The organism is Halorubrum sp. SP3 (genome assembly GCF_005435195.1).
Taxonomy (GTDB): Archaea; Halobacteriota; Halobacteria; order Halobacteriales; family Haloferacaceae; genus Halorubrum; species Halorubrum sodomense.
The window spans coordinates 162,588-220,258 of record NZ_SGTU01000003.1; the positions used below are offsets into that span (position 1 = coordinate 162,588).

Consider the following 57,671-nt stretch of genomic DNA (forward strand, 5'->3'; position numbering starts at 1 on the left):
CACCTCCTCGCCGTCGAGGGTGATCGACCCCTCCTGCGCCTCCGCGAGCCGGTTGACACAGCGCAGCATCGTGGACTTCCCGGAGCCGGACGGGCCGATCAGCACGGTCACGTCGCTGCGGTCCATCTCGAAGGAGACCTCGTCGAGCACCTGCTCGTCGCCGTACCACTTCGAGACGTCGTTCACGCGGAGGAAGACGTCGTCACTCACGTCGACTCACCCTCCGGGATCGCGTACCGGGTACCGAGGTAATCGAGCGCGCGGTTCGTCGTGAACGTGAGGACGAAGTAGATGCCACTGATGAACAGGATGACTTCGAGGACCGCGGTCGTCTGCTGCGTGAACAGGTCGTACCCGCGGGTCAGAAGCTCCGCGAGCCCGATCGCGAAGACGATACTCGTGTCCTTCAACACGATGGTGAACTCGTTTTGGAACCCCGGAATCGACCGCCGGAGCGCCTGCGGGACGACGACGTATCGAATCGACTCGAACCGCGAGAGCCCGACGGCCCGGCCCGCCTCCAGCTGGCCGTCGTCGACGCTCCCGAGCGCCGCGCGGAAGATCTGCGACTGGTACGCCGCGCTCCGCAGTCCCAGCCCCGCGATCCCCGCCGAGACCGCCGGCGAGATCGACCCGATACCGAGGTTCACCTGCGGGACGCCGACGACGAAGTAGATCACGAGGAGGATGACGACGATGGGCGTCCCGCGGAGGACGACGCCGACCGTCTCCACGAGCCGCTTCCAGCGCCCGTCGCCGTACACCTCCACCGCGCCGGCCGGGAAGCCGACGAGGAATCCGAGCAGGATCGACGCGACGGTGAGCCCGACGGTCAACAGGAGGCCGCCGCCGAGGTAGTCGACGTTCCGGAGGACGAACCACCAGTCGGCGGGGTCGCCGACGAGCCACCAGTCGATCGACTCGCTCACGGACCCGACTGTAGCGGCCGTCAGCGGCGTCTCACCGGCGGCAGTACTCGGGGCGAGAGCGCCGAGGCTGTCCGCCGCGGCGAGCGCGAGCGACCCCGGGGCCGACATCCTACTCCTGCCCGAACCAGGTGTTGGTTATCTCCTGGTACGTCCCGTCGTCGCGGACGGTCGCGAGCCCGTCGTTGAGCGCGGACTGTAACTCGGACTCGCCCTGCCGGAGGCCGAAGCCGAACCGCTCGCCCGTCTCCTCGACGAACGCGACCGTCACGTCGCGGTTCGCGGCGAACGTCTCCGCGACCGGGTTGTCGACGACGACGGCGTCGATGTTCCCGTTCACGAGGTCCTCGACCGCGAGGACGTAGCTGTCGTACGTCGAGAAGTTGCTCTCCGGGATGATCCCCTCCCCGACGAGGTTCGACTGTACCTGATCGGCGCCGGTGGTCCCGGACTGGGCGCCCACGCGGACGCCCTCGAAGTCCGCCCACCCCGACGGCTGGAAGTCGCCGCCCTCGCGGACGAGGATCGCCTGATCGGACTCCCAGTAGGGGTCCGAGAAGGCGATCGTCTGCCGGCGCTCCTCGTTGATGGTCATCGCGGCGGCGATGACGTCGATCTCCTCGTTCTGCGTGAGCGCGGGGATCAGCCCGTCGAAGTCGAAGGTGGCCCACTCGCCGAGCTCGTAGTCGGTCTCGGCGACGACCGCCTCCAGCAGGTCGATGTCGAACCCGACCAGCTCGCCGTCCCGCCGCATCTCGAACGGCGGGAAGCCGGGCGCGGTGCCGGGGGTGATCGTCATGCTGCCCTCGCTCTCGCCGAGGCAGCCGGCGAGGCCGGTCAGTCCGACGGCGGCCGATCCGCCGGTCAGTTTCAGGTACGTCCGACGGCTCACGTCGCCTTGGGTACGGCGTGTCATACCCGTGCGAGTACGGCGAGCGATTTCAACCTTTCCTCCCTCGGGCAGGGTCAACCCGTCTCTGGGGGTCGGACATCGCCTTTGCCGAGGTGGCTCACAAAAGCTCGGCCGCGCGGCGCCGGTCAGTCGCCGCCGATCGGGACGGAGCCGTCGCGCATCCCGTCGGCTCCGCGGAGGGTCCACGCCGCGCCCGCGGCCAGCGCGACCGCCACGCCCAGCGCGACGAGGTTGATCTGCTGCCAGACGACGGTGTAGAGGACGAGGTCGCGGCCGAGCAGCAGCGTGCCGACGAGCGCGGTCATGGACCCGGCGGCGAGCGCGCGGACGGTGCCCGCGGTGTCGGCGTCGAGGCCGGGGTACCCCGACCGGACCGCCTCCGTCGCGTACGCGACCGTTGCGACGAGCCCGAGGTGGCCGGCGAGCCCGGTGGCGTAGAAGGCGGCCTGCGCGGGCGGCGCGTAGGTGAGGAACGGCACCGCGCGCGAGAACACCGCGCTGGCGACGATCCCCGCGACCGCGACGCCCGCGGCGGCCCGTAGTAGCCGAGCGTTCCCTCGGCCGCCGCCCCAGATGGTCGCCAGCCCGAGCAGCGTGAAGATGGTCAGCGCCACGATCAGGTGCGCGGCGTGGGTCGACACCGTGTACCCGCCGGGAACGAGTCCACCGAGGGTGACGGTGATGGCGCCGACGGTGATCTGAATCGGGAGTATCGCGACCGCCAGCGTCGCCGCCAGCCGAGTCCGGCGCTCGAACCCGGAGCCGAGCCACGTCCACCCGGCGACGCCGACGATAAGGAACCCGGTCACCATCGCCCACGCCCGGTGGAACCACTCGATGAAGTCGGGGTTGATCGTCAGCGCCGGGATGAGCTGGTCGGAACACAGCGGCCACTGGGCCTGGCACGCCAGCCCGGAGCCGGTCGCCGCGGTGTAGACGCCGAGCGAGAAGAGGACGAGCGTCATCCCCGTCGTCGCCGCCGCGTATCGCCTGAACGTTAGCCACGCGGGCCGAAGACTCATTGGCCGAATTCGGGTGCGCGCGCACTTAGACCGTTCGGCCGCTCCCCGTGACCGGGAAGCTCGAATGCCCCTCGCTCCCGGGAAGCGCGCGTCTCGCCCGCCGGCTTCCGAACGCTTTTGACTGACCAGTCAGTCAGTATTGGCAGGTACCGAATGGACGACACGGAACGACCGCTCCCCGACGCCGCGTACAGCCCCCTCCGCGAACGCGACGACGCGACCCCTTCGGCGGTGAGCCGCTGATGGGGCTTCGCGACTCGGTCGACTCGCTGTTCAAGAGCGCCGACGAGCTCGACCTCACCTCGGGCGACATCGGGTGGCCGCTGTTCTTCCTCTCCTTGCCGATCGTCGTCCAGAACCTCTTTCAGGTGCTGTACAACCTGGCCGACACCTTCTGGCTCGGCCGCTACAGCACCGAGGCGCTGTCCGCGATCACGTTCGCGTTCCCCGTCGTCTTCCTGATGATCTCGCTGGCGCTCGGCGTCTCCGTCGCGGGGAGCGTCCTCGTCGCGCAACACACCGGCGCCGGCAACGAGGAGCGCGCCGCGTACGCCGCCTCGCAGACGATGGCGTACGCGGTCGTCATCTCCGTCGTGCTGGGCGTGTTGGGATACGTCTTCGTCGACGACGTCACCGCGCTCCTCGGGGTGAACGAGACCGTGGCGCCGCTCGTGGTCGAGTACATGCGCGTCTACGCCGTCGGCCTCTTCGCCGTCTTCGGGTTCGCGGTGTTCATGTCGCTGATGCGCGGCTACGGCGACACGGTGACCCCGATGTACGTCATGGCCGGGTCGGTGGTCCTCAACATCCTCCTCGACCCGATCTTCATCTTCGGGTTCGACGCGAACCCGCTGTTCGGCTTCCTCGGACTCGGCGGGCTGGAGGCCGCGGCGTTCGACGCGACCGGGTTCGCCGGCTGGGGGATCGCCGGCGCCGCGATCGCGACCGTCGGCTCGCGGGCGCTCGCGCTCCTCGTCGGACTTCAGATCATGTTCCGCGGCGACCGAGGCGTTCGGATCCGGCTCTCGGAGATGCTTCCGGACCCGGAGTTCGGCAAGACCGTCCTCGGTATCGGCCTGCCGGCTTCCGCGGAGGGGGCGGCGCGGTCGGTGTCCATCACCGCGCTGCTCGTCGTGGTCGCGAACTTCCCGAACGCGGTCAGCGGGGCGTACGGCATCGGGACGCGGATCTTCTCGGTGATCTTCCTGCCGGCGCTCGCCGTCTCGCAGGGGATCGAGACGATGACCGGACAGAACATCGGCGCGGAGGAGCTGGACCGCGCCGCCGAGACGAACCACTTCGGCGCGCGCGCCATGCTCGTCCTGCTCACGGCCGGCGGCGGGATCATCGTCCTCGCCGCGCGGCCGATCGCCGGCGTCTTCTCCCCGGACCCGGCCGTGGTCGACCACGCGACGACGTTCCTCCGCGTGAGCGGCCTCTCGTTCGGATTCATCGGCGCCATGCGCGCGTACACCGGCGGCTTCCGCGGCGCCGGCCACACGATGATCGCGGCCGTCATCTCGCTGATCACGCTCGGTTTCGTCCGCCTCCCGGTCGCGTGGGTCGCCGCCGGTTCCCTCGGCGCGATGGGGCTGTGGATCTCGTTCCCGATCTCGAACGTCGTCGGCGGGATCGTCGCGTACCTCTGGTTTAAACGCGACACCTGGCGCGACGGGAACCTCACCGAGGAGGAGCCGGCGGCCGAGGAGATCGGATCCGGCGTCGCGTCGCCCGACAACGACTGACAGGAGCGGCGGTGTCGGGGACCGAGCGCGCCGGCTTCGCGCCGCGCTATCCCGAAAGCTCTCGCTTCGCCGTCCGCGCTCGCTCGGACATCTCCTCGTTGCCGTCGACGTCGGCGAGCGTCTCGACGGCCTCGAGCTTCCTGACGGAGTCGTCGAGGAAGGAGAGCACGTCGCCGGTGTACGCGTACACCATGTAGTCGTCGGTCATCACGTCGACGATGGCCTGCGGGCCCAACCCCTCCGCGCGCAGTTCGAGGACGTAGCGCATGAACTTCTCCTCGGGACAGCCGCAGTAGGGGTTCGCGTCGCAGTCGCAGTCGAGGAAGTCCTCGGCGAAGTCGAGGACGCGGTCGCGGGTCGTCTCGTCGAGCTTCGAGAGACCGTCGCCGGTGAAAAGCAGATCGAGCGTGGCGCCGGCGAACGCTCCCTTCGGGATGTTCGTCTCCAGCTGGGAGGCGAGCTGGCGGTGGTTCTTCACGTAGATCTTGTCGGTAAAGGCCACGGTTACGCTCCGATACGCCGGGGATCCTGAAAAGCGGCGCGGTGATCGGGAAGGCGAGCGACGCGTCGTTCGGCCGCGCCGCCTCGGACGCCACTCGATGCCACGCCCGTCCGGGAGTCGTAACCGTTATTTACCGAAGCGGGGTACTTTGCGACGCGTGTCCGGGTTAGGGTAGTGGACTATCCTTCAGCCTTGTGGAGGCTGAGACGCGGGTTCGATTCTCGCACCCGGACCTAAGCTTCTAACGCCCGAATTCGACACTTTAGGTTTACGTCTCAGCCTTCTACGGCTGAGACGTTAAAAATCACACAATATCTGCTCTATCTTGTATAATAAAATGTATATATACCGGGTAGATGGCACTACCACAAACTGACCAATAATGGTGTGTGTGTATTTTAGTGCTGATTTTGTGCTTTGGATTAAAATCTCTGTCTTATCTCTGGAAGAACCCTCTACTCCGTATGGAGAGACAATGCCTCCTCCAAAACGACGGAACAACTGTCTTGGTGAGCGGTGGTTGTGATGATGACCTCCAAGAGATAGTCGCCGCCGCTCATAATGAGTGGAAATGGCTCCGCACGAAAGAACGAATGTCGGCATTCGTTGAACATCGATGAGTGATAAAGACGACAACGAGTCAGTTACCGATATACTCCGTGAAGGTCGGGGAAATCACAATCTCGTTGAAATACAGTGTCATAACTGCGGCACTATGATACCACCTGATGCGACCATCATCCAGTGTAAGTGGTGGTCATACGACGGGCAAGGACCACCGACTGGCTCAGGATTCGTCTCCTACTGCGATGAGTGCGTGCCACCCGGAATACCGAGACCAAAATGAAAGTATGACCACAAGGCTGTGCCGCGTCAAACCGACCTAAATCAGAAATAATTGATTTCTACTTCGGCTGGCTTCCACACCGGTGGAGGTGTATCTTTTCGCGAACACTACGAGCACTGGTCTTTTGACCGCACGACTGGCAGGTATAAAATTCACCTTCGTCGTGTAGATATCTGTGAGTACCATCTGTTAAACTTGGAGGGTAAGAGGTCATACCCTCCAGAACACTGGCAAACTGCTATGGTCTATTGCCGATGAATATGTCTGGAATAAAGTTGCTGGTTCAAATACTCAGATACCCAAGTAGATACGAGACCAATGACTTTACGCGATTCGGCTTGGGATGCCGTTTTGGAGCAGATAATCCGCACAGGGAAATTTAAGCTCAACGACCTGCCATTCAAAGAAAACGAACGTTCGACCGTTCGTCGAGTCTGTCGAGAAGCCCAAGGGTATGGCTGGCTCCAACGGACCTCGGAAGGGAGCTCAATATGGCGAGCAGGCCCGAAGGCAGAAATGCTGATGAATCTCAGTGAAGAAAAATTGAGGCTTGCGAGAGAGTGAAATGCAATCGAAAAAGCGCAGCTCAGAAGCCGCTCTATCGATTCCACCGCCTCAAAGCCACAAGAGTGGACGATTAAAATATCTCGTCGAAAACAGCTATCTATCACTAGAAACAGTCACTTTCGACTTCGAAGAAATATCGACCACTGAATTCGCAGAGGTCCGTCGACGAGTAGCAGAAGCTGAAATCATCACGCCACTTCACGCAGACTTGAAAGCAGTGGCCACGTGGTTCTTACGACGGACAGGGTGTAGAGAAATCACCTACGAACAAAAGTATCCAGAGAGTGCTCGAATAGCAGATGTCGCATGTGTCTCGACAGGGCAATATGCCGAAGTCGGGAACGTTGAGGATGTCACACGGGTCTACCAAATGCTTGGTCTAGATGTGGTTAGCCACGGTAGTGAGATTTCCTCGGTGCTACGACGGCATCCACCATCAGATGACCCGAGCAAAAGAGGCGGTGTCAGAGCGATACTCTCAGTTCCTTTCCCAGTAGAAGACGAATATCGCCGAGCGTGGGAAGTCAATGAGCTCGAAGTACACACGTACACTCTGGGAAGCAAGCCGGTGTCGACACCTAATCGAAACCATCACTGGTGGGCCGAAGAGAACTGAACTACTCAACCATCCGTTTGGTCTGGCATCATAGCTATAGTCGGATGTACCCTCTTCTCAAGCTAGACCCTCCAGTCGGCAGTTAGTCGGTAAGGACGGAAAATCGAGCCTTCAACTCGATTCTCCTGAGTCGGCATCGCCGCCAGTTGGTCCGAATACTCATGTCAACAAACAGCTCGAAACCGCATAAAGATAGCGGCAACACGCCTGAATCGCCCGAAAACAGCACCGACATCCCGACCCAAATCGTCAATTACACGCCTCGAACACACGGGGTAGACGTATTTGTCCAGCTTCGAGACGATAACGGTCTCTACAACGAATCCGCAGACCTACAGCGCCAACTCGACACCAAGGCCGGCTACCATGGTCGGAGCGACCATCCGCATCACGTCGGCGATATGTCTCCCTCATGGACGCAGGGCGATGAGGAATATCACGTCGGCTTTTACTCCAGTTCGACAGGTATTGGTCACCTCAACAAGAAGGAAGAATTTGTCGGCTACGACGACCAGCGATTCCGACTTTTTGAGGACATTGACGACGGAAAAGCTGCGACCACCGCTGCGAAGTGTACCCTAACACTCGAACCCCGTGGACCACACCTCGTCAACAAGCAGAAGAAGCCGTTTGGATATCCGAAGGCTGTCGACGGTCAGCGCTACACCGGGACCTACATCAAAGCGCAAATCTCCTACGCAACAAGTCTTGACGAAGCCCTCGGCTGGATTGGTGAATACTTCCAGCACCTCGATAATGAGCTCGGAACGTCGTTCATTTCACACTGGGACCCCATCCCGGAGACAGTCTACTTCTCCGGCCTTGAACGCTACGTCCGACACGACCTCGCGTCCATGGGACGAGTCATCAACACGGAGCGGAACACTGCCCGCCTCGTTCACACCGGAAACGAAGGGGAAGAAGGAACTATGGAAGAGGACATTCGCCACGGCGACCACTCGCTCTTCTCGGTGAACTCAACAGAGTTTGAGGAGCTCGGCTACTTAGCCGGGCCACGCGACGACAACGGTCGACTCAGAGTCAAGAAAGACAAAATCAAGACGTACAGAACGAAGAACGCGAACCGCTACTCTGAGGACAACTATCGTCATCATCCGAAGACCGAGACGAAGGCGGTGAAAGGAAAGCTCCACGCGAGCGCATGGGAGGAGGTCATCGACCGGCTCGACTCTATCCTCCTTCACCACCTCGATATGTCTGCCATCGGTGAGGAAAACCTCGTCTCTGACGACTACTTCCAGCCCCGAGATAAGGACGATGAGCCTGAGGAGAATGAGACGTTTGAATCCCGCGAGTACCAAGCACCCACAGGCCGCATCGCCTCACTCCGAGAGTCGTGGGAGGGAGAAGATGCCCGACGCAAGCTTGAAGGATTCATTCTCCATTCAAACACAGAGTCCTACAAGGACATCCTCAACATTCTTATGTTCGACCCCGAACACGAGGGACGCTCTGTCACCTACAAATATCTTCAAGAGAAGACCGGTCTCTCTTACAGCTCCGTTCGACGGAACGTTACAAAGCTCGCTGACGCCAGAATTCTCCACAAGGTAAACGAGGGCTGCGTCTTCGTCCGGTGGGCCAGTCAGACCGCCTTCGAGCGCGTCCGCGATTGGCTCCGTGACTTCTTTGACCCCAAGCAGGTTCTCAACGATATCAAGGAACGTGCGAAGGCCAAGTTCGCTTCACGCACCGAGAAAGATGATGAGTCTGAAGAAATCGAAGAGGAGCCCGAGAAAGATGTCGTTGAGAACGACGACGACTTCATCGACATCTCCAGTGGAGGAATGCTCGACGATGATGTTCAAGCCGAACTCAACGAAGCTTTCGAAGAAGCTCGTAAGCAAATGGAATCCGGCAAGTGGGATGACTTCGGAACCGCCCGCTCCATGACAGACGGCGGAACCGACTGAGGTCGAAACTCACCCGGGGACACCCGGTCAAGAGCGGTAGCTATCGTGTTTCGACCGTCATTTTTTGAACATCCCGTCCCTGAGAGACATCTTCCCTCGATTTCATCGAACCCTGCGTTGTAGTTAGAGCCCAGTAATCCCCAAATACAGTAGAATCAGAAATAAACCATCTGTTTTCTCGGATAACCCAGTCGAATATGGTCGAATTCTACCACCAAAACCAAACTCCCTCTCCTCGCCTCGGTTGCCACCCCCCCTTAATGACTAAGCCGCTAACGGAATATCGCGTGAATTCAGTCGGGGATGACCCCTACGAGGAAGGTGATATCTCATAGTAACACGCTTATTTGTTCTATCTACGGACTACAGGGCCTGTATTCGCCGTTTATCGGAGGGACGACTGTGCTGAATGCCGTATAGATAGCGCTTCGTTTGCCTAACCGCCTTAGCACCCTCTACAATCTCTCTAAAACATCACGTGGATGATTCCAAAATCACACTACACTCAGACCAACACTATTTTCGAGCTACTACATGTCTAGTCCTGACGACTCGCACCACCTCCACAAAGAATTCCCAATTGAGAGACAGACCGCTCCAACACTAATCTGCGTGCGACAGAGGTTCAACCTGCGTCAAGACCTATCGAGAGACGGCCGGACAGTTTGTCGTGACAGGAACTACGATTGACATGACAAATCGAGTGTCCAGTGTCGACTGACCCCAAGGGTGATATGTGATTGTGACAACCATCAGAACAGATGACGACGTACTACTCGATATCGGACAACACGAAGTCCATCGGGGAATTTCAAGGCGAAGATATTCTCCACCCAAAGTACCAGTGTAATACGTGTGGCCACGCCATATCCCCTTTCTACGCACAAAAAACGGGAGTTTGCGGACTTTGCCAGAATGGTTACAACGATTTCGAGCAATTAGAGAGAATTTTATCAGTGACGATTTACACGTACGAATTTCGTGACCACGAGATTACGAACGCGATTGACGAAGTGAAAGAAGGTGAGCATGCCAACGAAATGGCGGATATTCTCGAATGGGGAATGGAAAATCTGAATGATTTGATGAGCTATGATATGCTGGTCCCGCCGCCCCGAGGTACGCAAGGTACAGCATCAAATCATATGGAGAATATTGGCGGTCTCCTGAGTGACCGGGTAAATATTCCTCTCCGAGACGTACTGAGGAAGTCAGAGGAATACGGGTCACAGAGAGATACCGATGGTGCCCAAGAGAGGTGGGATAACGTTGATAATAAAATAGAGTGTATTCGAGAATTCGGAACTTCTCCCTCTGTAATCGTACTTGACGATATTGCGACGACTGGAGCAACTCTTGAAAACTGTGCCAAGGCCCTAAACGAATCCGGGGCTTCCAAGGTGGTCGGCCTCACGATTGCACGCACAGAGAACATTGAGGACCTCGTAGATGCAGAAGTCTACATCCCGGAGGACGAAATACCAGAAGATGAACGACCTTGACCCAATCATAGCAGGTATCAACGATAATCAAGACCTCAACCAGAAGGGTGTACTCAAACTCTTCGTTGACCTATTCACGGAGAAAGCCCCAAATGAAATCTCTCAAGACTTCTTAACCGACTATCTGAAAATCAAAGAACTTGAGGATAACGACCAATCTCGACTTGCATCTCAATTAAGCGAGGAAATTTCGACTATCGACATCGATTTTTATTCTCAATATATCGAAGGTCTTGACTCAGAGGGAATCTTGTTTGTACCGTTCTACGGTCCTAATTACCCGGACCTACTGTGGAACATTCCAGACCCTCCGTTGTGTCTATATGTCGACGGTGATGTGACCGCCCTTGAGGATGGAGTGGCCGTAGTGGGGACCAGAAGTGCGAAAGAGCATAGACTAGAATTTGTCCGGAAGATTGCATATACTCTCGTAGAGATGGACAAAACTGTAGTTAGCGGTTTAGCAAACGGTGTCGACGCTGCTGCTCACCAAGGGGCTCTTGACGCTGGGGGAGAAACAATCGCTGTGTTACCCGGCGAGGTACAGAAAGTGGTTCCCGCAGGAAATAGAGGGATTGGGGAACAGATACCTGATAATGGGGCCTTGGTTAGCGAGACGAGCAGTAAAGTAGGGATTCATCGTGGGAGGTTCGTTGAGCGAAATAGAGTAACGTCCGGTATTTCTACAGCAGTTATAATTGGGGCATCTGGTGAGACCGGCGGTACTATTCATCAGGCGGATTTTGCCATGGAACAAGAGAAGCCACGGTTCCTTTACGACCCAGAGGTTGATGACGGCCAATCACCAAACAAAATCTTCGAAAAAGGGTTTCATGGCTTCCAAACGCTTGATGAACTAAGAGAATTACTAAACTCGGATTTTATCCCCTCAGACTCCAACTCTCCAAATCCAACTACGCTGGACGATTACTGATATTTCTGATTATGACCGACAGGTCATGAATCATACTCACTGATGAAGTAGCGTAAAAGAATCTGGTTTGACTGATTGCTAAGATGTCTTCTAGAATTGGTATCTGGCACTCTAGGAATTTGCTCCCGGCTACTTTGGGTCGGTGACTGAAAAATCCGGAGATTCATATCGCCTCAGTAGAATTTCTAATTTATGACGGATGTTGACAGGTTAGTCGACATAATCTTTGAGAAAGAGCAACCAGAATCCGTCGATTTCGAGATAGCGTTCACGGCCTTAGTCGCAACAGCTACACTCACCTCCCTCAACTCGACGGTGAGACATTCGTTGATAATCACTCTCTGTGCTCTCGCTCTACTTGTGTTGACTCTTGTCCGCCGGATGGGAGTCATCGGGAAACATACCGACGAAGAAGCCGTTCTAAACTGGACAGTACGACCGATTGAGATGCTATCAATCATATGCGTGCTTCAGATTAGCAACACGGTCTTGAGTACGGTCGGTGACTGGGCAACAAGAATTAACATAGTCTCCCTTTCACTGATTGTGGCAGTCCTGTTCATCGTAGTGCTACAGGAATTCGTTTTTGGTGACTATCGCATATGGTGGGGCTCGGCGTTTTTTACGAAAGGATTGGCGGTACAGAACGGAAATGAGGAGGTTGATAGTCGGTTACATAGCCTGATATTAACTGTACTCGCAAAGTTCTATTTTGAGTTCGCATACCTCATTCTGCAAGAGCCCGGCGTCATCCCTGAGAGAGATATTGAGAAATGGAATACACTTCGTGAATTCGTTGAGGAAATGGACGAGGGTGAACAGACGCGCCCTAGTGCGACCCGGACATTATTTGGAAGTGGAATTATACTCGTCGTGGGATATGGGACGGTGAGTTGGATTCTGTCGTTCACAGGATTACCGGTGGTCGGGGGATTCCTCTTGCTGGTTATGATTATGGCCGTCCGACATCTTATCGGTTTCTGGTATCTTGCGTACGGTTCTCAGACTCTCAGTCGATTCCTTCAAGGGAACACACACCATCTCGCGACGATGGGAATCTACGGTGGTGTCAGTTACTGGTTGTTCTTCTATGCCCCGTAGACGGAAGAGAGAAATTCCGCATCTTCATATCAATAGCCGTGCCTTCCACTTCGAGGTCTACCGTCGAATCTACCTCATCGGTGACGAGGCGCACCTCAAGGTCAAACTCGCTTAGACGGACCAAAACAACGACCTCGGTAGGCTCACTTCCTTCTAACTGACTTCGATTGAAGCACAATTGAACAGCCCGGTGAACAATAAATTGACCCGGGCATACATATAATACACATTATTCTAGCGACCTCTCCAACCAATCACCGATTTCTCGTTTCCCAGTTGCCTCATCAGGTAACGGAACATCGAGCGTCAAACGACGCTGTGCCTCTGTCGCGTAGGTAGCGACGTGGGCATCAGAGACTGCAGATGGCTCAGTCCAGACCTTGGTACCGTGTTCATTGAGACGCCCTGCAACACGGACGACCTCGTCTTCAATGGTCCCGTCAAGTTCCTCTTTGAGCTCGGTGAGGAGGTACTCAAACAGCTTCTGGTGCGGGAGCGGAATCACCACAGAGGGATACCACTCTAACACTTCCGGGTCGAACGAGACCAATACCTCGTCTACATCGGCATATATCGCTTGTACCGTGTCTTCAGGAGGTTCACGAGATATTGGTGGGTTCGCATCTTCCGGGATGTTCAGACGATAGAGTTTCTGATACGGAGCGTCTTCATCTTTGGTTAGCTGACGGTCGAGCATCTCGAACGTCCAGCCCTTATTCCGGAGTACCTGACTCTGGGTGAAGAGCCGTTTTACCACATCTGGGTCGATGAGGGGGTCGAACGGTCGGTCGGGATATCCGATACGACCAACATCAGGATGCGAAGTCGTCCATCCGTAGAGCTTGGCTTCTTCGATTATATCCTCTGCATGAACCTCGTCGAGGTCCTGTGTCAATCCCACTTGCCGGACTTTCTGTTCCGCCTCTTTCGACTGTTCTTCCGCTTCAGAGGCGATATCCTCTCCCGACTTCACCGACTCCCCCATCGCGACACTCTGAACTTCGCCCTCTAACCCATCCAAAATCGGACGTAGGGGTCCAACTGCCTGCTCGAATAGACTGATTCGCTCTCCCAGACGCTCATAGATATCTTCCTCAACGGTATCGTCGTAGATGTAGTTCCACACGAGCACCTTCTCGTTTTTCTGTCCAATGCGGTCAATTCGGCCAATCCGCTGTTCTACGACCTGAGGATTCCAAGGCATATCGTAGTTTATCATCGCATCACAGGTCTGGAGATTCAACCCTTCACTCGCCGAATCCGTACAAACGAGAATAGTGAGGTCTCCGTCAGGGTCGGTGAATTCGCGCTTCACACGTTCCTTACTCACGCCGGACCATTTGTCCTCAGCAGCGTCATATATCTCGCCACCGCTGCCCGAGTATGTACCAACACCGTGGTGGCTGAGAGAGACCTTCTGCTTGATTGCATCAAGCGTGTCTGAATACTGTGTGAAGATAATGACCGTGTCCCGGGCTTTCGCGCTGAGCTCGTTCAGGTCTTGCATCAACTGCTCCAACTTGGGGTCCTCGGGAACATCGTAGAGTTGCGCGATGAAGGCCTCTAATTCGCTCAGTTCGAACTGCCGGACTCGTTCGCCAGCAGGACTGTTAGCTCCGATTTGGTCCACACGCAGGCCGTATTCTCGCCGAAGCACTTCCTCACGACCGGCAATATCTCCTGTCTGAAGGTCGCTTTCTGAAACTCCCGATACGTCTTGAAGCTCGGAGCTGAGGTTCTCTCGGCGACGTTTGAGAGACTCCTCGATAGCATGGAGACTCGAAGTGAGGCGCTGCCGGTACGTAGTCATCACAAAGCCGAGAGCAGTTCTCTCTTTACCCTCCAAGAGCTTCTTCGACTGGTCGTATACGTCACTAATGTACGATTCTACACGGTCATAGAGTGGCTCAGCATCTCCAAGTTCAACCGACCGTGTCTCGATATCCCGCCGAGGGATATTCTGGTTAAGAAGACCCGCCTTCTGACACATGCGGAGGGTCTGCCGAGTGTTCCGGAATACCCGAGACTTGACTGGGGTCGTCTCGTCTCCAAGTTCGAGAAGGAAATAGAGACTGTCGACAGAGAGATTCGAGAATTTGGTTTCCCAGTCACGAGTTCCAAGCTTACCAGTACCAAGCACACGATTTAGTTGGCGACGTTCGCTCAGCCCGAAGTTGCTATCATCGACCTGCTCCTCGACCCATTCAGCCACGTCCTCGTGCTCCTGTACAAATGATTGAATCATCCCCGCCCACGTACGGAGATGGGTGAGTCCCTCATACGGTTCGTAGTTCCACTTCGATGCGAGGTCGGGGAGAACTTCCTCGACAGTCTCTGAACCATCCGCATCGATTTCGTCAAGCGCCTCTGCGAGGTCCTGCTGCATCTCGAAATACGTGTCAAACGACTCGCGGTCGTTCCACCCGTCGGGGAGGTCGCAGAGACGCAGGAGGTCGAATAGCTCAGTAATTTCGAGCTGCATCGGCGTCGCCGTCAACACGTAGTTACACACCGTGTCGTTCTGTAACTCCGTGAGTAGCTCGTAGAGATTCGTTCCCTCGCGACCGTGGTGAGCCTCGTCGACGAGCGTGAGGTCCCATTCGAAGTTATCCTTCGGTGGGTCGCCCGGATGTTCCTCCTGCCAGTGAACGGAGGGTGAGAACATTCCCATGTTCCCCGAGCGCCGTGCGGTATGCCACGAGGCAAGTACCACTGTCGGCTCGTCACGGTCAGAGACGAACTCACCGATGTGAGAGTCTTCCCACGCGTCGATGGTCTCGTAGTCCGACAGGGAGTGCTCGATGCCGTAGGCGTCCCGCAGGACACGCTGTGCACCGCTGTACTCGTAGGAGTAGGCGTTGATGTTGAACTTCTCCAGCAGCTCTTCCTGCCACTGTGGCTGGACTGTAGCGGGCACGAGCAGCAGGGCATCGCTCACTTCACCGATGGTGAGGAGTCGAGAGATGGTCAGCCCGGCCTCGATGGTCTTCCCGAGGCCAACCTCGTCACAGAGGAGGAGACTCTCGGGGTAGATGCTCGCCGCCGTGTCTGCGATGACACGCTGGTGAGGCCACGGCTCAATCGAACTGATGTCCTCGGCGATGTGCATCGCACCGGGGAGGAGCTCACGCTCGTTGGCGATACGGGTGATTGTCGCTTCAGAGGCAGGCGGCTCGCTTGATTTCTTCAGGCGTTCGACGTGCTCCTCGACTTCCTCGTCAGACTCGGGCTGCCAGTCGAGGATATCTCGCTCGATGGCATCGTCAATATTCGTGACCTCGACATCGTCGTGCTCCTCGTCCCAGAGACGCTCGAAAGTCTTCACGTCCTCCTCGACGTACTCGTTCTCGACCTCGTCCCACGAGCGGTGGACTTTGAATCGCTCGTAGTTGCGATACCACGCGTTGTAGGTCTCGTTGATGCTTCCCTCGAACGTGATTCGATTCCCGTCGGCGTCGGTCGCGATGCCGAGCTTGGGATGGAAGATTCCCGAATCGGAGTTATTCCGCGGTTCCCCGATTTTTAGCTGAAGCCGTCCCTCGTCCAGCATTTGGGCGATGAGGGCGAGCCGTGACTCGCCTTCCTCGGAGAGGGGAGCGTCGTCGGTGAGAACCGGTTTGTTCTCTTGACTTAGGCGCTTTGAGGCGATGATGCGGATTTCACCATCAGATTCGAATGCGGATTCGACTCCCTGTAGCGCGTCGGCGAGGTTCTGGAGGCTCAGGTAGCCGGCGAGACGGTCGTACTGGACAGAATGTGCGAGAAGTGGGCGATAGAAGTCGCCTACAAGGGTCTGATTACCCCGAAAGTTGCTCTCATAGATTCGGTTCCAGTTCAAATTCTGAAAAGGCATGCGTGCTCAGAACTCGTCTAGAGTGGTCCGAGAGCTTTCCACATCGTCCGGACTCTGAAGGACAGCAATGTTTATTTCCAGCAACTCGCCGGTTTCTCCCGAAACTAAATTCTTCAAGAGGTCGTAATCATCGTGTTGCTCCGGCAGCACTTGTAGTAACCCTTCTATGGTACTCTTGAAAGCAGAGTCATTCTGCAAGTCACGTTCCTTCAACCAGTTCCATGCAAAGTCGCTTCCTTTGGTGCTCAATACATCTAATGCCGCATGGACTGCGTCGATTCTATTCTCGAATGACTGCTCTCTCGGGTCAACAGGATACTTTCTGGCTCGTCTTTTAACCCCGCTTTCCAATTCAGAGTAGCTCTGTACACGGCCCTGATGTCCAGATAAGACCACGTCATCCCTACTTTTGCTCCAGATTTTGGTATCGCTCTTTACCTCATCAATCTGGACTCCAACACCGAGGCCAAGTTGTCGTGCCTCATCGTATGGGATTGACTGCTGCTCATAGACCAACCATGAAAGAATGTACCACGTTGATAGGGAATCTACATCGTCGAGGGACCCAGCCAGCTCTCGTTGTATCAGGACCTCGGTGACTGCTGTCCTTGCCTCACGGAGCGCTTCTCGCGGTCGAACCAGCTCGTCCTTATCATCGACCACGGGATAGTTCTCCGTGAACACTCGTAACGTGGGGCCGAATGCGCTGATTATTGTATCCGTCTTAGTCAAGTTGTGTTCAGATTCGAGCAAGGAACTTGCCTTCTCGCGGGCTACCTGTCTGGTTTCATCCTTTATGTCCCGCCAAAGGGTTGGCATTCGGTCGTCAGGCTGAGTAGTAGGCTTCCTACAAGTTAGAAGAAGGGTACTATCTGCGGAAGCGTCTTGTTGTACACCAATCCGCTGTGGCATTTCGCTGGTAATGGTGTGGGTTGCCGTTATATTGAACCCGGAATTTATGATAGACATAGTGAGCGAGTCCCACGCAGCAATTTCCTTGTCTGTAAAGTAAATTGTGAGAACACCTCCCTCTTCGAGGACTCGGTACGCCTCGCCGAAGATGTCACTCATTCTATTCTCGTATTTATTCCGTGCCACTTCACGCTTAGAGCCAGACTCCGTATCTGATACCAAAGAGGGGTTCTCAACAGCCTCGTCTTCTTTGTTAGTTTCTGGTGTGCTGAACTCTTCAGGATAGATGTCCCCCAGATACTCGCGGAACCAGACATAGAACGCATCGGCGACCTCGGAGTAGATGATATTGTCTCCATACGGGGGGTCAACGACAATTGCCTCAATCGATTCGGTATCTATTGGTAGATTTGAGGCATCTCCACACCGCACCGTTGTATCCGGGTCCTCAAGGTGTGAGACATACTCCGAGATATGCTCATAGTTCGACAATACGTTATCTGATTCAGACTGGTAACTGTAAGTCCCACTCATCAGGTTGCTCTCAGAGAAATGCCACTGGAATGAGAAGTTATTATTACCTAGCATACTGCTGGGAGACCCTCGACGAATGTCAATAGGTTGTAATCTGGAATTGCGTTCTATCAGTTTTATAGATATAAACGAGAGAAGCGTGAGGATAGCCTCTGCTCGGTTCTGAGAATATTCGTCCAAGATATCCTTCTTTATTTCATCAAATGCGTCAAGATATGTAGCGTGAGAAAGGAGTTGACGGGGGCTGTATAGGTCCCTCCATTGGGTAATTCCATAGGGGGCAGAACGGTCATAGAATCCAACGTAGCGGTCTGTGGTGAGAAGGGTCGCGAGGTCAATCTCGGATTCTATCTTATCTGCCGCCCGCGCAAGCGCATCGCGGTCTTCCTGTGACGGCGAGTGATACTGTGAACCCTGTACAGATTCAGAGTATCTCACACCACAGACTTCATAAGAGAATTCTCCATTCGAGAACATCGATACAACATCCTCTCGCTCAGTCACCACGTCGCAATGGGGACACTCAATATCTCCACCGCTTACCGTCCCCTCACTTGGGTCAAATTCGTCCTTTGAGACATCTTCTGGTATGTGTACAATCTCAAATTGGAGACCTTCGTCCTCATACTGTGGCCTGCTGGCAATCCCTTTCTTTTGATTGAACCACCAGCGATTGGATACAGGAATCTGTTTCCCGCACGAAGGGCAGTCAATACTGTAGGCCCGGAAGTATTGGTTCGGCTCAACCCCGTTCTTTTCCGGGAAGAATGGTTCCAGACGCTCCTGAACGATGCTCTCAATCTCGTTCATCCACGTCCGCACATCTGACTCAATGGACCCCTCTTTTGGAGCATGTTCGAGAATTACCTTGTTTAGCAACCACGCTACCGGATTTAGCTCGTTAGATATAGTGGGAAGACCGTATCGAGTAGCTTCCAGCGGAATCGTTCCGCCGCCCGCGGTCGGGTCGAGTACAGTTGGGAGCTGTCCGTCCCAGTGCTCCCGAAGCGTTGAGTGTAGTTCCTCAAACTCAGATTTTGAGGGGACGTTTTTGTGCGGATACTCGTAGCCGAAGTGGTCCTCGATTGACCCCGTTCTATCGTCTTTCGTAGCATATTTTTTGACGACATAATCGTCGATATCCGATACACCACTTGTCCGTGGGCCGATACACATCCAACGGAGCAACTTGTCGTTAGAAACGTCCGGTGGAAGCACGGACGCGAGAATCGCAAGCCGAGTCGTCGCAGTAGGCCGGCGTGCGAACCATTTGAATATCCGCCGGTGGGGAGACATCGATTCTGGATTGCCTTCCTTCACGCTTTCTATCCCCACCGTTTTGGTCGGTAGTGGCCCTTCGATTTTCAAATTCTTCAACTCGTCACTCTCGTCATTGGTATTTTCGGACATTGGATTATTCGAGATGGTCGGCAAGCAGCACTCGTAGCGCCTTCACACCGTTCGGACTGGATGGAGACCGACACTTCGCGTGCCAGTAGTAGCACTCCTCCAGACTCATCCGGGCAATGCTGTCGGCGACGGTAGTCAGCTTCTCGTACTTCTGAAGCCGCTTCATCGCGAGAAACGCGATTGTCAGCCGAATTCCACTACTTTCCGAGAGCACGGCCGAACCCTCCCCGCGCATTACGAAGTCAGGGTCAACTCCACTGTCGTTCAGTACGTCGCGAACCAGTCGGTGAACGGCCTGTTGTCGGCTGTCGGATAGAGTCGTGATTTTCAGGGCACACCAATCGTTCCACTGCCAGTCGTTAGGTGCGCGGGCTGAGGGGGCCCCAACGCTGGAGAAGTCAAGGACGCCAGTTGAGTCTTCCTGTGCGTCCGGAATCGCGTCCGTGATACCGGCCCTCATGAGCTTCCGGTTACTGTTCGCCTTACTGAATCGCTTCTGGCGACCGTCAGCGAGGTCTTCGGGAATTAGCTCGTACAGCGTGAGGCCGGCGTCGTCACCCAGCAGACGCGTCAAAGCGAACGTCGGCCGGCCGCCGTACATACTGCTGCCGTAGGCGAATGACTCCGCCTCGATGCTCATGCGCTCACCTCTTCACTCTGCTCCGACGCCTCTTTCACAACTCCAGAGACCACCAGCTCGACGTTGTTAATCCCACCGAGACCTTCGAGTGCCTCCTGTAGCACGTCGAGTGTTGCCTCGCGGGTGTTGTCCTGAATCGACTCCGTATCGATGATGAGGACAGCCTCGCCTTCCGAGTCCCCACCAGCGCTGATGAAGCTCTCCGGAATATGATTCGTTCCGAAGTGGTCGGCGAACTCCGCTGCGGACCCCTCGAAGCCAGCCTCGAAGACGCTGGAAGAGGTGTCCGTTCCTTGTGCGACGTACTCGAACACGATGGAGGTTGCTTCCCCTATACTATCTAAATCTTTGAGCTTGTTCGAGATGAACCACGCTCGCTCCCAGACTTGGTCGCCCTCCAGTTCGATTTCGATGGTGTCGACCTCGACGACGATGTCGCTGCTGGACACATCGTAGTTGTCTCGTAGGCTCATCTTCTTCTGGTCGATAGCGCTGTTCACGTCCGAGAACGCGCCCGTGATTGCACTCGGGGAGTCCGTGCTGGCGTTGAACGACAGCTCGGAACGCTGTGGCGGACTGACTCCACCACTGGTCCCACCACCGCCCGTTCCTCCGGCCGTGCCACCAGTCCCAGCACTGCTGCCGCCTTCCGAGCCGCCTTCGTCTTCGCCTTCTTCTTCGGTATCCTCGGGGAAGTCGAGGTCGTGTTCGGCGAGCAGCTTCTCTCCGTCGCCGAAGACGTGGTGGTCGTCGCTAATCAGGACACTCGACATTGGAAGGTCCGTAGACATCTGCTCGGCCTCGGAGAGCGTTTTCTCACCTTCGGCGGTGTTCACGGTCATTCCTTCCGAGCAGTACCCCTCGTCGACCGTGTCGTCCCAGAACACGTACGTCGACATATCGCTGGTCGTCACGGCTCGGATGGTGGCTCGAAGCGGTCTCGGGTCAAGGAGAATGCGGATGTCCGTCCGCTTCGCGACGAGCTTGCGAATGTCCAGCGTCGTCATCGAGTCCGGCTCCGACTGCCAGATACGGTTGCGGAACCATGTCGTCCCGAGTGCCCCCTCGTCCTGCGTGATGAGCTTGTCGAGGCTTTCGAGGTTCTCGAAGACGATGTCGTGGAGGTCTGAGCTGTCGTTGACGGAGTCGATGGTCTCGTTCGACAGCCCACTAGAGTCCGGGTAGTAGAGGTGCCGATAGGACTGCCGGACCGATTCACCGAGAAGAGCAGATTCCTTCTGGAGACGCTCGTCGAGGTCATCACGCTGAGCGCTGTTGAGCTCGGCCTCCCATGCTTCGCCGTTGAGAACCCGTTCCATCGCTTTGACACGGCGAGCATGGTCAAGCGCCCCGTCTGTTTCCTGCTCGCCAGCAGCGAGGAACACGATGTTGTTCCGGTAGACTCGCTTCTTTTCGGACCCCGGCGAGTTCCCCGTCTTGTTCGCCAGCGTCTGGAGGAGTTCGGGAGGCTCGTCAAGGTCGCTCGTGACGGTCACCGCGTCGAAGCCCATCACACACAGACGGACTGTTTCGTAGTCGTCTGGGACCTCGTAGGGTGCTTGCGGGTCGTAGATAGTCTCGAAGACACCACCGCCAAGCGCACCTCGAATCGTCTGTTCGAGACGGTTGCGAGCGACACCGGGCTCGATTTGCTGCGCCTCGTTGGTGATGAGCTTCGAAATCTTCGGCTCTCCCTTGAACCGAAGGAGACCGTTCTCCGTCTCATAGAGGAAGAACGCCTCTGTGTCCGGGTTCGAGCCCGTCTCGTTCAGGTTTTTCAGAGCGTCACGGTAGTGGTCAAGTTCGACGCCCGGCTCCAGAATCATCTCCCAAAGCTTCCGACGAGTTACACCACGACCGCGGTTCCCCCCGGAGACAATACTTTTCCAGAGGATGGTCGTTCCGAGGTGAGTCGCAATCGGCGGGTGGCCCATTGGCGTCCAGTTGTCATCCTCATACTGGCACGCTGCCTTGCCGTCGTTCGTGTAGATGTCCGACTTCGAGGCAGTCCGGAGGTCTTGCTCGATGTGCTCGAAGAGGTCGAGGAGCGTCGACCAAACGTGGTCGTCCGAGGGATGCATATCGAACGTCCGGACGTAGTGACGGTCCGCGTTCGACTCCTCGTTGCTCCAGATGTGATGGACCGCTCGCGAGACTAGTTTGAGTGCACCCCGGGTCCGCTGGAAGTTGGGTAGCGTGTCTATCTCTTTCCCCAGAAGGTCGATGAGCGTCGGGTGGAACGGGTACGTTTGTTCCAGTTGCTCTTTGAACTCTGCCTTGGTGACTCTGTCAGGGAGCTCGTCTTCGAAGTCACGGTAGTAGCTTTGGTACGATTCAGCCACGCGAGATGCAACATCGTCGTCGACCGACTCGAACAATCGATGCCGGAGGACTGCCGCGACCTCGTCGTCATCGGTAGGTGTAACCGCGTGTTCGGTGCGTTCGGAGATGCCGTCGAGGTCGGTGATGAGGTCTTGGACTACCTGTGCGCGGTCCTCGAACGCAGTAGCAGAGACTGAAAGGATGACAGTGACTGCGTCGGTGTTCTGCGTGGCTCGCATGAGCGACCAGAGGAAGGAGTTCGTCTGGTCAGCTAGCGTGGACCCCTCGACACCGACGGCTGCGGCCTGCTCGAAGTATTGGGCCACCTCGTCGATGAGTACCAGTCCCGGGTCGTCCATCATCTCGAAGAGTTCGACTACGTCCGACTCTCCGGGGGCAACGCGGTCGTTGTCGTACTCGCTAAACATCGCGTATCCTTCCGCACCGGCTAGCTGATACGCGAGTTCGCCCCACATCGTCTGCGTGTTCGGTGCACTCGGGTCGTCCTTGTTACATTTCGCCTTGCTCGCGCTGACGTACCCGCCTTCGAAAACGGCTGTCCGAACAGATAGTTCGTCTTTGACCTCTTCAAACTGCGAACGTGCTTCGTCGTCGACGATGTACTGTGATAGGTCGTCGATTACGTCCGGGTTCTGCGAGAAGTGGTACGCGGCGATTTGTGAGTGGGTTTTTCCACCACCGAATACCGTATCGAGTGAGAGAAGCCCATCTTCTCCGCTGAACTCGTCTTGCTCTTTGCCGACGTATCGTTTCGCAAGCAGAGTGAGGAGGTCCTGTAGTCCATCTGTTGGATACGTCTTCTCGAAGAAGGTATCCGGGTTTCCATAGATTTCAGGGGCCTCATCCTGTCGAAACACTACATCGGAGAGCTTCGCAGCGAACTCATTTTCCGACAGTGTTCCCGATAGCACATCGTCGTGGGGAGTACACGACTCAAAGAGTGTGGGAATCTGTGGAGCCATTGATGATACTGTCACAAATGTGGGGGGGTTAGTAAGTAGTTGCGTCTGTATTATCACCTAGTGTAACGGCTGAATACCAACGTGAAAGCCACCAAGATATGGTATTACTAGCTAACAGCCCGCAGCTGTCCTATTAGTGAGTCTTAGTCCGGCTTTGTCAGAGGTCATATCTATTCGGTAGGGTTACTGCTGTTTCCCAATTGTGACTCACGCTTATCCAAAATATCTCGAACTCGTTCATTTACGTCCTCTGTCTCGATAGAGGCCGGAATTAGAACGAGTACACCCAAGTTTGCCTGTCGGTGGATTGCAGTGTTCGCCGTTAATCTGAGTCGGTGTACTGCGTTTGTGACGAGAACCCGATGTCCTGAGTCGCTAAGTCGAGACAGCGAAGTCACCGAAGATGGTCGACGACCATCGGAACCGTCAGAGAAGTCCCGTAACTTGATGAGGTCTGCTGGGTCCATTTCATTGATTGTTTCATTTGTAGTTGCAGCGTCGTAGAGCTCAATCCATTGGTTAACCGGCATCTGTTCGTGTGTGACAAGAATTAATTCTCCGTCGACGACAGTGATTCGAAGGGAATCACCGGTCTCCCATCCAGTATCATCCACGAGAGACGAATTTATATAAATCCCATAGGAGGTCTTTGCGTTCCCACCAACGATGTGGAGTTGAACCATCTAATTACCCCTTTGAATTTCAGCTGAGGTGCGTTCTCTATCGTAGCCAGACCCGATGCTGTACAATTTCCAGAAAATTGTCATAGTTTCAGAGACTGCTATTCCGGCTTTATACATATCTACAGCACGGAGATGACTTCCTCACCACAGAACCTGAATCGTCTGAACCAGTCTGGTTATTCGGAAGGATATGTAGATTTCTTCATTTAGCACGGGAACCACTGTATGGTGGAACTACAAAACCGATAGACAGAGGCTTATTTTAAGGAAAGTATATTAACTGAACCAACGTACCTGTTGTTGTCATTGATGCGCTGTCGCGGACTGTCCGTGACACCTCACCGAGACATTCAGCTGACCGCAGTTTCAGTCGACAGTTGGAACCACTGACGGCTGGTTCAGTTGATACGGAATCGTGACTAAAAATGAGCACAGAAAATCAAAACAGCAAAGATAGACAGAAGACAGCCGAGTTAAGAGGTCTTGCAAAATATGACCTGACGGACTGTCCTGACAGTTTAGTATCCGACCTCTACCAACACATCATTGAACTACAGGATGATTTGGAGTCAGTATCAAGAGAGTATAACACCTATCTTGATTCGGATGTCCGCCCTCTGGTAGAGCCTCTTGCGCATTTAGCGGTAAATGCTCAGGGAGAGGTTCAACAACGCGAGGCGTTAGATGTACATGAGATTATGGATAAGGCACGACATCAAGAGTAGTTCGACTCGCCTTACGTACTAGTTTTCTCAGAGATGCTTAGACCTGCTATTAGTCATAATCTTCCCATGATTGGGCCTGTTCTAGCAAGTCTCCTCGTTTCACTTGCTTCCACAGCGCTTGTTCCTCCTCTTCTGTATCGGGAGAGTGTCTAGGGCACCACGCATAGAGTTCCGGCTCACGAGGAACTACGAGGTGGGCGACGTGGATTCGAACGCCTTCTTCGCCGACGGGTTCGCCGCAGGTGCTACAGCGTAAGTCGTCCGGCCAGTCTATGTCGTCATCCATAGTATGCCTATGACTTCGACCACAATAAGTGTCAACTTGATTACTGTATTTTAACTCTACTACGTTCAACAACTGGAACCGTCGCCCGGTACCGACTGGGTGCTTCGCTCCGCTCCACTCACCGCCCTACCCAGAGAAAAATAATCCTTGTTCAGTTTGAGAGACGATGTTCCTTCTTGCGCTCTCTCCGTTACTTGGTAAGATGGGTTCCGTGTTCGAAACCGAGAAGTCTTGTACCCAGACTCAGGTAATCCCTTAGATGATTATTCCCTTCGAAGATAACTTGAATCATGGATATTCGGTCTCTCTTAGGGGGTGTCTCTAAGAGAATCCGTCGAGCGTGGGTTCGCACCCTGTCGAAGCCTCTTACCGAGGCTTTGGATTATACCCCGCCGAAGCCTCTCTCAGCATGCTTTCGAAGCCTTCGTCGCCCATACACCTTTGCCGTCTTATTGCCAATAATTTGGTATGAATAGAATGAATGAGACGAACGAAACGCGCCAGTTCGTCTCGGCGGTGCTTGAAGAAGACGGGAGAGCGTCGATGGCTCAGATACGGCGGAGAACCGACTTGACCGAAGGCCAGCTTCAACATCAGTTTCGCAAGATGGAGCAACACGAGTTTATTGAAGTGGAGCGCGCGCAAATCCCTTCGCAGTCCGGGTCGCGGATGAAGGTCGCAGTTATCCCGGAGGGGATGCGCGACGAAGCAGAAGCGCTCTTGTCTCATGATAGGAAGCCTGAGCGGACGACCGTCGACGTTGTGGACCTCGCGGTCAACGTAGATGAGTACGTGGATTTTGTCAAAAATACCGTCTACCCGGAGTTAGAACGTCTTACCACTAGGGTCGCTGATTTGGAAGCGCAATTGTCAGAGCCCGAGTCAACCGATGAGTCTACACCGTCTGAAGAAGACGAGGGGCTCGCTTATGCTCGAAGAATTGGACTGGTTGAAGAAGGAACAGACGAACCAATCCGTTGAGAGAGAGCTTAGCTAATCAGTTAACCAGATAATTAATTAGACAGTTAATTGGAAACCCCGTTCACTAGTTCTGTACTGCGCGCATTTCTTCGAGAATCGATTTCTCGGTTGGTACAGTAAGATATGGCTCAATTGCTGAATACGAAGACCACCCGCCTATGGCCATCATGACGCGTACAGGGACTTTCTTTTCGACTAAGTGAAGGTGCGCCCAGTGCCGGCGGCAGTCGTGCGAGGACACGTGTTCCCATTCGTCAGGTTCTTGCTCGTCTTCGGCTAGTACGTCAGCCGCGCCTGTCCCGCTCTCGTTGGTAATCCAGTTTTGGATACTCCGGGGAGCGTACGGCAAGTAGGGTTCGTCGTCGCTAATATCGCGTTCTCTCTGAAAATTGAACAACCCTTTTTCGACATCATCTGGTAGCCACGCTTTTCGAGTGGTCTTCTCTCCGCCCTTGGTATTCTTTCCTTCGACGTTGAGAAGCCAGCTCTCACCGTCTTTACCGCGCTCTACATCGTCTGGTGTGACGGTTGTTGTTTCTTCAGAGCGGAGACCACACCTGAGCATTAGCATACCGGCTATACCTCGTTCCCATGCTTTCTTTTCGAGTGTGCGTTGGAGGGTGTTGGCTTCGTCTTCGTCCATCCAGACTTTCACTCTTGCGCTGCTGTCGTCAATTCTCATGGTCTTCTAGTGTTGTCTGGTTTTCGTTCTCGAAGGTGGACCCGACAGCGACGCCGACGACTGCGCATATTGCTGCTAAGACGAGCGTGGAGAATATGTCTATGCCACCGATGCCTCCGAGGAGAATTCCTCCGAATGCGCCGAGTGAGGCCGGCAAAAAGATGTTAGACGTGTTCATTCTACTGTCTCGTTTCGCAGTCGGTCTACTTCCGCGGTCGCGTCGCCGAAGGACTCTTCGAAAAAGTCGATGTCTTGCTCAAGTTGTTCGGCGGTCTGCCGATAGCGGTTGAGGAGCCAGTCTCGCGCTTCTAACTGTTCGATGAGTTCTTGCCGGTTGAGCGATTCATAGTTGGACATCTCTTCGTAATTGTTTATGACAATTGCGACTATATACTTGCCTACTTTCTAGATTTGTGTTTGTATCGGGAGCGTAAATCGATGTTTCGGGGAGTTTGGGGCGTTCCGAGTTCGAGGTCTTCCTTGTTGTGGAACAACTACGAATGACCAACATCCCTTGTGCCGCACTTATTCTCGCTTCTGCCGACACCAGCCTGATGCGAATATAGTATTCATCAAGAGGTCCTTTGAGAAGAGTGTTAGCGTGTCTAATTCTACGGAACGACTCCTGTCATTCTTATACCCTCCCGAAATGTTGAGCGGAATTCGATTAATACCATCTAATGGGTCCAAGAAGTATTCTGGAATATCCACTTCTGACTTCTTCTTTAATTCATCAGTTCGGTGATAAAACGGGTTATCTACAACCATGTATTCTGGAGAGTCAACATGGTCGCTAATATCCACGACTTGTGGCCGTCCAAGATATTGAGAATCTCCTGCGAGAGTGAGTATCTGAAGGCCCCGGCGTTGCTCGTATATATCTGGGCTCCTACCTATTTCGGTGAAAAATGACTGGTAGCCGCCTTCGTTGAATGGGATATCAGTAAATACGAATCCACATCTTGTTCGTGTGAACTCTTCACCATCCCATTGGGTCTCTAGCCAAAAGAGACCAGCTGAACAACTCACATAAGCCACAGCAATAGGCTGGGGGTCACTAGGTGGGTCAGAGATTGGTTCCACTTTGTGAGCCTCCTCTAGTGTCCCAATTGTATTTTCAATATTCTTCAAATCTTCAACGAACCACCGATATCCACGGCCAATTTCTTGACGTTCCCCCAACTCAATTGTATACCCAACTCTTGAATGGGACAACTTCGTTCCAGTAGTGTTCTTAAGTACATCAAATACGTGCTCTATTTCCTCCGCAGTTGAGGCATAGACCCGCTCTTCAACATGATATAATACCGACTTTCCGAAGTCATGGGACAGACCGGGCTCTCCAAAGACAAACATAGACCGTCCTTCTGTGGTGGTAATCAACCAATTTTGTGGTGATTGAATCGAATGAGTTTCTCTATCTGAATCACTATCTAAATGAATATTTACGCGCTCCTCAACCTCTGAGGAAAACAGGCTATGCTTTTCCCTTTTACGAGATTCAAAGAATGAGAGCATTTGACTTCGTGTCATTTCCTCCATACCATCCCCAACGCGAATCCACGGTACATATTCGCCTTCTTCTTTATACTGAATCGGCTTTTCTTTGGCTTGCTCCACATCAATCCGTAATAGATTTTTCCCAGAATATTCTACAAAATTGGTTCTTAATAAATCAGTGATAGGTGGTACAGTGTATTCAACTGCGGTGTGGTTGATATGCTGGACAACTTCTGAATCAACTGAAAAGCCCTGAATAAGGAGTTCATTAGATTGTTTCCGAACGCCGACAATCACTGTACCTCCACTTTGGTTTGCCATTGCAGAGAGTACCTTAACGAGTTTCTTTCGACCGCTGGAACTCTCTACAATCTCTTTCGATTTACAGTCAAATTGCTCAGACTCAACTCCCGGTTTAGAGGAGAATTGCTTTATCAGCTGTTTCGTTTCATTCTCCATGTTCATTATTCGCGATTAGGGGGCATGTGATTTGAATTTCTCATCTGTTAACGGGCAGTGGTAGACCTGTTTTCCTCCCCGAAATGGAGGTATCTTCGGCGGTGCTTATTCACTATCCATTCGGGGGGCAATCGTGATGTCTGTTTTTATGCGACTATTGGCTCTCTTTGTTTCTACCTGTAGCGGATAATCTTCACTCAGCCGTGTAGTGAGACATTTTGGAGGAGTAAATTTGTTCAAATACTGTATGAATTGAGAACCGTACCGTGCCTGTGCAGCAGATGTACAGCGCAGAATCGTTGCTGCCCTTTTTTCTTCTCTCTCTTGTATCTCATCCACACTCTCTTCGATGTCTACATTGATTTTAGCCACATCGGTATCTCCCCGTCCTGATATGACAAATTCATCTTCTGAAACACTGATATTCACGGTCTCAGATATCATTCCAACAACCTGATATGCGCGAGTGAATACTGAGCTGTGAACTTTCGATTCGAGCTCATACTCTAACTCTGGAATCATTGGCTCTTTCACCTGTTCCGGGTCTACACCAGCTAAGGAATAATCTACGTCGGCAAATTCAATATCCATCCGATGACCCTCATCTGTGAGTTCTAACTGGACATCCTGACGGGGATTCGCAGCTCGAAGAAGATTTTCAAGAGTTCCACAGGGCATACCGAACACAATCTCATCCCCCTTTGGTCTGACATCATATTCCTCGAATTCTGTTGCAGGAATCTTTTGTCGGACCATTATGGCGTTTGCGCCGTCAACTGAGTTTACGTAGAGTTTGTCCTCTCTCCAGCGAAAATTAGTCAAACTATCTGGAGAGATTTCGACAGGGGGTTCCACAATCGCCTTCAACAGTTCTGCCGAGATTTTGGCCTTCATTTGCGGTAGCTCAGAATCAATCATAATTAGCTCCTCTCCAAGACAGATATGTCTGTGTCGAAGCCTTGGCTGAGGTTTTCAATATTTAGCGCGATTATTCCGTGTCCATCATCTATAGGTATGGACCATACATGTGATTCAGCAACTCCATATTTGTTTTCTAGCTTGTCTTCTATATCATTCAACTTTTCAGATTTTACACCGCTTTCGATGACATCGATATCCTTCGAATCTTCGCTAATACCGAGGAACAGCAACCGTGAATCTTGAAATTCACGATGAATGCCTTGTGCTAATTCTTCTACATCCGATTGTCTATCAAACCATGGGGACGATTTGAACTCTAAGTCGATTTCTTCTCCCTCTGTCTGCACAACTCGGGTTGCGTCAGAAACACTACTTACGAATCGTGAATGGAATTCGCTTGAGAATTCGTTAAATAGATAGCAAAGAGGTTTCTGAACATCGCGGGACAGAATCTCGAATACAATATGACTAAAGACATCACGGAGATTGTTTGACCCCATATCTTCTGCAGTTTTTAGAACATCTTTAATATATGTCTCCTGAGCACCAGTTAGGGTAATTTCGTTATATATTCTGAAGTTGCCTAACTGATACGCAGATTCTGAAAACTCTGCCCCTGCATGACAGATTGGTATTGGCTCGTGTTCAGAAAGAAAATGCTTGGATAGTTCACTACGCCAAGGAACGTGCATCTCAACCTGATTGTTGACAAAGGAAAGAGCAAAATCTACTTTCGGCTTCTTAATCTCTTCAGCTCCATTAGCTGTCTCCTTGACTATTTTATTTTCGTAGTCCGTGACTGTGAAGAAGGAATCCAAACTGTTCGAGATGTGATTATTATACATATCAAATGCGCGGGAAAGATTACGATTAGTTTTGAGAAGTTCCTGCTTGAACTCATCTATATCTGCGTACTTTTTGTGGCCCCATCGAATCTTTTCTACTCGTCGTGGACTTTCGTTAGGAGTTTTCAGTTGACCTGCAGAGAGGTCATAGCTGTCGGAGCCAAGCAATTTAGTTGTGATATCTTCTTGGTCAAATTCGAAAACGGTGTTTATCCCGTCTATCTTAGTATATACTCTTACGCTCCCTTTGATATCAAACGCAATTTCGTCTTCAGGGATTCCAAGCCACTCACTAAATGATTCAGTATCATGGCGGTCAAAGTGTTGTACAACGATTTCATCAGGAGATTCATAGGTAAAACGTGCGTACTTATCGATATTCGCTTCACTCAGCAGTTCCTCAATAACGTCCATATCGGTAGTTAGAGCTTTTTTACCGGTGAAAGAGTGACAGACTACGAGAGAGTCTTCACTAATTATGAAGACAACATATTTACCTCGTTCTCTTGCACGGCTTTTCATACTTCCTGCAAAATCCTCTGCCATATAGCTCAAAGTTTGCTCGTAGGACCTCGACATTCCACTAACCAAGCCCTCTGCATCATCTAATAAGGTCTCTACCCAGTTTTCAAAATATGTAGTAACATCTAGACTTTCGAGCGAATGCGTGTATTCCACGTTATTATGTACCGCCCTCAGAAGTTCTTCGACATTTGTAACCTCATTGGGTTCATCGATTATATCTCGCTCTAATTCATCTTCTGACCGGACCTCCCGATAACAAATATAATAGAAATTTTCGCTTTGGGTGGGGAGCGGCATATTACTAGAGTGTTGAATGTTGAATGTCAAAATAGCTGGGATACCGGAGTGAAACAAGAAACTCCTGCTAGTGATTGACCAACACCAAGAGTTCAGATATCTTGATGTGTGACTTATTGAACTAGATTCGCAAAATCACTCTATTTCGGTCGTTCGCTGTATTTGAGACACCTATCCACGAGAGCCGTAAGATTGCTTATTGTCCTTCCCTCTCCAAACTGGCTAAAACTCTTCATTGACCTTGTAGCAGAGTTTCCACCTATTGAATCAACGAAACTGACTATGTCTCATATATCTAAGACAGCCAAAATTATTTGTGTATCTCGTGCGTATCGGAGATAAGAAATGAGCGAACCAAATGAAGAGGCGTGGAAAGACCAGTACAGCGGGCGTGAACGAGTCCGTATGGTTGTCGAGACACTCGACGAGCCGGAAACGGTTACTGCCATTGCAGACAGAGCAGATGTCGCGTGGGCGACTGCCGATAGCGAATTGGAGACTCTAGTGGCTGAAAACAGAGCCGAAGAACACACAGTCGACGGACAGACAAAATACGCGCCAAACCCTGTTCAGATACTCATTGAGGAAGTGCTTGACCTCATCAGCGAGAACTCTCGCGATGAACTCGAATCGACCCTCGTTGAACACACTGCTCAGGTTGAATCGCTACAGGAGGAGTACGAGGTCGAGACTCTTTCCGAACTGCGCAACAAGCTAGTCGAAGAAGACCTCTCTACAGAGGAAATGCGTACCATTCGGAATGCTGCTACGACGTGGGAAGCTCTGGAGACAGAGATTCGTCTTTCGAAACACGCACTTCAACTCTACACGGACGTAACTCAGCTCTCTGATTCTGATGGAGACGAAGAACTCGCGATTGCCTAGTCTCGAATGATATTTCTCGCCAAAAGAGACGGGCTCGACAACAAACGAATCCATCGACGAATCAAGAATCGGCTCCAGAGTGGTTTGAAATTCAGCTCTGTCCAGCTTCGTGTTTCAACTCATCGAGAGCCGGGGCCGTATCGAGTTACAGCGAAAACGGACCCGAGAGAGTTTCTAGAGGATTCCAGCTATCCGACAGAAAGTGTACGACTCGAAATCGGTTTTGATGTCGAGGTCGGCACTGACAACGACTTCTACTGGATTAGCTGGATTGAACCGGAACGAAATCTCCTCCTCGGTTGGCATCAAGATGACGACCATCCGGAGCATGGAGAAGTCCACTTCCAACTAAGTCAATCGGATAGCGATACTCTCCGCGAGAGCGCGGAATATATCGATAAGCATCCGATGGCAGTTGTCGAAGCCCGTTTGGACCAACTACCAGATGTGGTTCGGGCCATAACGTGGAATGACGGAACCGCTACTGGCGTGGATTGGTAGCAAAAACGTGGTAACGAAGATGTTCGTGAATCTGTAGAATCAGCTTTGTTGGAATCCTCAGCAGGTGATACATTTGACCCGGTCCCGGTCAGTACAGAACTCAGAGTTAGATAACTATAAGCGCTCTAACCAGAATATTACACGATGTATCCGTTGAGCGGGGCGATTATCGAGGTAACAATAGAAGCAGATGAACACGAACTCATCTGTCAACACTCCACTGATGTGAGTCACATGAAAAACCCCCGTGATACGCTCCATTTTTTGCTCACTCGCGGTGCCGCGACTCGTGAGAACACAGACAACCGTTTAGAAGTCCAGCGAAGCAATTTCCATGATAGCACTGTTGATGTTGTTGCCACTCAGCACGATGCGATTGCCTACTATCTTGGCAGTCTTGATGCTCGCAGTGAACTCTCTGAGGATGAGGCTTACGGCCTCCTCATAGACGCTGGAGTCGATATGATTGAATACGAACAGTGGCGTAATTCATTCAATAGACGCCGACGCGCGAATCGCTTGTTGGCAGATTCAAAAGAGAGAGTCCGCCACCTCGGCAGCGCGATAGACTACGCTGTGCTTACGGGCTCCTGTCCGATTGATGGGGTCAAGTATAATCCATCAAGACGGTCGACAGACCCACCGGAAGATGTGGTCGCCGTCGCCGCAGAATGGCGTGCCAACAGTATTGACGCGAACTCGTGCTATGTACTCGCTTTTGCGGCGCTTCACACCAAGCTGTTCGAGGCTTACGATGATGTTCGCTATTGTGAAGGACTTGCTATGTCCAGTCATCCAGCTCGGGCATCGACGCACGCGTGGGTCGAAGTCGACAGCGAGGTCGTTGAACTCCTGTGGAATTGGGATGGGCCTGCTCCATCAGACGAGACAATTTATTATGGTGATTCGATTCCCTTCGACGCAGTTATCGACGTAACGAATCGTCGTCCAACTCACGCGAGCGTTTTGACATCCGATGAGCAATACTTCGAAATGGAAGATGTCAAGAGTGTCATGGCCTCGCGCCTGTTCGGCTGATGTGGCTCTGTTGAAATCCTAAGACACCATTTGTGGTGAAAAAGCCACTAAGTTGGGTGTGAACTTCATTTTTCGAACTGTGTCATATAATAAGAGGGCTTACCGTAGCGTCCCTATCTCATCAGAACCATCATCTAACATATCAGTTAGAAATATTTTATACTTCTATTAGTCTCTGGGTGGGTGGAGTACCCTTTTGATAGAGGCCTGTCGAGTATAGCATATGGCAGAACCACACGAAGGGCTACTAACTGGTCACAACTTTTCGAACGGCGAGCACTACTACACTGTCACAGTTCCCCGTCGAGGTAAAACGGATAAGCCAGTCTTCCACTTGGAGGAAGAAGAAGAATCGATGCAAGCAATCCTACAGTACAACGCGTATTCAGACCTGAGCGAACTTATTAATGACCGACCATCGAACACAGAGATATTAGTCAAAGAAGTAGATGGTCAGTATGAGATTGCAGTCGAAGAAATGAATCAGAAGGCGTGATTCTGGAGGGAACCATATGAGTAATGATGCCCTCCAAACCCTCTTGTCTCAATTTTCGTATTATATCGCAGAGCAGAACTTCGACCATCAAGACTGGGAGCGAATTACAACTGAGCAAGGAGCGGTTGATACTGCGAGGAAGATAGACAGTTTCTTTCGAAGTTGGAAATGGGGTAACCAAGACCGCGCCCATAACACACTTCGGTTCTTAAAGGTGCTTTGCGAGCGTGGCGATGAGGATACCGCTCTTGCCATTATGAGTCAGGCTTACGATTTAGTTGGCGGCGCTGATGCGGAAGAGCTTGAGGACTACCCGGCACTACAGGCCCTCGAAGATGAACAAATATCACACGCAGATAGTGTCCCGTTGTTCACGCACACTGCTGAATCTTTCATCGATATTGAGAACACAACAGATGACTTCTACGACGACCTCATCGAGAATATTAACAAGTGCTATCGGATTGGAGTGTACGATGGGACATTCGTCCTAACCCGAAAACTGTTAGAAAATCTCGTTATCGACTTACTCCGAAAGGAGTACCCGAAATCGTATTTGCGGATGTACTATATCCCCGAATACGGTCGTTTCAGAAATTTCAGCGAGCTTCTGGAGGTTTTCGAGTATCGTCTCAAAGACTACCAGTCATACTCGAATGGGATGAATACAGAACTCATTTCCGACATCAATCGATTCCGTGAATCTGCGAATTCAGATGCTCATTCGATAGTTCGGAACCCAGAGCAGGAAGAAATCAAAGACCTCGGTGAAGACGCCGAACACGCGGCCAAGGTGATGTTCCGGGCTCTCCGTAATATGGATTAAATGAACTCTTCTTCTTTGATTATTCGATGGTATAGCGGTTCTAAGTAGCAATTCTGTATTCACCGCAACCGGGTCAGAATATACTACTTGCTGAGGATTTCGACAGAGCCAGCGAGACCTGAATTGTAGAAGTGCTACTCGCCCAGACAAGTTTTGATTGGTCCTCTTCAGCCAGATTCGAATATAGCTCGTCCTTCAACTCCATTTTCTGATTCACCTCTTGCAGCACTCCCTCGCCTCCTCCATCATACGTTCGCTTAAAACGCCAAGTTCACTGCCACTTCGCGGAGCAACTATACCTGTACGCACGAGGAGGCTGTCTTTTCAGATTTTGCCGACCTTGATGAGTGCGACTTCCTCGGGCTACCCGATTAGTCGTCTTGTCTACCCTAATATCGGGGTTAGCCGATGTGAAGTGTCATTATAACATCTACTGTATGGTGGAACCACTAATATCTGTGTAGTTTCTAAATCCTCCTCTAACCTCTGTATATGGGCATTTGAGGGCTTTTTGACCACTTAGAGCTGAACCGACGAGCATATATGCTAAGTGTCTCGTTAGTGTTGTTGAGGAAAAGAAAATGAGCACCTCAACAAATCCGAATGACGACGAACCAATCCCCGAATATACTCCGGAAGAGATGAACATCCCCGCAATACGGGCGAGCCTCCAGAACAATCTAAACAAGCTTGAGCTCCAAGCGTTCGAAGATTGGCGGCTCGACTTCGCTCGGTGGACCTTTGACCGTGGTAAGAAGCCGCGACGCCGGGTCGGGTACTCTCCCAACTCGATGCAAGACATCATTAACCGCGTTGAGCGGTTCTGTGAGTGGCTCTACCTTGGGGTGAAAATCGAGGCAGACGAGGAGGATGGTGAAGTTGGATGGACGGGCGATGGTTCATTCACCACTAACTTCTCAAAGGACCAACTCGACCGATACTGGTACCACCTGCTCACCATCGATAACAGACTTGATACCCACCGTCGGACAATCAACAACACCCAACTCGTTCTGAAATACAAGGGTGTGGACTGGAAAATCCCTGACAGTGAAGAGGTGTATGAAGACATTGCCGAGGAAGAGTCCGACCCGAACTTCACTGATTGGTTCACTGGTCAGGAATTGAAGGCTATCAAAACGGCATCTCTCAAACTAAACGTCGACCCTGACCGTGAGAGTTTGTCTGAAGAAGAACAAGAAGAATGGGCCGCCCGTCTCGCACAAAGCCTTGAAAAGCCGAAGGCAGAACTTGATGATGAAGACTGGGAAATCGCGAATTGGAAGATTCCTAGCCTTGTCTACCTAAGCTGTGACGTTGGATTCCGTCCATGTGAAATTGCGGCAGCACGGGTACAGTGGCTGGACACAGAGAATGAGAAGGAGGCCTATCTCCGAATTCCGCGCGATGAGGATTCAAAATCGGGGAAGAGAAATCGGAGATGTCGAATCAGTCCGGAAGCTGCAGGCATCATCAATTACTGGCTTGATGAGCGTTCGAACTTTGATGAGTATGCTGACACAGACGCGGTCTGGTTGAATCAGAGAGGGAGCCCGTACTGTGCATCGATTCTCCGACGCAGAGTGCTGATGCGGCTACAAGCAGAAATCGGCATCAACGTTGAAAACAGAGAGAATGGCTGGTACATGATTCGACGAGGTGTTGGGACTGACATCATCAACAAAGGTGGCAGTATCAACCTCCTAATGCAGCAGCTTCGAATTAACCGCTACGAGACTGCACAGCGCTATGTTCGGAATGCTGACGAAGCTGCTGACGACTACTTCGAGAAGCGATGAGCGGTAACGAATAAATCAGCCCATCACCAAAGGCAGACCATGTTCCAAAGTTTCGACCGAGGAAATGGGGTGAGAAGTCAGTGACTCTTCGCGATAGGGTTTGGGATGCGTCTCTGACCATGCTCGTGAACCGGGGGAAATTCAAGCTAAAAGAATTACCTGTGGAAGAATCGGAACGCCATACCGCTCGTCGCGTTCTGCGCACCATGATAGAGCTTGGGTGGGTGAAGAAGGAGTCAAAACATGCTGCCATCTACCGACTCGGCCCCAAGGGTGAGCTTCTTCTTGACGTAGATGAGGAGACTATCCAAGCGGCAAACTCGTAATCTTTTACAATATATGGTCAGTAACGTCATTCTTCTAATACTCTCTATAACGACCATTTAGCCCAGACAGTCGGCTTTTAGACCAATAAATTTTGAGATTTCCTGACCACATTTGTATAGTGTTTTGATTGTGCCTTGTGGAGGCTGAGACGCGGGTTCGATTCTCGCACCCGGACCTACACGGCGGAGCCGTGTTGCGTTTTCACCGGTTCTCGACACAACGAGAACCATCCGTCTCAAGTCAAAAAGGCGGGTCTCCGGGTGGTCCCCAAACCGTCCGAAGAATACCTGTCACCGACTCCCGAGAACACCTCATCGGCCGGAGTAATCGCAGCTTTCGATTACAACGGTAGCGAGGCGAATTCATCCGTTTACCTGAATTGAGGCGCTAAGGCCCCTTCCTCAACGAACGAGCGAAGAGAGTGAGTAGGGAGGGGATACAGCGCCGCACGGTTCTCAAACACGTTCGACGCTCGGCCCACAGACCCACGCAATCGAAACAACCATACGCATAGATACGCATAATACGTATGTAGTGAGGCGGAAGAACATCACCATCCGCGAAGACCAAGCCGAGTGGGTCGAGGAGAACCATCTTAACCTCTCGTCGTTCGTTCGCGGACAACTTGACGAACTCATCGAAGAACGCTCGTGAACTACAACTACAGGTATCGACTCCGACCGTCCGACGCTCTCGAAGAACAGTTAGCGTGGACTGTCGATACCTGTAGACAGGTCTACAACCACTTTCTCCACCGACTCAACCGCACCGACGACACCTCGGCGTACTCTGAGCAGAAGCTCCTGCCGAGTCTCAAGAAGTGGTGGAGCGACCTGAAAGGCGTTCACTCGAAGGTACTACAGAAGGTCGTACAACGGCTGTACGATAACCTCTCGACACTACGAGAGCGCAAAGAGAAGGGCTACCGCGTCGGGACGCTCAAGTGGAAGGCACCGGGCGAGTACCGCAGTTTCACCTACAGTCAATCCGGCTTCAAGCTCAAGAACACGGGCGGTCGGACGCGACTGTGGCTCTCAAAACTCGGAGAAATCCCCCTCACCTTCCACCGCGACCTCCCCGACGACGCTGACATTAAGACCGTCACGGTCAAGCAAGAACCTACCGGGAAGTGGTACGCCATTCTCGGCATCGAGACGCCCGACGACCCGCCGGAGAAGCCGGAGAATCCCGAGAACTGCGTCGGTATCGACGTGGGGATTCTCAAGTACGCTCACGACACCGACGGAACCGCCGTCGAATCCCTCGACCTGTCCAACGAACGCGAACGTTTGGAACGCGCACAGCGCGACCTCTCGCGGAAACAGCACGGGTCGGACAATTGGGAGAAACAGCGTCGGGTTGTGGCAGAACGCCACGCCGAGTTGAAGAACAAGCGCCGCGACTTCCTTCACAAGCTCTCGAACTACTACGCTCGGGAGTACGACTTGGTGGCCGTCGAGGACTTGGACGCGAAGGGGTTGGTCGAACTACCGGGCAACTCGCGGAACCGGGCAGGTGCGGCGTGGGGGACGTTCCTGCGGATGCTCAAATACAAGTGCGAACGCGAAGGAACGCACTTCGTTGCTGTGAATCCGCGCGAAACGACGAAAGAGTGTGCGTCCTGCGGCGTTTCGACCGAGAAACCGTTGTGGGTGCGCGAACACTCCTGCCCGGCGTGTGGGTTCGAGGCCGACAGAGACGCGAATGCGGCGTGGAATATTCTTTCTCGCGGTGTGAAGAAGCGGTTAGGAGCGGGACGCTCCGAATCAACGCCTGTGGAGACTGCGCTCCCTGTGTCCTCGGTTGTGGATGCAAAGCGCGTCGTGGAAACAGGAAGCCCCACCCTCAAGCGCGAGGGCGTCAGCCCGAGCGGTAGGGTGGGGTAGTTCACGCGTGAGATGAAGCCGACAACTGAGAATCTATCCGCGTTCCCGCCCGTACTCGGGCTTGGATACTTGGCTGGCTCGTTCGGGTGTTAAGCCGACACTCAAATCAGCCAGCGTGTCAAGACCCACGTATGCGCGATCAGCTCCGACGTCATTATCACTCGATTCGCAATCGAATCCTGCGAATTGAACGACGTGAGGTTCACGAGATCCGTCGGTGGCTCGAGGACACGGAGAATCTGCTTCACTTCTCTGTCGTGGTTATCGTACCGCTTCTCATCGGAGCCATCACGTGGATAGCGAACGTCTCACCGGTCGTGTCCTTTCTCGTTTACCCGCCGCTGGCGTCGGGCACATATACGCTGTTTGCTGACCCTGACGGACCGTACTCCTCGCCAACGAAGTTCGTCGGTGGGATGACCGCCGGGGCGCTCAGCGGATGGTTCGCGCTCGAAATCGGAACGCGGTTCTGGTACCAGACTCCGGCCGAGCAGTTCCAGGTACAGGCTGGCGTGGCTGCGTTCGGTATTTTTCTCACCGGGATCGTCACGTGGGTCCTCTCACTCGAAGAACCGACGGCGTTTTCGACGGCGCTTCTCGTCCTCGTCACCGGCTCCGACCGGCTGGCGTACGTCACTGGAATCATCGGAGCGAGTCTACTCATCGCCGGCGCCTTCGTACTCTGGCGGCGGCACTTCTATCACGAGCGCGCCCGCTATCTGTACACGTCCACCCACGGTGACGATCAGATCCTTGTACCTGTCCGTGGCGAGACGTCCGAGTCACTCGCCCTCTTTGCCGCACGTCTCGCGGCCGCCCACGACGCCAGCAAGGTCGTTCTCCTGAGAACAGTCAGTGAGGAGGTCATCGAGGAAACCGAAACGATAGTGGCGGCTACTCAACGGGGGACTGTTCCCGAGGCTCCTGAAGAACCGCCGGACGAAGGCGTAACCCGCGCGGCTGAAGAGTTGGTGACTGAACAGCAACTACAGCGGCTCGAAGGACTCAAAAATCTGGTCGAATCAACCGTCGACGTATCGTGTGAGTTCGTGATCGCCGCGGAGGGAAATTCAGCTGGAGAAACCGTCCTCACGACGGCTGAAGAGGAGAACTGTGATCTGATCGTCTGTCCGTACGACACCGAAGACGGAGGCCCCAGTCCGTTCGTCAGAACGATCCTGAAGGGTAACACGGACTCGATCGTGTTGCGTTCATCGAACGGACGAACGGAGTGGCGGCGCATTCTTGTAATGGCCCGCTCGTCAGGAGAACCTGCCAACGCGATGCTTGACTTCGCGGTTCGACTCCTCCCCCCCGACGGGACGATAAGTGCGTGTACTTGTATTTCACACCAACAGGAGCGTCGGACAGCGGAGATTATGCTTGAGAATCTCGTCGAACAATTTTCGACGGGTATCGAGACTCGCATCAGCGTCGCGTCTGCCGAAGCGTTCCTCGATCGGAACGCATCCTCGTACGACCTAGCAGTTGTCGGGGCGAGCACCGATCGAAGCGTTCTCTCACGAGTCGTGTCCATGCCGACATTCGAGCGCATTCAAGAGGTTGACTGTGACGTCGCAATCGTCCATCGAGCATAGAAAGTCGTCTAACCCCGGTTTCACGAACCCTTCTCTTGGTGGGTTCAAATTGCGATTCGGAACCGTACGCATCAGAAAATTAATCCGACGGCAAAGAATTTCACAACAAGTGACCGAATACGACACAGTTCTTTTTGACAGTGACGGAGTATTAGTTGAGCCACCAACGTATGAAACCAAAGTCGAAGCGACACGAGCGGCTTTCACAGAAGTAGGGGTTAAACGGCCTAAAAACCATCATATCGACGAAATAGTGAATGGCACTACGGTCGAACGGCTTCACGAAATATGTGCCGCCTACGAACTTGACGTGAACACATTTTGGGAAGCCCGTGAGCGTCTCGACGAGGAGTCTCAATTTAAAAAGTTTGAATCAGATTCTCGAACCCGTTACGACGACGTTACGGCTATTTCGGACGTTTCTCAGACCTGTGGCATCGTGAGTAACAACCATCACAGTACGATTGAATTCGTGATGGATTTTTTCGACCTACAATCCACATTCGACACCTATTATGGGCGTGAGAAGACGGTGGAGAGCCTCGACTACAAGAAACCAAACACGCATTATCTCGACTTGGCGCTGTCGGAACTCGGCGGAGAATCCGCGCTCTACGTCGGTGATAGCGAGCACGACGTGATAGCCGCTCATCAAGCGGGTATGGACTCGGTGTTCGTTCGCAGACCCCATTGTACGGACGTGACCCTTTCGACCACCCCCACGTATGAGATAAATAATCTACACGAAATACCCGAGATAGTGGGTTGATCTCGCTGTGAACTACCCCTGTACTCATCGAAGCGACTCACCGCCTCGAGGCGAAACGACGTCAGTCGATTACGGGATGAAACAGCGGTCCGCAGCCGTGGGTAGCGGTCAGGGGAACTCCTCCGGGCTGGAACTGCTGGATCGATAGCGCTCCGACAGGGGTTCAATCGGTGTTCTGGGGGTCATCGAGCGCCCGTACAGACCGATCAAAACAACGGCGATCAGCCACCATGTTCCAGAACCGACGACGAACGCCACCGGCAGTATTTCCTCTGCCATTCCACCGGAACCTTCCAGAACGCTTCCGACGTTGATCGCGGCATGTAAGAACACAGCAGGGATCACTCCGCCGTCGGTAAGGTTGACAAGCGCACCGAGGACAGTTGACGCACCCAAAACGAAGGTCGTGTATTCCACAAGGAACAGCGGATCAAGAGTGAAGTTCGGGTGTCCGAAAAACAGGGGGAGATGCCACACCCACCACAGCACTCCGACGGCGAGACTCGCCGTTAGAACCGATAGCCGCTCTTGGAACCGTGGTTGGAGAAATCCACGCCACCCGAACTCCTCAACACCCCCGAAAAAGACGACGTTGAGTACGAAGAATCCGAACAGTAGAGATAGCGGGGCAGGCGGTGCGTAGCGTACTGATCCGCCGCTGAGCGCGGCGAGTACCGGCTGGAGTTCCCCGACGACGACCGGGAGGGATACCGCGCCGAGGTACACCCACACCGGAAACCGCCACTGAAGTGCCCGCCCGAGCCAATCTCGGGTCGGGACGTCACTTGCCCAGACGACGAGTACCGCTCCGACCGGGAGACCCCACTGTCGCGGGAACGTGTTGATGTAGACCGGCAAGGTCTCCCATAAGCCCATTACGTAGTAGATCGCGTCCCACGACCACGACCAACTGAACACGATGAGGAGGAACGCCGGAACACGGTGTGTGTCGACCCAGGATTGGATCATGGCGAGATCAAAACCACGTACCCTCACAGCGTCCGTTGCTAGGTTTGAAATATAGTTCTTCGCAAGTTCCGTACAAAAGCCCGCAGGTAAATCGGCTACTAACAGATATCTGGTAGAGATACCCTACTGTATCTCGCATGACCTTCCCGAAATTTCTCTCATATCTGGATATCATTTACGAGTGAATTTACTATAACGTAGGTGTGTACGCCCGCGACACTACCGGGCGAGAATCTACTAGTAGGCTCGGTGGACGTGGAACCGGCCGTGTGAGCGACGAGTGACTGCCGAAAAGATATAAACGAGAACGCGACCAACAGAAGCGTATGAGTATTTCCCGCGACGAGAGAGTCCTCGGGGGGGAACCCCGAATCGAGGGGACGAGAGTCGGCGTCCGGCACGTCGCGGCCAGGGTCGTCGATAGCGACCGGTCGCCCGCACACGTCGCAGACCAACTCGAACTCTCCCTCTCCGAGGTGTACGAGGCGCTCTCGTACTACTACGCGCACGTCGAGGAAATGCGTGAGTTCGAGCGTGAAAACGAGGCTGCCTTCGAGCGAATTCACGAGTCATCGCTGAAGCCGAAGGAAACGATTCAGTGACGGGAGCGCGGATTCTCTTGGACGAGCACGTCGGGCGAGTGTTCGAGCGCGTGCTCAGCGAACGGGGCTACGAGGTCGAGCAGGCGAAGGACGTGTTCGGCGAGTTCACGGAAGACGCTGAGTTACTGACGTGGTGCGGCGAGCACGGTGTCGCGCTGATGACGAACAACGCGCGGAACTTCGAGAAACTACACCGGGAGATCGACCACGCCGGGCTACTGCTCTACTACGATCAGAACCGCCCCGACGAGGATCCGGAAGGAGTAGCGCGAGTCGTGGACGAAGTGTTCACCCAGTACGGAGCGACGGACATCGAAAACGAGATCGTTGACCTCGACGAGTGGTACGACTGGCTACACGGGTGACTGACAGTCAACAGTTCGATGCCCGACTCTACAGCGCTACCGCTTTTTGATTCGAAATGTGCGCCCGCGACACTAACGACCGGTCTCATCTCCGGCGGCGTGCCGCGTCGACCGGGAAACCCTCGTGGCGGGCGGTCGCCTGCGCGGCGACGGGCGGGTCGCGTCTGCGACCGGTGTCACGCGCCTGGGTTCTCCGCGCTGTCATCGCTCCCATCGGGGAGTACTCGGGCGGGGACTGACGGCGCGCGGAGGGACGTAGCGACCCGAGGGGCTTAACGGTCCTGTTCGGCGGTGAGGGGGTTCCCGTTCCCCGCTCTCGCCCGTCAGCGGTTCGTCGGCCACGTGGAGCGATCGGTGGTATCGGCGCGTATCCGAACGCACTTACGTCCCTGTCACGGACCCACGCGCAATGACAGTCCGAGTCGGAATCCTCGGCGCGACGGGCGCCGTGGGCCAGCGATTCATTCAGCTGCTCGACGACCACCCGACGTTCGACCTCGCCGCGGTCACCGCGAGTTCGGAGAGCGCGGGCAAGAGCTACCGCGAGGCGGCCAAGTGGCGCGTCGACACCCCCATCCCGGACGACGTCGCGGAGATGGAGGTCGCAGAGACGACGCCAGCGGGCGTCGCGGACGCGGACGTCGACCTCCTCTTCTCGTCGCTCCCTTCCGGGGTCGCGGCCGAAGTCGAACCCGACTTCCTGGAGGCCGGGTACGTCGTCTCCTCGAACTCCTCGAACGACCGCATGGCCGCGGACGTGCCGCTCACGATCCCCGAGATCAACCCCGACCACCTCGACCTGATCGAGGTCCAGCGCGACGAGCGCGGCTGGGACGGCGCCCTCGTGAAGAACCCGAACTGCTCGACGATCACGATGGTGCCGACCCTCGCGGCGATCGACGAGTTCGGCCTCGAAAGCGTTCGCGTCTCGACGCTGCAGGCCGTCTCGGGCGCCGGCTACTCCGGCGTCACCTCGATGGAGATCATCGACAACGCCATCCCGCACATCGGCGGCGAGGAGGACAAGATGGAGACGGAGTCGCGCAAGCTGCTCGGCGAGTTCGACGGCGCCGAGGTCGCGCTCCACGGCGCCGACGTGGCCGCCTCCTGTAACCGGATCCCCACGCTCGACGGCCACCTGGAGAACGTCTTCGCCGAGTTCGCGGCCGACCCCTCCCCCGAGGACCTCCGCGAGGCGATGCGCTCGTTCGAGGGCGCCGGCGACCTCCCGAGTTCGCCGGACCAGCTGATCAAGGTGTTCGGCGACGACGAGCCGGAGCGCCCGCAGCCCCGCCTCGACCGCACGTACGCGGACGGGATGGGGATCGTCGCCGGCGGCGTCCAAGCCACTGAGGCCGGCGCGAAGTACAACTGCCTCGCGCACAACACGATCCGCGGCGCGGCCGGCGCCTCGCTGCTCAACGGCGAGCTGCTCGTCGAGGAAGGGTACGTCTAAGATCGAAGTCGGTCTACGGTCATCGTCGACGGCGACCTCGACTATTTTTAAATAACCAGTAGCGACTGGACCGCGGGTCGCGATTCTAATGTTCCCAGTGGCGCGCGCCTCCGAGTGGCCGCCTCTGGCGGCCACGAGGAGCGCGTGCGAGGGAGTCGGGCGGCCGGAGCGAAGCGGAGGCCGCCCGACGAGGCTGGGGAGGCGTGAGGTGCGGTGCCGGGTGGGAATCGAAGGGGCAGCCGGGAGGACGAAGACGCGCGACGCAAGCACCGCAGGGAGCGAACGGAGTGAGCAACCGAGGAGCGCAGCGAGCGCATCGAGTCCTCCCGGCTGGGGCTTCGGCGGTGTTCTTCGCCACTCGGCGATTACTTAGTTAAAAATAAACGGTCGTCGAGGTGGTCGCCCTCGCCACCACAGCCGACCCACTCGCCTCTTACTTCCCTTCGAACTCGGGCTCGCCGTCGCCCATGAACGCCGTGACCCCCTCCATGAGGTCGTCGGTGTTCATCACGTGGCCGAAGCCCATCGCCTCCACTTCGAGGCCGGCCTCGTTGTCCGTCCGGCCGGCGTGGATCGCGCGCTTCGTGTACTTCTGGGCGATCGGCGGGCCGCCCGCGAGCTGCTCGGCCAGCTCACGCGCCCGCTCGTCGAGCTCGTCGTCCGGGACGACCTCGTTGACGAAGTCGTACTCGGCCATCGTCTCGGCGTCGTAGCGGTCGGCGGTGAGGATGATCTCCTTCGCGCGCCCCTCGCCGACGATCCGGGCGAGCCGCTGGGTGCCGCCCCAGCCCGGGAGGAGGCCGAGGTCGAGCTCGGGCTGGCCCAGTTCAGACCGCTCGGAGGCGATCCGCATGTCCGCCGCGGTCGCCAGTTCCATCCCGCCGCCGAGGCAGTAGCCGTCGATGGCGGCGACCACGGGCTTGTCCGACTCCTCGAGCTTGCCGAACGTCCGCTGGCCCTGTCGTGAGAGCTCGACGGCGTGGATCGGGTCGGCGCCGCCGGCGGCCATGCTCTGGACGTCCGCGCCCGCGGAGAACGCGCGGTCGCCGGCGCCGGAGAGCAGGATCGCCCGGACCTCGTCGTCGGCGTCGAGCCGGTCGATCGCGTCCGCCAGCTCGTCTAACACCTCGCCGCTGATCGTGTTCATCCGGTGCGGGCGGTCGATCTCGACGTGCCCGACCCGGCCGTCGACCTCCACGTTCAGCACCTCGTAGTCGGGGCCGCCGTCCGCGTCGCCCGCGTCGTCGCCGCCTCCGGCGCCGCCCCGGAATCCGCCGGATTCGGCGGCCTCGCGCAGGTAGTCGGTCGCCGCGTAGCGCGCCTCGCCGGTCTCTTCCGCGAGGGCGTCGAGCGTCTCGACGAGCGAGTCGAGCCCCTCGGCGTCGGCCAGCTTCGCCGGGCCGTCGGGGAAGCCGGCGCCGAGCTTGACCGCCTCGTCGATGTCCTCGGCGTCGGCCACGTCGTTCCCGATCAGGCCGGCCGTCTCGTTGGCCATCACCGCGAGCAGGCGGCGACGGACGTCGGCGTCGACCGCGTCGCTCGGGATCTGGGCGCCGTCGCCGTCCTCGTAGTCGTAGAACCCCTTGCCGGTCTTCTTGCCGAGGTCCTCCGCCTCGACCTTCTCCGCTAAGAGCGGGCAGGGGCGATAGGCGTCACCGAGGACCTCGTGCATGTACTCCAACACGTGGTAGCCCACGTCGATGCCCACCTGGTCCGCGAGTTCGAACGAGCCCATCGGGAGGCCCATGTCGAACTTCGTCGTGGAGTCGACCGCCTCCATCGTCGCGTCGCCGGACTCGACGATCCACGCCGCCTCGTTCATCAGCGGGACGAGGATCCGGTTGACGATGAAGCCGGGGCTGTCCTTGCGGACCCTGACCGGGGTCTTCCCCATCGACTCCGCGAGCCCCTCGATCAGGTCGAGCGTCTCGTCGCTCGTGTGCTTCCCGGAGATGACCTCGACGAGGTCCATCCGCACCGGCGGGTTGAAGAAGTGCATGCCGCAGAAGCGCTCGGGGCGGTCGGTGACCTCGGACAGCTCGGTGATGGAGAGGCTGGAGGTGTTGGTGACGAAGACGGCCTCGTCGGGCGCGTGCTCGACGACCTCGTCGTACACGTCCTTCTTGATCGCCATCTTCTCCGGAACGACCTCGACGACCACGTCGGCGCCGTCGAGCGCGTCCTCGAGGTCGACGAACGCCTCGACGCGGTCGAGCGCGGCGTCGGCCTCGTCGTCGCCGATCCGGTCCTTCTCGGCGAGCTTGCCGAGCGACCACTCGATCTGGTCGTATCCCTCCTGAACGAGCTCCTCGTTGATGTCGCGGAGCGACACGTCGTAGCCGGCGAGCGCCGCCACTTCCGCGATGCCGTGGCCCATGTTCCCGGCACCGAGCACCGTCACGCGCTGGACGTCTTCGAGCTGCATACCTGAGGGTCGGAACCGTCATGGTTGAACGTTTCCATCTTCCAAACCCCAAACTCGACGTAAGTTTATTCGGGCGACAGACGCCCGCGCGCAAGCCCCCGAAACCGAACCGCACTCGTACCTGCGGCCCCGCTCACCGACATGGACGACCCCGTCGCGGCGACACTGCGCGAGGACCCGACGATGGCGGCGCTCGTCGACCGGCACGGCCCGCTCGACGTCGCGCCCGCGGACGACGAGTTCGGTCGGCTCTGTACCTCGATCGTGAACCAGCAGCTCTCGACCGCCTCCGCGAACGCGATCCGCGAGCGGTTCGTGGCCGAACTCGACGGCGACGTGACCTCGGAGCGCGTCCTCGCCGCCGACGAGTCGGCGCTACGCGAGGCCGGGCTCAGCGCCACGAAGGTCGAGTACCTGCGGAACGCGGCCGCGGCGTTCCGCGACGGCGACGGCGAGTTCACTCGAGCGGGATTGGCCGGCGTGAGCGACGAGGCGGTCGTCGACCGTCTCACCGAGATCCGCGGCGTCGGCGCGTGGACCGCGCGGATGTACCTCATCTTCGCGCTCGGGCGCGAGGACGTGCTCCCGCTCGGCGACCTCGCGGTGCGGAAGGGGATCGATCGGGCCTACAACGACGGCGAGGAGCTGTCGCGCGCGGAGATGCGCGAGATCGGCGAGGCGTGGCGCCCCTACCGGAGCTACGGCACGCGATACATCTGGGCCGAGTACGAGTCCTGATCCGCCGGCCCGTCGGCGCTACTCGAGGACGACGTGATCCGGGTCACACGACGGACAGAGGCGGGATATTCCGCCCGGGACCTCGAGAAACGCCGTGCCACAGCGGATACACGTCCGCTCTCTGCTGCGCCCCACGACGTTCCCGCCGCCCGCGTCGAAGGGGGATCCGGTCCCGTGGATCGGGCATTCGTCACAGATGCGCGTGACCGTTCCGGCGGGCTCGGTGAAGCGCTCGTGGCATCGAATACAGGTTCGGGTCCGCTCGTCCGTGACCGCGTTCATGCGTGTTGCGTGATTTCGATCGCGCTATCGGTTTCGGGTCGGGGGCTCCTGTTCGGGCTCGGGGGTCGACGGTCGGTCGTCGGCCGTCGCGTCCTCGCGGTACAGTCGGAGGATCTCTTCGAGGAGGACGGCGTGCCGGTCGCCCGGGACGTACTGGTGGTCGATGAAGTCCTCGGCGTCGCTGAACTTTCCCCTGAGCGCGAGCTTCCGCACGAACGCCACGGACTCGAAGAACGGCGGGCCGTCCGCGTCGGCGTCGCCGCCGAGCTCCCGCTCGGCTTCCGGCATCACTTCTGATTCGATGGCGTCGTAGTCGATCGTCGCCGGGTCGTACTCGTCGAGCGTCCGAGAGAGCACGTAGTCGGCGGAGAAGCGGTAGAACTCCGATTTGCTCTCGAACTCCCCCTCGTCGACGAGCGATTCGATCTCCTCGACCACCGGCTCGGGAAACCGGACCGTACTTTTCACCATATGCCGTGACGTTGACACCCTCGGTCTTATAGCTTGGTCAGACGACCTCGGCGTTCGGCTCGGAGAGGCGCTCGACGTCCGGCTCGGTGAGGTCCTCGGCGTCCGGTTCGGCGGCGTCCGAGAAAATCACTCCTCCTCTTCCAGGACCTCCCCGGCCTCGGCGCGCTCCGCCTCGTCGGTGTCGGCGCGGCGGCGCACGTCGACCCGGTAGTCGGTGAGGATGTCGCGGCCGAGCAGCAGCGGGTACTCCATGTGGCCGCGGTCCTCGACGCTCGCGGTGACGGTGTGCTGGTTCCCGCCGATGCCGATGACGAGGTCGACGACCGGGCGGGCCTTTCCCCCCTTCACGCTGCCCGACTTGACCCGCGTCATGCTCTTTATCGGACCGGCGCCGATCTCGGCGGCCAGCTGGGTGTCGATGCTCGTCCGGGTCGCGCCCGTGTCCGACTTCGCGAGCGCCTGCGTGGAGCCGGAGGTGCCGGTGACGACGACCTCCTCGATGTAGCCGATGTCCGGCTGCTCGGTGGGGGTCGGCTTCGGCGCGGGCGCGCAGGAGGGCCGCGAGTCGTCGAGGCGCTCGGCGACGCGCGCGACCGCGTCGTCGTCCACCTCGCCGCCGACCGTCTCGATCGCGAGCCGCGCGATGTGCGGCGCGGGGCTCGTGCCGGTCGCCTCGAAGAGGCCTTTGAAGCCCGCGGTCGGGTTCACCTCCAGCACGTACCAGCCGTCGTACCCCTCGACGAGGTCGACGCCGGCGTAGTCGAGCCCCATCACCTCGGCCGCGTAGAGGGCGGTGTCGGCCGCCTCCTGCGGCATGTCGTCGGTCGCGTCCTCGACCGCGCCGCCGAGCGCGACGTTGGTCCGCCAGTCGCCCTCGGGGGCGTAGCGGTACATCGAGCCGACGATCTCGTCGCCGACGACGTACACCCGGAGGTCGCGGTGTTTCTCGTCGTCCCGGTCGATCAGCCGCTGGAGGAACGCCTGCCGGTTGCCCACCTTCGGGTTCACGCGCTCCGTGAGGTCGACCTTCCACGTCCCGCCGCCGTGGGTGCCGATCGCGGTCTTGTACACGCCCACGTCGCCGAACCGCTCGCGGCCCTCGTTGAGGCGGTCGTTCGACAGCGCGAGCAGCGCGTCGGGCACGCGGATGTTCCAGTCCGCGAGCGTCGCGGCCGTGGCGAACTTGTGGATCGACGCGAGCACCGCGTTCGGCTCGTTCAGCATCGGCCGGATGCGCTCGAACGTCGCCGCCAGCCCCAGCAGCTCCGCGGGCTGGTCGGTGTTCGACAGGAGGAGCCGGTTCGCGATCACGTCGACCGCGGGTTCGACCGACACGTCGCCGTCCTCGACGCTGACCGCGGCGTTCTCCTCGCGGAGCCACACCGGCTCGTGACCGAGGTCCTCGACGGCGTTGCAAATTGCCTTCGTCTCCTTGCTGTTGTGCAGCGACAGCACTCCCACCCGAACCGAGTCCGAACTCATGTCCACACCTGCGTGGGCCGAGCTAAAAGGCGCGCCGATCGGTTCGACACGGCGACCGATCGAGGGCCGTCGAGGCCGCGAGCGACGGGTTCCGACCGGCGAGGCGGTCGCGCGGAACCACGGAGGATCACGGTTAACTCCGCGTCCGCCGAACCCCGTCGCGTGACCGACGCAGTCAGGGTCTTCCTCAGACGCCGCGGGAGGGTGTTCCGTCCCGCCTCCCGCGGCGCGACCGAGGAGGGGAGCGAACCGCTCGAAGTCCTCGTGGGGGACGTACTCGCGGGGGAGAGCGACCCCGCCGAGAGCGCGCGCCGGGTTGTCCGCGACGCGACACCCCGAGGGGAGTCCGAACTCGTCCGCCGCGGGAAGCCGCTGTCCGTCCCGGTCGGGGGGACCGACCGGACCCTCTCTCCATTCCTGTTCGAGGTCGCGGCCGGCGGCACGGCCGACGACGCCCCGCGCGATCCCCCGACCGCCGCGGGCGAGTGGCTGCCGCCGACGGCGTTCCTCCGGCACACGACGGCACCCGGGCTGTGGGAGAGCTACCGCCGTGTCGGCCCCGACGCCGACCTGCTCCGGACCGACCGGACCCACGGCGCGGCGTGGCTCTCCGTCAGGGCGCTGGAAGCGCTGCGCGACCGCGCCGGCGCGGTCGCGTTCGGCGCGCTCGACGGCGGCGTCGACCGGGTCGCGGAGACCGCTCGGGAGCTCCGCGGCGCACGCCCGAGCATGATCGTCGTCCGACACCGGATCGACCGGGTACTGAGCGGGGCGGACCGCGCGCCGGAGGCGGTCCACGACCGCGCCCTCGCGGGGCTCGACGCCGCGCTCGACGCGGACCGGCTGGCGGCGGAGCGGGCGGCGGCCGCGGTCGCGGAGACGGTCGGTCCGGCGGCGACGCTGTCGCGGTCCGGAACCGTCGCGGCGACGCTGCGCCGCGTCGACCGGCCGGTCGTCGTCGGGGAGTCGCGCCCGGGCCGCGAGGGGGTGGACGCGGCGGAGCGGTTCGCCGCCGCCGGCGTCGACGCGACGCTCGCGACCGACGCCGCTCTCCCCGGGCTCGTCCGCGAGGGCGACGTCGGCTGCGTCCTGCTCGGTGCCGACCGGATACTGCCGAGCGGCGGCGTCGCGAACAAGGTCGGCTCGTATCCGCTCGCCCTAGCGGCGGCCGACGCGGGCGTCCCGGCGTACGCGGTCGCGGCCGCGGACAAGGTCGCGACGGCGGACGAGGTCGTCCGCGAGTCGGGCGACCCCTCGGCGGTGTACGACGGCGACCGCGCCGTCGCGGTCGAGAACCCGATCTTCGAGCGGGTCCCCGGCGACCTGCTGGCCGGGGTGCTAACGGAGGACGGGCGGCTCGACCGGGCGGCGGTCGCGGCGCGGGCCGCCGAACACGAGTCCCGAGCGGAATGGACCGACCGGTGGGACCGCTGACGCGGGACCGCGGCCCGACGGCCGGGTCGTCATATATAAACCCTCCGCAGCGCTCCCTCCTGTCATGAGCGACGACCGGGCGTTCACGTACAACGGCGGGGCGGTACCGCCCGGCGACACCCAGAACATCCGCTACGGGATCAGCGAGACGTACCTCGGCGACCCGGTGCGGATCCCGGTCACCATCGTCAACGGCGAGCGCGACGGCCCGACCGCGTTCCTCACCGCCGCCGCCCACGGCGACGAGCTCAACGGGATCGAGGTCGTCCGCGAGGTCGCCCACGAGTGGGACCTCTCGGAGCTGGCGGGCACGCTGGTCTGTCTCCCGGTCCTCAACGTCCCCGGCTTCCTCGCCCAACAGCGCTACCTGCCGGTCTACGACCGCGACCTGAACCGGTCGTTCCCCGGGAAGCCGGGGTCGACCAGTTCGAAGCGGATGGCCCACCGGATCTACGAGAACTTCGTCGCGCCGTGCGACTTCGGACTCGACTTCCACACCTCCACCCGCGGCCGGACGAACATGCTCCACGTCCGCGCCGACATGACCGACGAGTCGGTCCACCGGCTCGCGCTGGCGTTCGGCTCCAAGGTGATCATCGACAGCGACGGGCCGGGCGGCACCCTCCGCGGCGAGGCGACCGACGACGGCGTCCCCACGATCACGATCGAGATGGGGGAGGCCCATCGGTTCCAGCGCCCGCTGATCGACGACGCCCTCGCCGGCGTCCGCTCCGTGTTCGCGGAGTACGGCCTGCTGGAGACCGACACGGTGCGCTGGCCGGGCTGGCGGACGATCGTCGCCGGCGCGGGCGAGAAGACGTGGCTGCGCGCCGACTCCGGCGGCATCGTCGACACCCACTTCGAGAGCGGGTCGCTCGTCCGCGAGGGCGAGCGCATCGCGACGATCACCAATCCGTTCAAAGAGGACGCCGTCGCGGTCGAAGCCCCCTTCACCGGCCTCCTGATCGGGCTCCTAGAGAACCCGGTCGTCTACCCCGGCAACCCCCTGTGTCACCTCGTCGAGATCGGCGAGTCGACCCGCCGGGCGATCGAGGCCGGCGACGCGCCCGAGCCGGTGGGACAGCCGACGCCGACGGCGTCGCGGTGAGGTCGCGGGAGGGGCGGTTTCAGCTCCCGCCGAGCCGCTTCCGAAGCCCGAGCGCGGCGCCGGCGACGACACCGAGGAAGCCGACCAGGAACGCCGCCGGCTGGAGGAGGACGCGCTGCGCGACGACGCCCACGGGCTCGCGCTCGACGGTCCGGGTCCGGAACTCGTACCGCTCGCCGTCGTACGCGACGATCAACAGGCCGTCCCCGAGCGTCGGCTCCGTCGGGTACGACAGCGAGTCGACGCGTTCGTCCGGTCTCTCGACCCCGAACCCGCCTTCGGGAGCGTCGCGGGCGCGGTCGAACGCCGCCCGGGCCTCGGGCGCGAGGTCGGCGTACGCGACGACCCCGTTCGACGCTTCGGCGCTGCCGTTCGCTCTCCCGGCCGCCGGCGACTCGATGCCGGCCGCCGACCCCTCTCCCACCGGCCGGACCGTGTGCGTGTACGCGGGGTCCGGCTCACCGACCGAGACGGGGAGATACAGGGGGTTCGCCATCAGGAGGAGGCCGAGCGCGACGAGCGCGGCGGCCGCGAGCGGGGTGCGCATACCCCGGGTTCGGCGGGCCGGGAGTTGAGCCTTTCCGACCCTACCGCCCGATCGTCCCCTGCCGCGTGACGGGCGCGTCGGGGTCGACGAGGAAGGCGACGACCGTCGCGCCCTCGCCGCCCGCGGTCACGGTCGGCGGGGCGCCGTCGCCGGTCCACAGGACGCTCTCCGTCTCGTCGAGGGCGGCGCCGCCGACGTCGACCGACCCCTCGAAGACGTACGCGTAGGCGTCTCGTTCCCCGGCCGCCGGGAGCGTCGCGCCTTCGTTCGCGTCGAGTCGAACGTCGTAGCAGTCGACCGCGTTGCGCACGGTGAACGGGTGATCCGCGCCCGCGGGCGCGAACACGCGGCGCCACTCGTTCGGCTCGGGGTCCGGCAGCGGGCCGTGCTGGATCCCGGGCGCTAAGCCGAGCTCCCGCGGGCGGACGAAGATCTGGAGCATCCGGAGCGGCGGGTCGTCCGCGAGCGTCTCCTCGGCGTGCCAGAACCCCTCGCCGGCGTTCATCACGAGCAGGTGGTCGGCGTCCGTGACGAGCTCGTTTCCCTCGCGGTCGTCGTGGCGCATCACGCCCGCGGGCACCCACGAGACGATCTCCTCGTCGCGGTGCTGGTGCATCCGGATCAGCGTGCCGGGGTCCATGAACGACTCGACGACCGTCGACAGCGGGCCGTAGCCGTGGTCGTCGTGGTCCGGGAGGTTGCGGCCGGGGAAGTTGAACCGAGTGCGGAACTTCCCCTGGTCCTGAAAGATGTCGGATCGGGGCGCGGGGTAGAGCCCGCGGTCGGTGGTCGTGGTGGAGTCCATTACCAACTGGTAAAATCTCCGTCGGCAAAAGCCGTCCGGTGGAGGGGACCGGCGGAAGGCGGGGTGTGGACGGCGAGCGAGGCGCGGGTGCCGCCCCGCGACGGCGACGCGCTCTTTTGTCCCGCTCCCCACAGTCCGGTACCGTGACGACCGTCCTCTCGGATCTCGACCGCCGCAAGCGCGACGACCGGCCGGACGGGACGTTCTACGACGAGCCGCGGTTCGTCACCCACGCCGACGACGCGTTCCTCGCGCGGCTGACCGAGCTGTACGACTCCGTCACCGAGCCCGGCGACCGCGTCCTCGACGCGATGAGCAGCTGGGTGTCGCACCTGCCCGACACCGACTACGAGCGCGTCGTCGGCCACGGGCTCAACGAGGCCGAGCTGGCCGCGAACGACCGGCTCGACGAGTTCGTCGTCACCGACCTCAACGCCGATCGGTCGCTCCCGTTCGACGACGACGCCTTCGACGTCGTCTGCTGTGCGCTGTCGGTCCAGTACCTCCAGTATCCCGGGGCCGTGTCCGCGGAGTTCGCCCGCGTCCTCGCCCCCGGCGGAACGGTCGTCGTGAGCTTCTCGAACCGCATGTTCCCGACGAAGGCCGTGCGCGCGTGGCGCGCCGCTTCGATGGCCGAGCGCGCCGACCTCGTCGAGGAATACCTCGCCGCGGGCGGGTTCGAGGTCACCGAGCGGATCGCGGAGCGGCCGGGGGAGGACCCGTTCCACGCCGTGGTCGGGAGGCTCCCGTGACGCCGCGCGGCGTCGCGGTCGTCGCCTTCGACCTCGCGCTCGCCGTCACGCTCGGCGCGGCCGCGCGGCTCGCGCACGTGCTGTGGTACCGCGCCCTCGCGACGAGCGTCGCCGTCGACTTCGCCGGTTCGGTCGCCCTCGGCCTCGTGTTCGGGGTCGGGCACGTCCTCGTCGCCTCCGGCGACCGCGTCTTCGGCACCCCGGAGCGGGACACCGACGCGTGGGTGTTTCGCCCGCGACGCGTCGCCGCCGCGTTCGGGGTCGGCTTCCTGCTCCACGCGTCGATAGCGCCGGCGTTCACGCCGTTCGGGCTCGAACCGAGCGGCGTCAACGCGGTGCTCGCGACCGGCGGCGCCGCGGTCGGGCTCTGGTCGCTCGCCGTCCGTCGGAGAACGCGGTAGGGGGCGGGGCCGAAACGCCCGACTCCGAGGCCGCTCGTTCAGTCCGCGGCCGCCGGCTCGACCGTTTCCAGGCCGGACCCGCTCGGCGGCCGGAGGGCGAAGGTCGCCAGTCCCGCGGCGACCGCCAGCCCGCCGCCGAGGAGGAACGTCGGGTTCCAGCCGAGGGCCGCGACGAGGTAGCCGGCGACGACGCCGGAGAAGACGCCGCCGCCGACCTTCGCGGTGTACAGGACCGCGTAGTTGCCGGAGGAGTTGGCCGCGCCGTAGTAGTCGGCCAGGAGCGACGGGAAGAAGACGTACAGCGGCGAGGAGAAGAACATCGCTCCGAGGACGAACGCGACGAAGACGGCGCCGTTGCCCGCCTCGCCGGCGCCGACGAGGCCGATCCGGAACAGCCCGGCGAGGAGGAACGAGCCCGCCATCACGCGCTTGCGGCTGAAGCGGTCGGTCGCCTCGCCGAGGATCAGCCGCGAGACGCCTGCCGCGACGGGCAGCAGGGTCGCCGACAGCGTCGCGACGAGCGCCGCGAGCCCGAAGTTCTCCGCGAACCGGACCACGTTCGCGATGACCAGGAGGTCGGCGCTCGCCATCGCGATGAACATCGCGTACAGGAGCCAGAACTGCCACGTCGTGAGCATCTCTCGCGTCGAGTAGTTTCGGCCGCGGATCGACGCCGCGAGGCCCTCGTCGCCGTCGTCGTCGCCGTCCGCCCGATCCAGCCAGTCCTTCGGGGGGTCTCGGAGGAGGAGCGACCCGACCAGCGTCACGACCAGGATCCCGATCCCGATGTTGCGGAGCACGTCGCTGTACGCCGTCACGGTCGCGTTCGCGCGAACGTACGGGACGACGAGGGCGCTCCCGGCGGCGAACGCCATCGTCCCGACCCCGGTCGTCAGCCCCGTTCGGTCGGGGAACCACTTGACCGCGGTGTTGACCGCGACGGTGTAGACGATGCCGACGCCGACCGCGCCCAGCGAGTACAGCAGGTACAGCTGCCAGAGGCTCGTCGCGTACGCGAGCCCGACGTACCCGCCGCCGGCCAGGATCGCCGCGAGGAACGTGAGCGCACCCGGGCCGCGGCTGTCCCGCCACTTTCCCGCGGGGAACTGCGAGAGCGACTGGAACACCACGTAAAACGAGAACACCGCGCCGAGCGCCGGGAGCGCGATGTCGAGGCCCTCCGAGAGCGCCGGCGAGATCGACGACCAGACGTACTGGTACGGGCTCACCGCGGCCATCATCCCGGCGGCGGCGGCGATCTGCCACCACCGCGAGAAGCCGAGGGTGTCGGCCGCGCGCGCGGCGTAGTCGACGCCGCCGGCCGTCGCCGCTCCCTCCGCTTCCCCATCGGCGTCCTCCGCCGTCGGTTCGCCCTCACCCATCGTCGTTCGTCGTCCGCGTGCTGTCGGTCTGTGTCATGACGTGCGTGTCCCGTGTCGGTCCGCGTCCCCGCGCCCGTCTCTCCGTCCGTCGCGGGGCGGGCCGCTCGTTTTCACTCACCGCACTCGTCGACTAAAACGCGTCGTTGCGGTCGGTCCCCCGCGCCGACTCGCACGACGCCGACCTCGCGGTGATCGGCGCCGCCCGCCGACCCGGGCTCGACCGCCTCCGTCACTCCGACTCGGTCCCGGCCCGCGTCCGGCGTTTCGCTCCGTCACCGCGTCCTCGACGCCGCGGTCGCCGCCACGCGACCGATTAAGTGGATCGGAGCCCAACGATCGGTGTGACCCACGTAGGCATCGTCGGCGCGGGCGCCGGGGCGGCCGCGGCGGCGTTCGTGATCGACAGCACCGTGCCCGACGCGGACGTGACCGTCCTCGAGAAGTCCGGCGGCCTCTGCGGGCGCGCGGCGACCCGCCGCCACGACGACCTCACGTACGACTACGGGGCGAACTACCTGAAAAGCGACGACGACCGCGTCGTCGAACTGATCACCGAGACGCTCGACGACGAGGGGCTCGTCGACGTGACCGATCCGGTGTACACCTTCGAGGCGGACGGAGCGGTGTCCCCGGGCCGCGACGCCGACGACCACAAGTGGAGCTACCGGCGGGGGCTCACACAGATCGCGAAGCGGTTGTTCGGCCGCACCGACGCGACCGTCCACCGACGCACCCGGGTCGAGACGGTGCGGCGGGTCGACGGTGCGGGCGGCGCGGGCGGGGGCGCAGACGAAGCGAACGGCGACGATCGCTGGGAACTCGACGACGCGGACGGCGAGACGCACGGGCCGTTCGACGCGCTGCTGTTGAATCCGCCGGCCCCGCAGACGGCCGAGCTGCTCCGGACGGCCGAGTGGGACGACCCGCTCCGCGAGACGCTCGTCGAGGCCGTCGGGAGGGTCGAGTACGGGAGCGTCTGGACCGCGGTCCTCCACTACCCGTTCTCGCTCGACGTTCCCTACTACGCGCTCGTCAACACCGACAAGGAGCACGCGGTCGGCTGGATCTCCCGCGAGGAGTGTAAGGCCGGCCACGTCCCCGACGGGGAGACGCTGCTCGTCGTCCAAGCGAACGGCGCGTGGTCCGCCGCGCACTACGAC

Annotated in this window: 48 protein-coding genes and 1 tRNA gene (2 of these 49 cut by a window edge); 27 read left to right on the plus strand and 22 right to left on the minus strand. The window is 58.0% G+C overall.

The window, feature by feature from the left end:
- The 4 genes from EXE42_RS03565 to EXE42_RS03580 form a co-directional block, all read right to left on the minus strand.
- On the minus strand, positions 1 to 210 hold the start of the coding sequence (locus EXE42_RS03565; RefSeq protein WP_092923551.1) for an amino acid ABC transporter ATP-binding protein. 537 nt of this gene lie to the left of the window's left edge; 210 of the gene's 747 nt are visible here — the first part of the coding sequence; its start codon is at positions 208 to 210; its stop codon lies off the left edge, out of view.
- Complete coding sequence (locus tag EXE42_RS03570) at positions 207 to 1,037, minus strand: amino acid ABC transporter permease (protein ID WP_092923554.1); 831 nt, start codon at positions 1,035 to 1,037, stop codon at positions 207 to 209. Before EXE42_RS03570 ends, EXE42_RS03565 begins: the two co-directional genes overlap by 4 nt.
- Before the next feature lies 1 nt (position 1,038).
- The gene (locus EXE42_RS03575) at positions 1,039 to 1,842 is read right to left on the minus strand and encodes a basic amino acid ABC transporter substrate-binding protein (protein ID WP_092923557.1); all 804 of its coding nucleotides are present in this window, start codon (positions 1,840 to 1,842) and stop codon (positions 1,039 to 1,041) included.
- 122 nt (positions 1,843 to 1,964) lie between these two features.
- Positions 1,965 to 2,861: a COX15/CtaA family protein gene (locus EXE42_RS03580; RefSeq protein WP_255510142.1), complete on the minus strand. Its 897-nt coding sequence runs from the start codon at positions 2,859 to 2,861 to the stop codon at positions 1,965 to 1,967.
- A 242-nt stretch (positions 2,862 to 3,103) separates the two neighbouring features.
- On the opposite strand from EXE42_RS03580, the gene EXE42_RS03585 reads away from it, so the two are divergent.
- The gene (locus tag EXE42_RS03585) at positions 3,104 to 4,606 is read left to right on the plus strand and encodes an MATE family efflux transporter (RefSeq protein WP_137705909.1); all 1,503 of its coding nucleotides are present in this window, start codon (positions 3,104 to 3,106) and stop codon (positions 4,604 to 4,606) included.
- A gap of 46 nt (positions 4,607 to 4,652) precedes the next feature.
- On the opposite strand, the gene EXE42_RS03590 is transcribed toward EXE42_RS03585, so the two are convergent.
- Entirely contained in the window at positions 4,653 to 5,108 is a 456-nt protein-coding gene (locus tag EXE42_RS03590; protein ID WP_092923566.1) for a DUF5814 domain-containing protein, read from the minus strand.
- 160 nt (positions 5,109 to 5,268) lie between these two features.
- On the opposite strand from EXE42_RS03590, the gene EXE42_RS03595 reads away from it, so the two are divergent.
- The 6 genes from EXE42_RS03595 to EXE42_RS03620 all read left to right on the plus strand — a co-directional run bounded on the left by EXE42_RS03595 (position 5,269) and on the right by EXE42_RS03620 (position 12,609).
- A tRNA-His gene (locus EXE42_RS03595) sits at positions 5,269 to 5,341 on the plus strand.
- Between the two features lie 1,179 nt (positions 5,342 to 6,520).
- Positions 6,521 to 7,138, plus strand: coding sequence for a hypothetical protein (locus EXE42_RS03600; RefSeq protein ID WP_137705910.1), 618 nt, complete (start codon positions 6,521 to 6,523; stop codon positions 7,136 to 7,138).
- Positions 7,139 to 7,299: 161 nt separating this feature from the next.
- Complete coding sequence (locus EXE42_RS03605; protein WP_137705911.1) at positions 7,300 to 9,072, plus strand: hypothetical protein; 1,773 nt, start codon at positions 7,300 to 7,302, stop codon at positions 9,070 to 9,072.
- A 761-nt stretch (positions 9,073 to 9,833) separates the two neighbouring features.
- Entirely contained in the window at positions 9,834 to 10,574 is a 741-nt protein-coding gene (locus EXE42_RS03610; protein ID WP_137694908.1) for a ComF family protein, read from the plus strand.
- Positions 10,561 to 11,508, plus strand: a complete 948-nt coding sequence (locus tag EXE42_RS03615; protein WP_158293467.1) for a DNA-processing protein DprA — start codon at positions 10,561 to 10,563, stop codon at positions 11,506 to 11,508. Before EXE42_RS03610 ends, EXE42_RS03615 begins: the two co-directional genes overlap by 14 nt.
- Positions 11,509 to 11,700: 192 nt before the next feature.
- The gene (locus EXE42_RS03620) at positions 11,701 to 12,609 is read left to right on the plus strand and encodes a hypothetical protein (protein WP_137705912.1); all 909 of its coding nucleotides are present in this window, start codon (positions 11,701 to 11,703) and stop codon (positions 12,607 to 12,609) included.
- Between the two features lie 229 nt (positions 12,610 to 12,838).
- Here EXE42_RS03620 and EXE42_RS03625 read toward each other — a convergent pair whose 3' ends face one another.
- Genes EXE42_RS03625 through EXE42_RS03640 form a run of 4 tightly spaced genes read right to left on the minus strand, consistent with a single transcriptional unit; the run spans position 12,839 to position 23,263 of the window.
- Positions 12,839 to 16,447 (minus strand): DEAD/DEAH box helicase, encoded by a 3,609-nt coding sequence (locus EXE42_RS03625; RefSeq protein WP_241988322.1) that lies wholly within the window; start codon positions 16,445 to 16,447, stop codon positions 12,839 to 12,841.
- A 21-nt stretch (positions 16,448 to 16,468) separates the two neighbouring features.
- Positions 16,469 to 19,318: a DUF1156 domain-containing protein gene (locus EXE42_RS03630; protein WP_137705914.1), complete on the minus strand. Its 2,850-nt coding sequence runs from the start codon at positions 19,316 to 19,318 to the stop codon at positions 16,469 to 16,471.
- Positions 19,319 to 19,322: 4 nt separating this feature from the next.
- Positions 19,323 to 19,958, minus strand: a complete 636-nt coding sequence (locus tag EXE42_RS03635; protein ID WP_008441842.1) for a hypothetical protein — start codon at positions 19,956 to 19,958, stop codon at positions 19,323 to 19,325.
- On the minus strand, positions 19,955 to 23,263 hold the full coding sequence (locus EXE42_RS03640; RefSeq protein WP_137705915.1) for an ATP-binding protein: 3,309 nt from the start codon (positions 23,261 to 23,263) through the stop codon (positions 19,955 to 19,957). The genes EXE42_RS03635 and EXE42_RS03640 overlap by 4 nt, the downstream gene beginning before the upstream one ends.
- Positions 23,264 to 24,371: 1,108 nt before the next feature.
- On the opposite strand from EXE42_RS03640, the gene EXE42_RS03645 reads away from it, so the two are divergent.
- Together EXE42_RS03645 and EXE42_RS03650 are read left to right on the plus strand one after the other, a co-directional pair.
- Positions 24,372 to 24,671: a hypothetical protein gene (locus EXE42_RS03645; protein ID WP_137705916.1), complete on the plus strand. Its 300-nt coding sequence runs from the start codon at positions 24,372 to 24,374 to the stop codon at positions 24,669 to 24,671.
- Between the two features lie 763 nt (positions 24,672 to 25,434).
- Positions 25,435 to 25,938 (plus strand): helix-turn-helix transcriptional regulator, encoded by a 504-nt coding sequence (locus EXE42_RS03650; RefSeq protein ID WP_137694885.1) that lies wholly within the window; start codon positions 25,435 to 25,437, stop codon positions 25,936 to 25,938.
- Positions 25,939 to 26,002: 64 nt separating this feature from the next.
- Here the strand turns inward: EXE42_RS03650 and EXE42_RS03655 are convergent, their stop codons facing one another.
- From EXE42_RS03655 to EXE42_RS03680, 6 genes are all read right to left on the minus strand, one after another.
- Positions 26,003 to 26,581 (minus strand): site-specific integrase, encoded by a 579-nt coding sequence (locus tag EXE42_RS03655; protein WP_241988323.1) that lies wholly within the window; start codon positions 26,579 to 26,581, stop codon positions 26,003 to 26,005.
- Between the two features lie 28 nt (positions 26,582 to 26,609).
- The gene (locus EXE42_RS03660) at positions 26,610 to 26,798 is read right to left on the minus strand and encodes a hypothetical protein (RefSeq protein ID WP_137694887.1); all 189 of its coding nucleotides are present in this window, start codon (positions 26,796 to 26,798) and stop codon (positions 26,610 to 26,612) included.
- Entirely contained in the window at positions 26,795 to 26,977 is a 183-nt protein-coding gene (locus EXE42_RS03665) for a hypothetical protein (RefSeq protein ID WP_137694888.1), read from the minus strand. Before EXE42_RS03665 ends, EXE42_RS03660 begins: the two co-directional genes overlap by 4 nt.
- Before the next feature lie 168 nt (positions 26,978 to 27,145).
- A complete protein-coding gene (locus EXE42_RS03670; RefSeq protein ID WP_137705917.1) occupies positions 27,146 to 28,585 on the minus strand; it encodes a helix-turn-helix domain-containing protein in 1,440 nt (479 codons plus the stop codon).
- A gap of 99 nt (positions 28,586 to 28,684) precedes the next feature.
- Complete coding sequence (locus EXE42_RS03675) at positions 28,685 to 29,497, minus strand: hypothetical protein (protein WP_137694890.1); 813 nt, start codon at positions 29,495 to 29,497, stop codon at positions 28,685 to 28,687.
- A gap of 2 nt (positions 29,498 to 29,499) precedes the next feature.
- The gene (locus EXE42_RS03680; protein WP_137694891.1) at positions 29,500 to 31,167 is read right to left on the minus strand and encodes a hypothetical protein; all 1,668 of its coding nucleotides are present in this window, start codon (positions 31,165 to 31,167) and stop codon (positions 29,500 to 29,502) included.
- A 345-nt stretch (positions 31,168 to 31,512) separates the two neighbouring features.
- On the opposite strand from EXE42_RS03680, the gene EXE42_RS03685 reads away from it, so the two are divergent.
- The 9 genes from EXE42_RS03685 to EXE42_RS03730 all read left to right on the plus strand — a co-directional run bounded on the left by EXE42_RS03685 (position 31,513) and on the right by EXE42_RS03730 (position 41,292).
- A complete protein-coding gene (locus EXE42_RS03685) occupies positions 31,513 to 32,052 on the plus strand; it encodes an ArsR family transcriptional regulator (protein WP_241988324.1) in 540 nt (179 codons plus the stop codon).
- 645 nt (positions 32,053 to 32,697) lie between these two features.
- The gene (locus tag EXE42_RS03695) at positions 32,698 to 33,591 is read left to right on the plus strand and encodes a hypothetical protein (protein ID WP_137705918.1); all 894 of its coding nucleotides are present in this window, start codon (positions 32,698 to 32,700) and stop codon (positions 33,589 to 33,591) included.
- Between the two features lie 223 nt (positions 33,592 to 33,814).
- Positions 33,815 to 34,087 (plus strand): hypothetical protein, encoded by a 273-nt coding sequence (locus tag EXE42_RS03700; RefSeq protein WP_137694894.1) that lies wholly within the window; start codon positions 33,815 to 33,817, stop codon positions 34,085 to 34,087.
- Positions 34,088 to 34,103: 16 nt separating this feature from the next.
- Entirely contained in the window at positions 34,104 to 34,913 is an 810-nt protein-coding gene (locus EXE42_RS03705) for a hypothetical protein (protein WP_137694895.1), read from the plus strand.
- A gap of 581 nt (positions 34,914 to 35,494) precedes the next feature.
- Positions 35,495 to 36,712, plus strand: coding sequence for a tyrosine-type recombinase/integrase (locus EXE42_RS03710; protein ID WP_137705919.1), 1,218 nt, complete (start codon positions 35,495 to 35,497; stop codon positions 36,710 to 36,712).
- Between the two features lie 80 nt (positions 36,713 to 36,792).
- A complete protein-coding gene (locus tag EXE42_RS03715; protein ID WP_199240728.1) occupies positions 36,793 to 37,038 on the plus strand; it encodes a hypothetical protein in 246 nt (81 codons plus the stop codon).
- A gap of 651 nt (positions 37,039 to 37,689) precedes the next feature.
- Positions 37,690 to 38,925, plus strand: coding sequence for an RNA-guided endonuclease TnpB family protein (locus EXE42_RS03720; RefSeq protein WP_137705920.1), 1,236 nt, complete (start codon positions 37,690 to 37,692; stop codon positions 38,923 to 38,925).
- 131 nt (positions 38,926 to 39,056) lie between these two features.
- Entirely contained in the window at positions 39,057 to 40,523 is a 1,467-nt protein-coding gene (locus EXE42_RS03725; RefSeq protein ID WP_092923636.1) for an HPP family protein, read from the plus strand.
- 109 nt (positions 40,524 to 40,632) lie between these two features.
- A complete protein-coding gene (locus EXE42_RS03730) occupies positions 40,633 to 41,292 on the plus strand; it encodes an HAD family hydrolase (protein WP_092923639.1) in 660 nt (219 codons plus the stop codon).
- A gap of 108 nt (positions 41,293 to 41,400) precedes the next feature.
- Here the strand turns inward: EXE42_RS03730 and EXE42_RS03735 are convergent, their stop codons facing one another.
- On the minus strand, positions 41,401 to 42,261 hold the full coding sequence (locus EXE42_RS03735) for a CPBP family intramembrane glutamic endopeptidase (protein ID WP_137694615.1): 861 nt from the start codon (positions 42,259 to 42,261) through the stop codon (positions 41,401 to 41,403).
- A gap of 326 nt (positions 42,262 to 42,587) precedes the next feature.
- Between EXE42_RS03735 and EXE42_RS03740 the strand changes: the two genes are divergently transcribed.
- From EXE42_RS03740 to asd, 3 genes are all read left to right on the plus strand, one after another.
- Complete coding sequence (locus tag EXE42_RS03740; RefSeq protein WP_092923645.1) at positions 42,588 to 42,863, plus strand: DUF433 domain-containing protein; 276 nt, start codon at positions 42,588 to 42,590, stop codon at positions 42,861 to 42,863.
- A gap of 17 nt (positions 42,864 to 42,880) precedes the next feature.
- Positions 42,881 to 43,228, plus strand: coding sequence for a DUF5615 family PIN-like protein (locus EXE42_RS03745; protein ID WP_241988325.1), 348 nt, complete (start codon positions 42,881 to 42,883; stop codon positions 43,226 to 43,228).
- Positions 43,229 to 43,637: 409 nt separating this feature from the next.
- A complete protein-coding gene (asd, locus tag EXE42_RS03750; protein ID WP_137694614.1) occupies positions 43,638 to 44,684 on the plus strand; it encodes an aspartate-semialdehyde dehydrogenase in 1,047 nt (348 codons plus the stop codon).
- A 433-nt stretch (positions 44,685 to 45,117) separates the two neighbouring features.
- Here asd and EXE42_RS03755 read toward each other — a convergent pair whose 3' ends face one another.
- Positions 45,118 to 47,109 (minus strand): 3-hydroxyacyl-CoA dehydrogenase/enoyl-CoA hydratase family protein, encoded by a 1,992-nt coding sequence (locus tag EXE42_RS03755; protein ID WP_137705921.1) that lies wholly within the window; start codon positions 47,107 to 47,109, stop codon positions 45,118 to 45,120.
- A 141-nt stretch (positions 47,110 to 47,250) separates the two neighbouring features.
- Here EXE42_RS03755 and EXE42_RS03760 point away from each other — a divergent pair, with 141 nt between their 5' ends.
- Positions 47,251 to 47,847 (plus strand): DNA-3-methyladenine glycosylase, encoded by a 597-nt coding sequence (locus tag EXE42_RS03760; RefSeq protein WP_137705922.1) that lies wholly within the window; start codon positions 47,251 to 47,253, stop codon positions 47,845 to 47,847.
- A gap of 306 nt (positions 47,848 to 48,153) precedes the next feature.
- On the opposite strand, the gene EXE42_RS03765 is transcribed toward EXE42_RS03760, so the two are convergent.
- Both EXE42_RS03765 and EXE42_RS03770 read right to left on the minus strand, forming a co-directional pair.
- The gene (locus tag EXE42_RS03765) at positions 48,154 to 48,600 is read right to left on the minus strand and encodes a hypothetical protein (RefSeq protein ID WP_137694611.1); all 447 of its coding nucleotides are present in this window, start codon (positions 48,598 to 48,600) and stop codon (positions 48,154 to 48,156) included.
- Positions 48,601 to 48,726: 126 nt separating this feature from the next.
- Positions 48,727 to 50,082 carry a RimK/LysX family protein gene (locus EXE42_RS03770; RefSeq protein WP_174549018.1) on the minus strand — a complete coding sequence of 452 codons (1,356 nt, stop codon included), beginning with the start codon at positions 50,080 to 50,082 and terminating at the stop codon, positions 48,727 to 48,729.
- 162 nt (positions 50,083 to 50,244) lie between these two features.
- Between EXE42_RS03770 and EXE42_RS03775 the strand changes: the two genes are divergently transcribed.
- Both EXE42_RS03775 and EXE42_RS03780 read left to right on the plus strand, forming a co-directional pair.
- A complete protein-coding gene (locus tag EXE42_RS03775; RefSeq protein WP_158293690.1) occupies positions 50,245 to 51,516 on the plus strand; it encodes a translation initiation factor 2 in 1,272 nt (423 codons plus the stop codon).
- 64 nt (positions 51,517 to 51,580) lie between these two features.
- A complete protein-coding gene (locus EXE42_RS03780) occupies positions 51,581 to 52,624 on the plus strand; it encodes a succinylglutamate desuccinylase/aspartoacylase family protein (protein WP_092923664.1) in 1,044 nt (347 codons plus the stop codon).
- A 19-nt stretch (positions 52,625 to 52,643) separates the two neighbouring features.
- Here the strand turns inward: EXE42_RS03780 and EXE42_RS03785 are convergent, their stop codons facing one another.
- Both EXE42_RS03785 and EXE42_RS03790 read right to left on the minus strand, forming a co-directional pair.
- A complete protein-coding gene (locus EXE42_RS03785; RefSeq protein WP_137705923.1) occupies positions 52,644 to 53,171 on the minus strand; it encodes a hypothetical protein in 528 nt (175 codons plus the stop codon).
- 40 nt (positions 53,172 to 53,211) lie between these two features.
- Positions 53,212 to 53,976, minus strand: a complete 765-nt coding sequence (locus tag EXE42_RS03790) for a pirin family protein (protein ID WP_137705924.1) — start codon at positions 53,974 to 53,976, stop codon at positions 53,212 to 53,214.
- 143 nt (positions 53,977 to 54,119) lie between these two features.
- Between EXE42_RS03790 and EXE42_RS03795 the strand changes: the two genes are divergently transcribed.
- Both EXE42_RS03795 and EXE42_RS03800 read left to right on the plus strand, forming a co-directional pair.
- A complete protein-coding gene (locus EXE42_RS03795) occupies positions 54,120 to 54,728 on the plus strand; it encodes a class I SAM-dependent methyltransferase (RefSeq protein WP_137705925.1) in 609 nt (202 codons plus the stop codon).
- Positions 54,725 to 55,129 carry a hypothetical protein gene (locus EXE42_RS03800; protein WP_137705926.1) on the plus strand — a complete coding sequence of 135 codons (405 nt, stop codon included), beginning with the start codon at positions 54,725 to 54,727 and terminating at the stop codon, positions 55,127 to 55,129. Before EXE42_RS03795 ends, EXE42_RS03800 begins: the two co-directional genes overlap by 4 nt.
- A 38-nt stretch (positions 55,130 to 55,167) precedes the next feature.
- Here EXE42_RS03800 and EXE42_RS03805 read toward each other — a convergent pair whose 3' ends face one another.
- Positions 55,168 to 56,511 (minus strand): OFA family MFS transporter, encoded by a 1,344-nt coding sequence (locus tag EXE42_RS03805; protein ID WP_137705927.1) that lies wholly within the window; start codon positions 56,509 to 56,511, stop codon positions 55,168 to 55,170.
- Positions 56,512 to 56,852: 341 nt separating this feature from the next.
- On the opposite strand from EXE42_RS03805, the gene EXE42_RS03810 reads away from it, so the two are divergent.
- On the plus strand, positions 56,853 to 57,671 hold the 5' portion of the coding sequence (locus EXE42_RS03810) for an NAD(P)/FAD-dependent oxidoreductase (RefSeq protein ID WP_137705928.1). It continues 264 nt past the right edge of the window; 819 of the gene's 1,083 nt are visible here — the first part of the coding sequence; it begins with the start codon at positions 56,853 to 56,855; its stop codon lies beyond the right edge, outside the window.

Coding starts and splice junctions, on each gene's coding strand:
- EXE42_RS03570 (WP_092923554.1), bottom strand. CDS start 1,037: ATGTCGGCCCCGGGGTCGCTCGCGCTCGCCGCGGCGGACAGCCTCGGC.
- EXE42_RS03575 (WP_092923557.1), bottom strand. CDS start 1,842: ATGACACGCCGTACCCAAGGCGACGTGAGCCGTCGGACGTACCTGAAA.
- EXE42_RS03580 (WP_255510142.1), bottom strand. CDS start 2,861: ATGAGTCTTCGGCCCGCGTGGCTAACGTTCAGGCGATACGCGGCGGCG.
- EXE42_RS03585 (WP_137705909.1), top strand. CDS start 3,104: ATGGGGCTTCGCGACTCGGTCGACTCGCTGTTCAAGAGCGCCGACGAG.
- EXE42_RS03600 (WP_137705910.1), top strand. CDS start 6,521: ATGCAATCGAAAAAGCGCAGCTCAGAAGCCGCTCTATCGATTCCACCG.
- EXE42_RS03605 (WP_137705911.1), top strand. CDS start 7,300: ATGTCAACAAACAGCTCGAAACCGCATAAAGATAGCGGCAACACGCCT.
- EXE42_RS03610 (WP_137694908.1), top strand. CDS start 9,834: ATGACGACGTACTACTCGATATCGGACAACACGAAGTCCATCGGGGAA.
- EXE42_RS03615 (WP_158293467.1), top strand. CDS start 10,561: ATGAACGACCTTGACCCAATCATAGCAGGTATCAACGATAATCAAGAC.
- EXE42_RS03620 (WP_137705912.1), top strand. CDS start 11,701: ATGACGGATGTTGACAGGTTAGTCGACATAATCTTTGAGAAAGAGCAA.
- EXE42_RS03630 (WP_137705914.1), bottom strand. CDS start 19,318: ATGTCCGAAAATACCAATGACGAGAGTGACGAGTTGAAGAATTTGAAA.
- EXE42_RS03635 (WP_008441842.1), bottom strand. CDS start 19,958: ATGAGCATCGAGGCGGAGTCATTCGCCTACGGCAGCAGTATGTACGGC.
- EXE42_RS03640 (WP_137705915.1), bottom strand. CDS start 23,263: ATGGCTCCACAGATTCCCACACTCTTTGAGTCGTGTACTCCCCACGAC.
- EXE42_RS03645 (WP_137705916.1), top strand. CDS start 24,372: ATGAGCACAGAAAATCAAAACAGCAAAGATAGACAGAAGACAGCCGAG.
- EXE42_RS03650 (WP_137694885.1), top strand. CDS start 25,435: ATGAATGAGACGAACGAAACGCGCCAGTTCGTCTCGGCGGTGCTTGAA.
- EXE42_RS03655 (WP_241988323.1), bottom strand. CDS start 26,581: ATGGACGAAGACGAAGCCAACACCCTCCAACGCACACTCGAAAAGAAA.
- EXE42_RS03660 (WP_137694887.1), bottom strand. CDS start 26,798: ATGAACACGTCTAACATCTTTTTGCCGGCCTCACTCGGCGCATTCGGA.
- EXE42_RS03665 (WP_137694888.1), bottom strand. CDS start 26,977: ATGTCCAACTATGAATCGCTCAACCGGCAAGAACTCATCGAACAGTTA.
- EXE42_RS03670 (WP_137705917.1), bottom strand. CDS start 28,585: ATGAACATGGAGAATGAAACGAAACAGCTGATAAAGCAATTCTCCTCT.
- EXE42_RS03675 (WP_137694890.1), bottom strand. CDS start 29,497: ATGATTGATTCTGAGCTACCGCAAATGAAGGCCAAAATCTCGGCAGAA.
- EXE42_RS03680 (WP_137694891.1), bottom strand. CDS start 31,167: ATGCCGCTCCCCACCCAAAGCGAAAATTTCTATTATATTTGTTATCGG.
- EXE42_RS03685 (WP_241988324.1), top strand. CDS start 31,513: ATGAGCGAACCAAATGAAGAGGCGTGGAAAGACCAGTACAGCGGGCGT.
- EXE42_RS03695 (WP_137705918.1), top strand. CDS start 32,698: ATGTATCCGTTGAGCGGGGCGATTATCGAGGTAACAATAGAAGCAGAT.
- EXE42_RS03700 (WP_137694894.1), top strand. CDS start 33,815: ATGGCAGAACCACACGAAGGGCTACTAACTGGTCACAACTTTTCGAAC.
- EXE42_RS03705 (WP_137694895.1), top strand. CDS start 34,104: ATGAGTAATGATGCCCTCCAAACCCTCTTGTCTCAATTTTCGTATTAT.
- EXE42_RS03710 (WP_137705919.1), top strand. CDS start 35,495: ATGAGCACCTCAACAAATCCGAATGACGACGAACCAATCCCCGAATAT.
- EXE42_RS03725 (WP_092923636.1), top strand. CDS start 39,057: ATGCGCGATCAGCTCCGACGTCATTATCACTCGATTCGCAATCGAATC.
- EXE42_RS03735 (WP_137694615.1), bottom strand. CDS start 42,261: ATGATCCAATCCTGGGTCGACACACACCGTGTTCCGGCGTTCCTCCTC.
- EXE42_RS03740 (WP_092923645.1), top strand. CDS start 42,588: ATGAGTATTTCCCGCGACGAGAGAGTCCTCGGGGGGGAACCCCGAATC.
- asd (WP_137694614.1), top strand. CDS start 43,638: ATGACAGTCCGAGTCGGAATCCTCGGCGCGACGGGCGCCGTGGGCCAG.
- EXE42_RS03755 (WP_137705921.1), bottom strand. CDS start 47,109: ATGCAGCTCGAAGACGTCCAGCGCGTGACGGTGCTCGGTGCCGGGAAC.
- EXE42_RS03760 (WP_137705922.1), top strand. CDS start 47,251: ATGGACGACCCCGTCGCGGCGACACTGCGCGAGGACCCGACGATGGCG.
- EXE42_RS03765 (WP_137694611.1), bottom strand. CDS start 48,600: ATGGTGAAAAGTACGGTCCGGTTTCCCGAGCCGGTGGTCGAGGAGATC.
- EXE42_RS03770 (WP_174549018.1), bottom strand. CDS start 50,082: ATGAGTTCGGACTCGGTTCGGGTGGGAGTGCTGTCGCTGCACAACAGC.
- EXE42_RS03780 (WP_092923664.1), top strand. CDS start 51,581: ATGAGCGACGACCGGGCGTTCACGTACAACGGCGGGGCGGTACCGCCC.
- EXE42_RS03785 (WP_137705923.1), bottom strand. CDS start 53,171: ATGCGCACCCCGCTCGCGGCCGCCGCGCTCGTCGCGCTCGGCCTCCTC.
- EXE42_RS03790 (WP_137705924.1), bottom strand. CDS start 53,976: ATGGACTCCACCACGACCACCGACCGCGGGCTCTACCCCGCGCCCCGA.
- EXE42_RS03805 (WP_137705927.1), bottom strand. CDS start 56,511: ATGGGTGAGGGCGAACCGACGGCGGAGGACGCCGATGGGGAAGCGGAG.